This window comes from Candidatus Eremiobacteraceae bacterium (assembly GCA_036511855.1).
Classification (GTDB): Bacteria; Vulcanimicrobiota; Vulcanimicrobiia; order Eremiobacterales; family Eremiobacteraceae; genus JABCYQ01.
In genome coordinates, this window is the sequence record DATCBN010000004.1 from 115,343 (window position 1) to 160,117 (window position 44,775).

General features: G+C 64.2%; 43 protein-coding genes (1 of these 43 running past the window's edge). 19 read left to right on the plus strand and 24 right to left on the minus strand.

Features of this window, described 5'->3' with window-relative positions:
- The 10 genes in view from VII69_00815 to hisS are tightly spaced (at most 53 nt apart) and all read right to left on the minus strand, a layout consistent with a single transcriptional unit that may run on beyond the window.
- Positions 1 to 446, minus strand: the 5' portion of a protein-coding gene (locus VII69_00815; protein ID HEY5093637.1) for a hypothetical protein. Its footprint begins 277 nt before the window's first position; the window shows 446 of its 723 coding nt (coding positions 1-446); it begins with the start codon at positions 444 to 446; its stop codon lies beyond the left edge, outside the window.
- 53 nt (positions 447 to 499) lie between these two features.
- Positions 500 to 1,540, minus strand: a complete 1,041-nt coding sequence (locus VII69_00820; protein ID HEY5093638.1) for a glycosyltransferase family 9 protein — start codon at positions 1,538 to 1,540, stop codon at positions 500 to 502.
- On the minus strand, positions 1,530 to 2,504 hold the full coding sequence (locus tag VII69_00825; protein HEY5093639.1) for a hypothetical protein: 975 nt from the start codon (positions 2,502 to 2,504) through the stop codon (positions 1,530 to 1,532). The genes VII69_00820 and VII69_00825 overlap by 11 nt, the downstream gene beginning before the upstream one ends.
- A gap of 3 nt (positions 2,505 to 2,507) precedes the next feature.
- On the minus strand, positions 2,508 to 3,413 hold the full coding sequence (locus VII69_00830) for a glycosyltransferase (protein ID HEY5093640.1): 906 nt from the start codon (positions 3,411 to 3,413) through the stop codon (positions 2,508 to 2,510).
- 4 nt (positions 3,414 to 3,417) lie between these two features.
- Complete coding sequence (locus tag VII69_00835) at positions 3,418 to 4,659, minus strand: hypothetical protein (protein ID HEY5093641.1); 1,242 nt, start codon at positions 4,657 to 4,659, stop codon at positions 3,418 to 3,420.
- Complete coding sequence (locus VII69_00840; protein HEY5093642.1) at positions 4,656 to 5,147, minus strand: adenylyltransferase/cytidyltransferase family protein; 492 nt, start codon at positions 5,145 to 5,147, stop codon at positions 4,656 to 4,658. The genes VII69_00835 and VII69_00840 overlap by 4 nt, the downstream gene beginning before the upstream one ends.
- On the minus strand, positions 5,134 to 6,183 hold the full coding sequence (gene rfaE1 / locus VII69_00845; protein HEY5093643.1) for a D-glycero-beta-D-manno-heptose-7-phosphate kinase: 1,050 nt from the start codon (positions 6,181 to 6,183) through the stop codon (positions 5,134 to 5,136). The genes VII69_00840 and rfaE1 overlap by 14 nt, the downstream gene beginning before the upstream one ends.
- Positions 6,180 to 6,767, minus strand: a complete 588-nt coding sequence (locus VII69_00850) for an HAD family hydrolase (GenBank protein ID HEY5093644.1) — start codon at positions 6,765 to 6,767, stop codon at positions 6,180 to 6,182. Before VII69_00850 ends, rfaE1 begins: the two co-directional genes overlap by 4 nt.
- Positions 6,752 to 7,201, minus strand: coding sequence for a biotin/lipoyl-containing protein (locus tag VII69_00855; protein ID HEY5093645.1), 450 nt, complete (start codon positions 7,199 to 7,201; stop codon positions 6,752 to 6,754). Before VII69_00855 ends, VII69_00850 begins: the two co-directional genes overlap by 16 nt.
- Positions 7,191 to 8,477, minus strand: a complete 1,287-nt coding sequence (gene hisS, locus VII69_00860) for a histidine--tRNA ligase (GenBank protein HEY5093646.1) — start codon at positions 8,475 to 8,477, stop codon at positions 7,191 to 7,193. Before hisS ends, VII69_00855 begins: the two co-directional genes overlap by 11 nt.
- 104 nt (positions 8,478 to 8,581) lie before the next feature.
- Here hisS and VII69_00865 point away from each other — a divergent pair, with 104 nt between their 5' ends.
- Both VII69_00865 and VII69_00870 read left to right on the plus strand, forming a co-directional pair.
- Positions 8,582 to 9,787, plus strand: coding sequence for a permease (locus VII69_00865; protein ID HEY5093647.1), 1,206 nt, complete (start codon positions 8,582 to 8,584; stop codon positions 9,785 to 9,787).
- Positions 9,784 to 10,359 carry a hypothetical protein gene (locus VII69_00870; GenBank protein HEY5093648.1) on the plus strand — a complete coding sequence of 192 codons (576 nt, stop codon included), beginning with the start codon at positions 9,784 to 9,786 and terminating at the stop codon, positions 10,357 to 10,359. The genes VII69_00865 and VII69_00870 overlap by 4 nt, the downstream gene beginning before the upstream one ends.
- 7 nt (positions 10,360 to 10,366) lie before the next feature.
- Here the strand turns inward: VII69_00870 and VII69_00875 are convergent, their stop codons facing one another.
- On the minus strand, positions 10,367 to 11,776 hold the full coding sequence (locus VII69_00875; protein HEY5093649.1) for an amidohydrolase family protein: 1,410 nt from the start codon (positions 11,774 to 11,776) through the stop codon (positions 10,367 to 10,369).
- A 135-nt stretch (positions 11,777 to 11,911) separates the two neighbouring features.
- Between VII69_00875 and VII69_00880 the strand changes: the two genes are divergently transcribed.
- Both VII69_00880 and VII69_00885 read left to right on the plus strand, forming a co-directional pair.
- Positions 11,912 to 12,673 carry a double-CXXCG motif protein gene (locus tag VII69_00880; protein ID HEY5093650.1) on the plus strand — a complete coding sequence of 254 codons (762 nt, stop codon included), beginning with the start codon at positions 11,912 to 11,914 and terminating at the stop codon, positions 12,671 to 12,673.
- A 135-nt stretch (positions 12,674 to 12,808) separates the two neighbouring features.
- Positions 12,809 to 13,213 carry a cupin domain-containing protein gene (locus VII69_00885; GenBank protein HEY5093651.1) on the plus strand — a complete coding sequence of 135 codons (405 nt, stop codon included), beginning with the start codon at positions 12,809 to 12,811 and terminating at the stop codon, positions 13,211 to 13,213.
- Between the two features lie 90 nt (positions 13,214 to 13,303).
- Here the strand turns inward: VII69_00885 and purH are convergent, their stop codons facing one another.
- From purH to VII69_00920, 7 genes are all read right to left on the minus strand, one after another.
- A complete protein-coding gene (purH, locus tag VII69_00890) occupies positions 13,304 to 14,869 on the minus strand; it encodes a bifunctional phosphoribosylaminoimidazolecarboxamide formyltransferase/IMP cyclohydrolase (protein ID HEY5093652.1) in 1,566 nt (521 codons plus the stop codon).
- 5 nt (positions 14,870 to 14,874) lie between these two features.
- Positions 14,875 to 18,426 carry a chromosome segregation protein SMC gene (gene smc, locus VII69_00895; GenBank protein ID HEY5093653.1) on the minus strand — a complete coding sequence of 1,184 codons (3,552 nt, stop codon included), beginning with the start codon at positions 18,424 to 18,426 and terminating at the stop codon, positions 14,875 to 14,877.
- A gap of 15 nt (positions 18,427 to 18,441) precedes the next feature.
- A complete protein-coding gene (gene rnc, locus VII69_00900; GenBank protein HEY5093654.1) occupies positions 18,442 to 19,167 on the minus strand; it encodes a ribonuclease III in 726 nt (241 codons plus the stop codon).
- Positions 19,168 to 19,171: 4 nt separating this feature from the next.
- On the minus strand, positions 19,172 to 20,419 hold the full coding sequence (fabF, locus tag VII69_00905) for a beta-ketoacyl-ACP synthase II (protein ID HEY5093655.1): 1,248 nt from the start codon (positions 20,417 to 20,419) through the stop codon (positions 19,172 to 19,174).
- A 452-nt stretch (positions 20,420 to 20,871) separates the two neighbouring features.
- Positions 20,872 to 21,699, minus strand: coding sequence for a fatty acid desaturase (locus VII69_00910; GenBank protein ID HEY5093656.1), 828 nt, complete (start codon positions 21,697 to 21,699; stop codon positions 20,872 to 20,874).
- Between the two features lie 230 nt (positions 21,700 to 21,929).
- On the minus strand, positions 21,930 to 22,958 hold the full coding sequence (locus tag VII69_00915; protein HEY5093657.1) for a hypothetical protein: 1,029 nt from the start codon (positions 22,956 to 22,958) through the stop codon (positions 21,930 to 21,932).
- A gap of 156 nt (positions 22,959 to 23,114) precedes the next feature.
- The gene (locus tag VII69_00920) at positions 23,115 to 23,651 is read right to left on the minus strand and encodes a hypothetical protein (protein HEY5093658.1); all 537 of its coding nucleotides are present in this window, start codon (positions 23,649 to 23,651) and stop codon (positions 23,115 to 23,117) included.
- A gap of 271 nt (positions 23,652 to 23,922) precedes the next feature.
- On the opposite strand from VII69_00920, the gene VII69_00925 reads away from it, so the two are divergent.
- The 15 genes from VII69_00925 to VII69_00995 all read left to right on the plus strand — a co-directional run bounded on the left by VII69_00925 (position 23,923) and on the right by VII69_00995 (position 37,994).
- Positions 23,923 to 24,063: a hypothetical protein gene (locus tag VII69_00925; GenBank protein HEY5093659.1), complete on the plus strand. Its 141-nt coding sequence runs from the start codon at positions 23,923 to 23,925 to the stop codon at positions 24,061 to 24,063.
- Positions 24,064 to 24,733: 670 nt separating this feature from the next.
- Complete coding sequence (locus VII69_00930; protein HEY5093660.1) at positions 24,734 to 25,762, plus strand: hypothetical protein; 1,029 nt, start codon at positions 24,734 to 24,736, stop codon at positions 25,760 to 25,762.
- Positions 25,763 to 25,956: 194 nt separating this feature from the next.
- Positions 25,957 to 26,451 (plus strand): hypothetical protein, encoded by a 495-nt coding sequence (locus VII69_00935; protein HEY5093661.1) that lies wholly within the window; start codon positions 25,957 to 25,959, stop codon positions 26,449 to 26,451.
- Positions 26,452 to 26,741: 290 nt separating this feature from the next.
- The gene (rpmA, locus tag VII69_00940; GenBank protein ID HEY5093662.1) at positions 26,742 to 27,017 is read left to right on the plus strand and encodes a 50S ribosomal protein L27; all 276 of its coding nucleotides are present in this window, start codon (positions 26,742 to 26,744) and stop codon (positions 27,015 to 27,017) included.
- A 41-nt stretch (positions 27,018 to 27,058) separates the two neighbouring features.
- On the plus strand, positions 27,059 to 28,321 hold the full coding sequence (gene obgE, locus VII69_00945; GenBank protein HEY5093663.1) for a GTPase ObgE: 1,263 nt from the start codon (positions 27,059 to 27,061) through the stop codon (positions 28,319 to 28,321).
- A gap of 4 nt (positions 28,322 to 28,325) precedes the next feature.
- Complete coding sequence (nadD, locus tag VII69_00950) at positions 28,326 to 28,934, plus strand: nicotinate-nucleotide adenylyltransferase (protein HEY5093664.1); 609 nt, start codon at positions 28,326 to 28,328, stop codon at positions 28,932 to 28,934.
- A 220-nt stretch (positions 28,935 to 29,154) separates the two neighbouring features.
- A complete protein-coding gene (lysA, locus tag VII69_00955; protein ID HEY5093665.1) occupies positions 29,155 to 30,417 on the plus strand; it encodes a diaminopimelate decarboxylase in 1,263 nt (420 codons plus the stop codon).
- Entirely contained in the window at positions 30,417 to 30,845 is a 429-nt protein-coding gene (locus VII69_00960) for a DUF3465 domain-containing protein (protein ID HEY5093666.1), read from the plus strand. Before lysA ends, VII69_00960 begins: the two co-directional genes overlap by 1 nt.
- A complete protein-coding gene (locus tag VII69_00965; protein HEY5093667.1) occupies positions 30,838 to 31,428 on the plus strand; it encodes a Maf family protein in 591 nt (196 codons plus the stop codon). The genes VII69_00960 and VII69_00965 overlap by 8 nt, the downstream gene beginning before the upstream one ends.
- 6 nt (positions 31,429 to 31,434) lie before the next feature.
- Positions 31,435 to 32,541 carry a rod shape-determining protein gene (locus VII69_00970; protein HEY5093668.1) on the plus strand — a complete coding sequence of 369 codons (1,107 nt, stop codon included), beginning with the start codon at positions 31,435 to 31,437 and terminating at the stop codon, positions 32,539 to 32,541.
- A complete protein-coding gene (gene mreC, locus VII69_00975; protein HEY5093669.1) occupies positions 32,487 to 33,305 on the plus strand; it encodes a rod shape-determining protein MreC in 819 nt (272 codons plus the stop codon). The genes VII69_00970 and mreC overlap by 55 nt, the downstream gene beginning before the upstream one ends.
- Positions 33,302 to 33,886: a rod shape-determining protein MreD gene (mreD, locus tag VII69_00980; protein ID HEY5093670.1), complete on the plus strand. Its 585-nt coding sequence runs from the start codon at positions 33,302 to 33,304 to the stop codon at positions 33,884 to 33,886. The genes mreC and mreD overlap by 4 nt, the downstream gene beginning before the upstream one ends.
- Entirely contained in the window at positions 33,883 to 35,796 is a 1,914-nt protein-coding gene (gene mrdA, locus VII69_00985) for a penicillin-binding protein 2 (GenBank protein HEY5093671.1), read from the plus strand. The genes mreD and mrdA overlap by 4 nt, the downstream gene beginning before the upstream one ends.
- Positions 35,797 to 35,833: 37 nt before the next feature.
- Positions 35,834 to 36,700, plus strand: coding sequence for a DMT family transporter (locus VII69_00990; protein ID HEY5093672.1), 867 nt, complete (start codon positions 35,834 to 35,836; stop codon positions 36,698 to 36,700).
- A gap of 106 nt (positions 36,701 to 36,806) precedes the next feature.
- Positions 36,807 to 37,994 (plus strand): pyridoxal phosphate-dependent aminotransferase, encoded by a 1,188-nt coding sequence (locus VII69_00995; GenBank protein HEY5093673.1) that lies wholly within the window; start codon positions 36,807 to 36,809, stop codon positions 37,992 to 37,994.
- A gap of 107 nt (positions 37,995 to 38,101) precedes the next feature.
- Here VII69_00995 and trpS read toward each other — a convergent pair whose 3' ends face one another.
- From trpS to VII69_01025, 6 genes are all read right to left on the minus strand, one after another.
- Complete coding sequence (gene trpS / locus VII69_01000; protein ID HEY5093674.1) at positions 38,102 to 39,115, minus strand: tryptophan--tRNA ligase; 1,014 nt, start codon at positions 39,113 to 39,115, stop codon at positions 38,102 to 38,104.
- A 77-nt stretch (positions 39,116 to 39,192) separates the two neighbouring features.
- A complete protein-coding gene (locus VII69_01005) occupies positions 39,193 to 39,966 on the minus strand; it encodes a hydroxymethylpyrimidine/phosphomethylpyrimidine kinase (protein ID HEY5093675.1) in 774 nt (257 codons plus the stop codon).
- A gap of 51 nt (positions 39,967 to 40,017) precedes the next feature.
- Entirely contained in the window at positions 40,018 to 41,733 is a 1,716-nt protein-coding gene (locus VII69_01010) for a hypothetical protein (GenBank protein HEY5093676.1), read from the minus strand.
- 133 nt (positions 41,734 to 41,866) lie between these two features.
- Positions 41,867 to 42,763 carry a ParB/RepB/Spo0J family partition protein gene (locus VII69_01015; GenBank protein ID HEY5093677.1) on the minus strand — a complete coding sequence of 299 codons (897 nt, stop codon included), beginning with the start codon at positions 42,761 to 42,763 and terminating at the stop codon, positions 41,867 to 41,869.
- Complete coding sequence (locus tag VII69_01020) at positions 42,760 to 43,542, minus strand: AAA family ATPase (GenBank protein ID HEY5093678.1); 783 nt, start codon at positions 43,540 to 43,542, stop codon at positions 42,760 to 42,762. Before VII69_01020 ends, VII69_01015 begins: the two co-directional genes overlap by 4 nt.
- Positions 43,539 to 44,775, minus strand: a 1,237-nt coding sequence (locus VII69_01025) for an HD domain-containing protein (GenBank protein ID HEY5093679.1), incomplete at its 5' end; no start/stop codon positions are given. The genes VII69_01025 and VII69_01020, both read right to left, overlap by 4 nt.

The following is a 44,775-nucleotide window of genomic DNA, read 5'->3' on the forward strand; positions in this document are numbered from 1 at the left end:
ATCTTGCGCACCATGTGCAGCAGATGACCGGACGAGCGCTGCTCGACGGCGATGGTATAGCAATGCGGCCAGCGGTTCGCATCGAGGGTCGCCCCTTCGATCTTCGAGATGCCGTTCAAGTACCATGGCACGTGATCGAGATCGACGATCGTGAGGCCCGGGCGCGAATAGTATTGCATCCCGTTCAAGACCGGATGCAGATAGGGGAAATTCGTCTGCCTGATATCGAGCACCGCGTGAGCGGCATACGAAGTCATCGTCGGCTCGCGGCCGACGACCGTTGCGATGATTGCCTGTAACGATTGATCTTTTGCCGGTGTCGCGGTTGGGGCGGCCTTGTCTGCGATCGCCGGCGCGCCGATCGCCACGGCGAGGCAAGCCAGAAATGCGAGGAGCGAGGTCCGGAGGAGACGCGAAACCGCGAGACGATCAAAATTCATCTTCATTATCTAGTTAACGTCAAACGGGGCCATTTGTGTTGAATATTCGTCATTCCTCACTAATCATTAACCGGCCGGCTGGGAACCGACGGTGAGCCGCCAGGCTGCATGGCTCTTTCAGCAGCGGCAACGATGTCCCGCGAATCGAGCGCACGCACGCACGCGTAGTCCGGACACGTTTCGATCAAATCCCGTTTCGGACAACTATACCGTGCCCGTACGAGCGCAACGCGCGGACCTAGCGGCCGCCAACGGTCCGGAAAGTCGACTTGCAATGGGAAGACGCCGACCGTCGGCGCGCCGACGGCGGCCGCGATATGCATGGGGCCGCTATGCATCGAGACCACGTATTTCGCGCGTTTCGCGACCGCAGCAAAGCTGCCGAGCGATGTGAGCCCTGCGATCGTCGGCGAACCCAAATCCTTGGACAGCGCGCGCGCGATCGGCGCATCGGTGGGAGACCCGCACGTGATCACCGGCCAGCCGAAGCGCCGCTGCAGCGCATCGGCGCCGGCGAGCCAACCCTCAAGTGGCCACACCTGGCGTTTCGTCGACCACGAACATGTCGCGTGGAGCAGGGCGAACGACTCGCCGATGCCCGCGTCGGCCAACAGCGCGTCCGCGGCGGCGGATTCTTCCGGTCTGATCGGAAACAGCGGAAGCTCATCGCTCGTCTCGCACCCCAAGGCCAGCGCGTAATTCAATAAGATCGTGCTCCAGTGCGTCTTCGTATCGCCCTGTTCGGAGACGACCGGAACGCGGTGCGTGAACAGCGGCGAATAGTTGCGCCGGCTCTGGCCGACCCGCATTGGAATCCGGGCAAGCCACGGCAGCAATGCGGTGCGAGTGGTCGCCCATGTCACCACGGCGGCGTTGTAGTCCCGTTCGCGGATATCGCCTGTCATTTGAAGCAGCGATCCCTGATCGACCAGCACATCCGAGATGTGCGGGTTGCGGCTCAACACGTCGAGATGCCCCGCTTTCGTCAGCGCATCGACCGTTTCGTATTTGTTCTTCAGCGCCGCGGCGACCATCGAGGCGAGCAGCGTGTCGCCGATGCCGCCGCCCGCGCAGATGAGGAGAGCGCGATTATGCGGCAAGGCGCGAGACCTCGCGCGTCGCGTCGACGATGCGCGCCGCGATCGAGCCCGCGGCCGTGCCTGGCGCAAACGCTAGCGGCACGTACGTCGCGGCCCAAGGCGACCACCGCGTGCGACGCAGTGCGAAATCGCTGAACGGAAAGCAGTCGACACACGGCGTGCCCAGCATTCCGGCAAGATGCGCGGATCCGGTGTCCGGCGTGACGACGAGCGCGGCCCGTGCGATCGCCAGCTTCCACGGCTCGAGCGACGCGAATATTTTCAGCTCGACTGAGGCTTGCGAGGCGATCGCCGACGCGTAGTCCTTTTCGGCATCCGCGGCCACGGCGTGCAGATCTCGCGATGCGAGCGCGCGCATCGCCGCCACCAGTGCCGCGTCGGACACGCCCGACTCCCGCCACTTCGGCGTCACTTGCACGACGACGGACGATTCGCGATCGGGCCGGTCCGCGAGCAAGAGCGGCGCGAGGAGCGCGCAATCGCGCGGCGGAGGCGGCGCGACAAAACCGGCACCTAGTTTGAAGAGTGTCTCGACCTCATGCTCGAGCGCCTGCGACGCCCACGCCGGGCGGTAGATCGTCCGCGTGCACTGCGCCGAGACCCACAGCGATTTGAACGGCTTCTGCCAGCCGTTGTGAAAACCGATCCGCGCCGGAATGGCCGCCGCACGCGCGATCGCGTACGCCTCAGGCTCTTCCGAGGCGATAAGGGCGGCATCGTAGTGGACGCCCTGCAATTCCGCGAGCGTTCTGGCATAACTCGCGGCGGTGGACCCGTGCTTTGGCCACGCGATGCGATCGAGGACGTGCTGCCACGACAGCGCGCGTTCTTCGAATATGCCCGCGTTTGCGTTGGAGAGAACGATGCCGAGCTCGTGCCCCGCCGTTCGCAGCGCGGCGATCAGCGGGGTCATGACGAGTGCATCGCCGATCGCATCGACGCGGATCAAGACGATTTTCGCCACGCGTCAGCTCCTGCCGTCGTCGCGCCGGCGCATCGCGGATCGAAGCGAGTCGATGTACGCGGCGTCGACGAGCGCTTCGCGCGCGAATCTGCCGAGGCGCGACGCCGGCGGCCGTTCGCTCGCCCAGCGCGCGTACAGCGACCGGAAGGGCGCCGCGTTGACGACGGCTGCGCGCATGAAATTCGCGGTGTACGCGCCGGTCGCCAGCTTCACCGCGATCGTCGGCGACTTGCGGACGAAACGCGCCGCCATCGCGCCCTTCTCGCGCGCCAGCGCCATCGCGCGGTCCAATGCGAGCGATTCGGGCGGCTTCACGTGATAGATGTACGCCGCCCACACGAAGATCCGTCGAAGACCGGCGTCGCGCAGGCGGACGCCGACATCGGTGTCCTCCCAACCGTAGAGATCGTAGCGTTCGTCGAAGCCGCCGATGCCCTGCAGCGCGCTCTTCGGCGCGCTCACGTTGCACGTGCAAAAAAAAGCGCGCGAAAAATTCTTCGGTCCGGGCGGCGGCAGGGAACGCGCGTCGGCCACGTTGATGATAGGACCGGACACGACGCGCTCGCCCGAGACGGCGCCGCCTGAGTGCGCCGCAAGGTGGGCTTCGACGAAACCCTCGGGCGGCAACGTATCGTCGTCGCAGAAGATGATGATGCGGCCGGTCGCCGCCGCAAGGCCGGCATTGCGCGCCTTGCCGCGATTGGGGTCGGCGACGTCGACGCCGCGGACCGCGCCGTTCGACGCGAGCGCCGCGCTTGCGATGACGTCGCGGGTCGCGTCCGTCGATCCGTTGTCCACCACGACGACGTCGAATCGGTTCGCTGCGGATTGGCGCGCGAGACACGCGAGGCAATCGCGAAGAAAACCGGCGCGATCGCGAGTCGCGATGATAACGGTCGCGTCGATCATGCGGTCAGGCTATTCCCGCCGGCCTGGCGGCGCGAGTGACGACGCCGAGCGCGTCGGCCGCCATGCGGTCGGCGGCGCCCGCGTGTGCGGCGTAGATCTTTGACAACGTCTCGCCCATCGCGCGCAGATCGTCGGGCCGCGCGAGCAGATCGGAGGCGCGGTCGGCGACTTCGGCGGGCATCATCACGCCTCGCATTTCGGGCGCGACCTCGCGGCCTACATCGATATTCGGCTGCGCCACGAACTGGAAGCTGCGTTCGACCTTGCGCACGAGCCAGCGCTTCAGCGGACGGCCTACGAACGGCACGTGATGCAGATACGAGCCCAGACCGTTCAACGTGACCTCGTCGGGCCGGTTGAGGGGCACGAGCACGAGCATCGGGCGGCCGAGCACCGCCGCCTCAAGACACTTGGTCCCTGGAATCGTGATGACGAGTTGCGCGTGCGATAGCGCGCGATAATCGCCCGACCGGTCGAGCGTCACGCGCACGCCGTCGCCCTCGATGGCCGCGCCGCCGTCGGTGAGCCGGCCTTGTATGCCGCCGTACTTCGAGTCGGGCCGGCGCGCGAGCGCAGCGTCCAATTGCTCGTCGGAATTGAACGGCGAGACCACGAACGTCACCGGCAGATGCGGCATCCGGCGCGCCAAATCGCGCGCGACGGCCAAGAAGAATTGCATCAGGTACTTGATCTCCGCAGGCCTGCTGCCCGGGAGGATGCAGACGCCCTCGCCGACGCCAGGCGGGGACGGCGCTTCATCGAGCGTGCCGAGCACGCTATCGGCCACCAAATTGCCGACGACGCGCACGCGCTCTGCCGGCGCGCCGTCGCTGCGCAGCTTGCGCGCGTTCTCTTCGTCGAGCGCATAGAACCGCTGAAACGACGGGCTATATGCGCGGCGCGAGAACTTGTACGTGAGCGGCGTGAGGCCCAACCGTTTGGCCAACGTGGTGGCGTGGAACAGATCGCCGCCGAGGTATTGGAGCACGCCCGCTCCACGGTGCATGCCTTCGACGCGTTTGTTCACGAGGAAACGGGCGTACGCTTTCGGGTCGAGCACGTGCGCGTTTGGAAACATCGCTTTGGCTTGAGCCGCTTCGCGGCCGGTGGCGTACGGACACGGGACCAGCACGATGGTGATCTCCGCATCCGGCGCGCGCGCGAGCACGGCGCGGAGAAACGGCCGCGTCCAACCCATCAGTTCGCCGGGCCCATTCGTGGTGACGACGACGCGTTCGGCGCTCATACGCGATCCTGCGCGCGCAGCTTCGCGACGATGTCGGTTGTCGACCAGCCGTCGACATGCGGCGCGATGATAATGCGTCCGCCCACTTCGCGCACGGCTGCCGCTTCGGGTAAATCGTCCGGCCGGTACTGAGCGCTCTTCACGTGGATCTCGGGCTTGATCTGGAGGATGGTGGCATCGGGCCGTTCTTCGTCGAAAATGCAGACGAAATCTACACAGGCCAAGGCGGCCACCACCTCGGCGCGCTCGGCCTGCGGCACGATCGGCCGGTTCGGTCCCTTTCCGAGCAGCCGCACCGATGCATCCGAATTGACGCCCACGATGAGCAATCCGCCTAATGCGCGCGCGTACTCGAGATAACGGACGTGGCCGACGTGCAGCAGATCGAAGACCCCGTTGGTGAAGACCACTGGACCTCGTGCCACGCGCAGGTCGGCGGCGCGAGCCGCGGCGTCGTGTCGGGAAAGGACTTTATCAGCCGCGTGCATCGCGTACTCCACGCCGCTTGAGCGGCGCGAACGGCACGGCATCGGCCACGCCTTCGTGAGCGGCGAACGAGCTGATCTCTTTTGACGTCGCAGTGGCGGTGCCGAGCTTCTCCACCACCACGCCGGCGGCTAACGTCGCGAGAGCGACGGCGTGTTCAATGGATGCGCCCGCCGCCAACGCGAGCGTGAGGGTGGAGACGACCGTGTCGCCCGCGCCGCTGACATCGAAGACCTGGCGAGCCACCGCCGGAACCGTGAACGGCCGCGCGTTCTTCGAGAAAAGAGTCATGCCATGTTCGCCGCGGGTGATCAAGACGTGTTTGCACTTGGTCCGGCGCACGAGTTTGGCGCCCGCGCGCGCGAGATCTGCGTCATTCCCGATTTCAATCCCGGAAGCGGCTTCGGCTTCCATCGCGTTAGGCGCGATGCAATCGATCCCGGAGAATGCATCGATGTTGTCGGGCTTTGGATCCCCGGTCACGATCGCTTTGCGCTTGAACCGGCGAGCCGCGGCGACGAGCCGCGCGTCGACCGCGCCCTTGCCGTAGTCGGAGACGACCACCCCGTCGACTCGCCCGTCGAACGCCGCCAGAGAACGGCACATGATGTCGCGCACCCGTTCTTCGAGCGGCTCCGAGCTTTCGCGGTCCGCGCGAACGACCTGTTGATGGTGGGCGACGATTCGCGTCTTCTGCGTCGTGGGGCGCCGAGCCACGCGCGTGATCCCGCGCGTATCCACGTTCAACTTCTTGAACAACGACATGACGCGATCGCCGGCATCATCGCGGCCGACGATGCCGACGACCGCCACTTTGGCGCCGAGCGCGGCCAAGTTGCTCGCAACGTTTCCTGCGCCGCCCAGCGTGTAGGAGTGCGATTGGACTTCGACCACGGGCACCGGCGCTTCGGGCGATATGCGGCGTACGCGACCCCACAGCCACTCATCGAGCATGAGGTCTCCGGCGACGACTATGCGTTTCGCGCGCATGTCGGCGAGCAAGGTCGCGATCCAGGCAGACTTGTCGCGAGCGGTCATGAGTGCGCGATGACGTAGTGCGCGGCGTCGACAAGGTCGCGTGCCCGATATTCCGGCTCTGACGCGCCGAAATCTTCCGCTTCCTGCGACGGCGGAACCGGATCGACCGCGATCGTGCGGCACCCGGCAGCGGCGCCCGCCGCGATGTCGCGGGCGCGGTCGCCGATCGCCCACGACGCGTTTGGGTCGAGCGACAACTCGGCGGCGGCACGGAGGATCAGCCCCGGCGACGGTTTACGGCAATCGCAGTCGACCGCGTACTGCGGCAGTGGTGCGTCCGGCAGATGCGGGCAGCGGTACGATGCAGCGATGGTGACGCCCCGGCCGGCGAGGAGTTGGGCGAGACGTTCGTCGACCGCATCCGCCTGCTTCTCCGTGAAGTATCCGCGCGCGATGCCCGATTGATTTGATACGACGACCAAGACGTAGCCCGCCGCGGCGAGCATCTTCGCGCCCTCGGCCGCGTTTTGGACGAGTTCGACGTCTTCCGCTTTGCCCACGTATTCACGATCCACATTCAAGGTGCCGTCGCGATCTAAGAACACCGCGCGCCGTTTGCGGTCATCGCTCAGGTCTCGATCCACATGAGTTCCTGATTGAGCGTTACGAGATCGCCGTCGTTGACGCAGATCTTGGCGACCTTGCCGTCGAATTCACTGACGATTTCGTTCATCAATTTCATCGCTTCCAGGATGCAAAGAACCTGCCCTTCGGTGACCGTGCCGCCCGTTTCGCAAAACGACGGAGCGCCCGGCGCCGGCGCGCGGTAGAAAACGCCGACAAGCGGCGCGAGCACTTTCTTGATGTTCGCGGGCAGGGCGCGGCTCTGCTCGGCGGAAGCGGCCGAACCCGCCGGCAGCAATCGAGTTCGGTCGGCCGCAGCGGCGGCGATGGCCTGGTTGGGCGCAGACATCCGCAGGTCGATGTCGGTGTCGCCGACCTGTACGCGGATGCGATCGAGACCTTCGCGCTGCATCAACTCGACGAGCTTGTCCAGGACCCTTTTGTCAGGTTCCATGAGGCCTCCCATCATCGAGCCGCCGCGCGATCTCACGATCCGCGCCGGCGAGACGCACCCGCACGCGCTCGCGCGTGCGAAGATCCTGCAATGTCGCTTCGCCGGCGGCAAGTTCATCACTGCCCACGATCACGGCATATACCGCCCCGCGTGCCGCCGCCGCCTTGACCTGCTTGTCCATCTTTCGCAACGTATAATCGACATCGGCACGCAGGCCCGCCATTCGCGCCGCTTGCAAAACGGGCACGACCGCAGCGAGACTCGCATCGTCGAGAGCGACGAACGCGACGTCCAGCGTCCGCTCACTTGCGCCGAGCGTACTGCCGACCGCCTCTGCCACGATCAAGAGCCGGTCCATGCCCATGCCGAATCCGACCCCGGGTGTCGGCGGCCCGCCCATCGTCTGCACGAGATCGTCGTAACGGCCGCCGCCGCACACAGCGCTCTGCGCGCCGAGGGACGTCGACGTGATCTCAAATACCGTGCGCGTATAGTAGTCAAGGCCGCGGACGATGCGATGGTTGCGGACGAAGTCGATGCCCATCGCGCGCAACGCGATCTGCGTACCCTCGAAGTGGGCCACGCACTGCGCGCACAAAAAGTCGTTGATATCCGGCGCGGCCTCGATCAAAGCGCGATCGGCAGCATCTTTTGAATCGAGGATGCGCAAGGGATTGGTTTGCAAGCGCGCCTTGCTCAATTCCGAGAGCTCGTCCGCATGACGATTGAAGTGCTCGATAAGCGCCGCGCGATAAGCCGGGCGGCACGAAGAGCAACCCATCGAATTCAGCTCGGTCGTGACCTCACGTATTCCCGATCGCGAGAGCACGTCGAGCGCGAGCGCGATTACCTCGGCATCCACTTGCGGGGCTGCTGCGCCGAAACACTCCACGCCGAACTGATGCGCCTGCCGGTAACGCCCCTTTTGCGGACGCTCGTAGCGAAAGAAAGGTCCGCGGTAATACAGCTTGAGCGGCACGGCCTGCAAGAGATTGTGTTCGAGCACCGCGCGCACGACGGGCGCCGTGAGCTCCGGCCGCAAGGTGAGGCTTCGACCGGCACGATCGTCGAACGTATACATCTCCTTGTCGACGATGTCCGTGCCCTCGCCGATCGTGCGTACGAAGACGTCCGTGCTTTCGAAGACCGGCGTGCGGATCTCGCCGTAGCCGAAGCGCGCGCAAGACGCGTCGATGATCTCCTCGAGCGCTTGCCAGCGAACCGACTGAGCGGGGAGTATGTCATAGGTGCCCCTGGGCGCCGTCAGGTTGCTCACGTCGCGTTTGTCTACTTGCTTTATGAATGTGGATTGCAGCGAGAGAGGCGAGGCTGCTCGCCTAGCACGGTTGTCCCGCGAAACGAATCTTGCCAAAGATTTTGATGCACGTTCGGCCAGCTCCGGCGCCATCCCCTTTGCCGCTGCGCGCCCGGGTAGTTATCGCCGGCGCTATTTGTTTCGCGTGCGTCAAGACGCCGCCCGAATCATTGCTCGCGCTGTCCGCTGCGATTGCCGATTGGGCATCCATCGTACTGGCGGCGCTGCCGTATGTCGTTTTTGGTGCGCTCGCCGCAACGCTCACACGCCTGTCCGCTTCTCGATGGCCCTCGCGTAGCCATAATGCCATCGCGGTGTTCGCGATTTTTAATCCAGGATGCGATTGCGCGCTCAACGGATTTGCCGGCGCACTCGCACGCGCGCACACGGCTTTGGCCGGCTTCGCGCTGACGTTTGCCGCCGCAGCATCGCCGGCCGCGCTTGCAGTAACCTACGCAGCGTTCGGCATGCACATGACCGCAACTCGCGCGGCCGGCGGCGCCATCGCCGCCGCACTCACCGCCGTGTCGTGGTCCATATTAGCGCAACCCGTACTAGGGCAAGCATCGCTTGCCCAGCGTCGTGATCGTACTGTACTAGGGCAAGCATCGCTTGCCCAGCGTCGTGGTCGTATTGTAGGAGGGCAAGCATCGCTTGCCCATTCTGCCCCTCGCGACATACTACGGCAAGCATCGCTTGCCCATTCTGCCCCTCGCGGCGTACTAGGGCAAGCATCGCTTGCCCAGCGTCGTGATCGTACTGTACTAGGGCAAGCATCGCTTGCCCATTCTGCCCCACGCGGCGTACTACGGCAAGCATCGCTTGCCCAGCGTCGTGATCGTGCTGTACGAGGGCAAGCATCGCTTGCCCAGCGTCGTGATCGTACTGTACTAGGGCAAGCATCGCTTGCCCATGCCGAACATCGCCCCGATCTACCCGGCGAACTGGCCGCTGCGCTGGCCGGCATCGCGTTCGCAGCCGCCGCGGCGGTCGCCGCAAAAATAATCGTTCCTGCCGCCGCTTTCGCCCACTTGTCGCCCGCGGGCGCCGCGCTTCTCGGCGCGCTTCTCTCGCCATGTTCGACCGCCGATCCGTTGCTCGCGGCCGCTCTCACGCAACATGCGCGAGCACAGATCTCATTCATGCTCGCGGCCCAGTGTCTGGACGTCCGCCAAATGCTACTCCTGCAGCGGCACTTCGGCACTGCGCGCATGACTGCCGCCGCAGGTAGCGCAGCGATCGCGTGCGTGCTGGCCACGATGTTCGCGTGAATGTTCGCGCGGCGCTCGCCTTTGCGGGCAGCGCGACGGCCGCGGCAGCGCTCGATGGCGCGGCCCGCGCGCTCACCGCGGCTCCGCCGGCACTCACGTTGTGCGCAGGCGTTGCGCTTATCGTCATCGCCTCCCAAGGCCTCGCAAGGCGAACGTTTGCGCTTGCGCTTCTTGGCGGCGCGTGCGCCGGACTGTGGTTGTCGAGCGCCGCGCCTTCCGGTCCGCGCGACGTCATCGCGCGCGCGCCGCGCGGTCACGTCGCGGCGGACCTCTTCGACGCGTTAGACGCGCTCGACGCCAACCCGGCGGCGTTCGACGCACGCACGATCACGGTCAGCGGCACGTGGACGCCGGCGAGCGCTCGCGGTGCCGCGTCTGTGTCGCGGCGAGTCATGTCGTGCTGCGCGGCGGACGCGGTTGATGTGGGATTCGACGTGGCGCCGAACGCCGCGGCGCACGTTCGGGCGGGCGCTTGGGTGGGCGTCTCCGGCCGCGTGCGAGTCCGGCTGCGCAACGGCGAGATGCGTTACGAACTCGGCGGCGCCGTGGTTGTGCCGGCGCCGCCGCGATGACGCAACGCTAACCTTGCTGCGGTGCGGCGAGCGATAGCGTCTCGCCGCCCTGCATGACGAATGTGGGCCGGGTCATCACGCTTATGTCGGCGATCGGATCGCCGCCTACCGCCATGATGTCTGCAAGCAGACCCGGTGCGATCCGGCCGCGATCGTTCACGCCGAGCAGCTCCGCGGCCGACGCCGTCGCCGACCGAAGTATGTCGACGGAGTCCATCCCCAGTCCGTGCAGAAGCTTGAAGTCTAAATTGTTCTGCCCGTGCGGAAACACGCCGGCGTCGGTTCCGTAGGCAAATTTCACGCCGATTGCCAGCGCGCGATGGACGCCGTCGTTGCGCAGCGCGGTCATCGTCTTCGCCTTGTCAAGGCTATCCTGTGGGATATGGTTGGGGTTGCCCGGCTGGTTTATGGAATCGAGCGCCCATATCGTGGGGACGAGGAATGTGCCGCGATCCTTCATATTCTTCGCGGTCTTCTCGCTCACGCCGGTGCAGTGGTCGATGGAATCGCAGCCTCCGTCCACCGCGAGCGCGATGCCGGGATCTCCGTGGCAATGGGCGCTGACTTTTCGTTGGAATTTGTGCGCTTCTTCGGTCGTGGCTTGGATCTCATCGAGATCCATCTGCGGCAGATTCCACGTGTCGCCGTACGAGAGCACGCCGCCGGTCGCCAAAATCTTGATGAGGTCGACGTGGCGTTTCACGTTCTCGCGGACGACTTCGCGGAAACCGTATGGCCCCACGGCGACGCCATTCGGACGGTCCACGTGCACATCGGCTGGAAGATCGTTCATGTCGCCGTGTCCGCCGGTGATGGTGAGCGGCACGCCGGCCACGAGCATGCGCGGCCCCGGAATCTCGCCGCGCGCGATGGAGTCGCGCATGGCGATGTCGATCCCGCTGCCGCCGCCCACATCGCGGATCGTCGTGAAACCATTGCGCAGCATGCCCGCGGCGTTTTTGATGCTGAAGATCGCCGCTTCCGCCACGCTGTCGCCGGTTTCGCCGGCCACGCCGAACCCGTCGAGATAGATCGACGTGGTTGCGCGCGCGGCGACGTGCGTGTGGCAGTCGATCAGCCCCGGCATGAGCGTCGCGTTGCCGAGCTCGACGACGTGCGCGCCCGATCCGGCATCGCCGGCCATCATCGACACGATGCGCGTGCCTTTGATCACGACAACGCCGGGTGTGTGCATCGTGGTCCCGTCGAACAGGCGCGCCGCGCGGATGAGCATCGTGCCGCCGGTCGCGGCGGCGGCGATGAGCGGCGTCAAGAACATGCTGCTCGAGAGCGCGCCGATGCCCGCAAGAAATGAACGCCTTCCGAAGAGTGACGCCGCTCGATCGTGCAGGTCGGATGAATAGGGCGCGTGCGGACAACGGCAATCGAAGTGCGGCGGCGATGTGCGGTTTGTCACTTTGCAATCTCCCGGCACTAATCCAAGCTGATATGTGCGCCCGATGCGCAGGTAATCGAACGGGGCTTCCCGCAGTCGGTGATGCAATCATCCGCGTCGGTTCACACTGCGGTGCAGAACCTATAAGGTAGAATCGTGCGTCTCTTTCGTGTCCACCGCGACTATTCCGAATCCGCCGACGGGTTCTCGTACGACATCGTCGCGGCGCACACGTGGACACTGCCCGGCGTGCAAGATTGCCCGAAATGTTTTGAGACATGGGCTTCAAGCGTCGCGTATCCCGAAATCGACCTAAGCTCCCTGCCGGGCGAGGAGAGTTACCGCGCGCGGCGGCCGCAAACCCTTTACATCGTGCACCGGATGCGCGAAGCTTTGCGTCCGTTCGTCGCTGCGGGCACTTCGCTGCCGCCGGGCACCGAATTCGGACCGCTGATCGGTCATGGCAAAGGCACGTTCGGCGATTTCGGCTGGCCCCAATGGCCAGGCGTCATGCTCGTGCGGCCCGAGGCCGCGGCGCGGCTCGAAGCGGCCGGCATACGCGGATTGCGCACGGTGCCGGCTCGCATCTCGTATCGCGGCGGCGAAGATCCGAGGTTCCGTGAAGTAGCGTGCACGTATGAGGGCAGCATCGCAGACGACGCGTTGTCGCCGGGCGGTTCGCCCGCGTGCGTCGCGTGCGGCCATCGAAATCTCCCCAGTGGAAAGCGCACGCAGCTCGATCCGGCCTCGGTGAGCGGCGATGTCGACATCTTCCGAGGCATCGATCTCCCTTCGTGCATCTACGCTACTGAATCGTTTGTCAATGTCACGCGCTCGCTAGAGCTGACCGACATCGCATTCGAGGAAATAGCGTGGCGGCAGACTCCCGTCGAGCCGCGGGTCAGCTACCGGAAGTGACAGGTCTGGTCACCACGCCAATTATTTTGAGAGGGCACGTTCATGCGAGTTACCCGGTTTGCGTTAATCGGTTCATTGATCGCGGTCGCAATCGGATTGTCCGGTCAAGCCGCAACGGCTGAGGGCTCGGGTGGTGTGATTTTCTCACCCGCTTCATCGACCAAATTCGTGAACGTGCCCTTCCTCCCGAAGTGCATGGCGATCTCGATAAAGCAAGGAAACCCCACGAAGGGACCATTTGTCACCTTTGCGAGAATCGCGACCGGTTGCGTCGTTCCGTGGCACTGGCACACCGCTAACGTGGAGCTTTATTTCGTTAGCGGTACTGGAACTCACGAGCTGCAGGCAGGACACATCGTCGCACAGGTGCACCCCGGCGATTTTTTCTACCTACCGGCAAAGTCGATCCATTCGTTTCGTTGCACGTCGACTTGTCTCGTCTACAATGTTTCGGATCGTCCTGACATCATCCATTGGGTGGACCGGAACGGGAATGTCGTCTCGCAGGCTGACGCGTTGGTGCTGAACGAGGGCCCGTAGGGCCGCCGACGATACTTGATGACGTTAAGGCGACGCTGTTTTCACGAATATCGCGGCCCGTTTCCGTAGACGATCAAAACGGCACAGCCGCTAGTGCAAGAAGTACCGCCGCGACGCGAAGATCAGCGAGATGCCGGCGGATTTTGCCGCGGCGATGACTTCGGGATCGCGCACCGAGCCCTTCGGGGCGACCACCGCGACGATGCCGGCACGGGCAGCCGCTTCCAAGCCATCGGCGAACGGAAAAAATCCATCGGTCGCGAGCGTCGCTCCGCGCACGGCATCCCCTGCGCGAGCACATGCGAGCTCGACTGCGGCCACTCGGTTCGTCTGCCCTCCGCAAACGCCCAACGTCACTTCGTCCTTGACGACGACGGCCGCGTTGGACCTGACTTGCCGCACTGCTGCAAAACCGAACAGTAGATCTCGCCACGCAAGCGGCGATGGATAGCGGTCGGACACAAGAGTCCATTCATCCGGCGGCGCGGCCGGATCGGGCAATTCCATCAGCACGCCGCCGAGCGCCGAGCGGATCTTCACCGCATCCATGAGCGCAGCGGGTAGTCCAGCGTCGAACTGCAGCACGCGCAGATTTTTCTTGCGCTGCAGACGTTCGAGCGCGGCAGGCGTGTATGCCGGCGCCGAAACGACCTCCAAGAATCGAGACGCCAACACTTCGGCGGTTTCTTCGTCGACTTGTGCGCTGCAGGCGACGATGCCGCCGAACGCCGAGATAGGATCGGCGCCGAGCGAGGCGGTGACGGCATCGAGCGCGCTGTCGCGCGCGGCGAGTCCGCAAGGAACGGTGTGCTTGACGATGGCTGCTGTCACGCCGCGCCGCGCGGGCCCCGCCGGAAATCCGACGGGCTCTTCAATCGGCGCGAGAAGCCGGAGACATGCATCCACATCGAGGAGATTGTTGTACGACAGCGTCTTGCCCCAAAGCTGCGTGGGCTGGGGAACGCCGGCCGGCGCGACGTAGAACGCTGCGCGCGACTGCGGATTTTCGCCGTAGCGCAAGCTGGCCGCGCGCGGCAGATCGATGCGCAGCATGGCCGGCAAATCGTCCGGCCCTTCGGCGGCCGCGAAGTACGCCGCAATCGCCGCATCGTATTGTTCGCAACGGGCGAAGGCGGCCGCAGCCCATACGCGACGCTCGCTCGCGGTGGGTCCGCCGCGTTCGAGCGCGGCGACGTAGCTTGCATATTGCACGGGATCGACGAGCACGGCAACGTGCGCATAATTCTTCGCGGCCGCGCGCAGCAGCGTCACGCCGCCGATGTCGATCTTCTCGACGGCGTCCGCTTCGGACGCGCCTTTTCCTGAGACGGTCTGCTCGAACGGATACAGGTTCACGACGACCAGATCGAACGTGGGAATCTCGTACTTTTCCAGATCCTCGAGATGCTGCGGCCGGTCCCGGTCGGCTAGAATGCCCGCGAAGACTTTCGGGTGCAGCGTCTTGACGCGTCCGTCGAGCAACGGGGGAAACCCCGTCAGTATGCCGACGTCTTCGCACGGCAGCCCCGCGTCGCGCAGCGCGGCCGTCGTCCCCGACGTGCCGAAAAGCGCGAACCCGCGGCTGCGCAGACTTGCGGCGAGCGTTACAAGTCCGGTGCGGTCCGAGACGGACAGCAAGGCGGCAGGTCCGGCCACGCTCTTTAGGCCCCGATCTTCTCCAGCGCAAGCGACAGCACGCTCGATGCGCCCGGCTCGCCCATCGTGATGCCGTACAGACGATCGGCCAACGTCATCGTGGCTTTGTTGTGGGTGATGATGATCGTCTGCGCAGATCGCGCGACGTCCATGAGGGCGCCGCCGAACCGGCCGACGTTGGCTTCGTCCAGCGCTGCATCGATTTCGTCGAAGATGTAGAACGGACTCGGCCGCACACGCAAGATGGCGAAGATGAGCGCGACGGCGGTCATGGCGCGTTCGCCGCCGGACAGCAGATTGAGGCTCTGCATCTTCTTTCCGGGCGGCTGCGCGGCGATCTCGATCCCGGCCTGCGTGGGGTCGCTCGCTTCGGCCAGCCAGATCTTGCCGACGCCGCCGCTGAAGAGGCGCGCAAATGTCTCGCCGAACTCGACGGCGATCTTCTCGAAGGTGGCGTTGAACTGCCGGACGGATTCCGCGTCGATATCGGCGATGACGGCGAGCACGCTCGCGCGGGCCGCCTGCAGATCTGCGAGCTGTTGGCGGAGGAATTCGCGCCGGTCGAGCAGCGCGGTTTGATCCTCGGACGCGCTGAGATTGACGTTTCCGAGACGGCCGAGCTCTTCGCGCAGCCGCCGGATATCGTCATCGGCGTCGCCCTCGAAGCCGGCATAACGTGCGGCGACCTCATCGCACTCCGCCTGCGTGGCCGGGTTTTGCGCGAACGACGATGCGAGCATCGACATCTCCGCATCGATCTCGGCCAGGCGGATGCGGTGGCGCTCCAATTCTAACGACCGCGCCTGCCGTTGCGCGGACTGCGAGTTCAGGCGCTCCTCAAGCGATCGCGCGCGCGCGCTGAGCTCATCGCGTTTGGCGCGAAGCTCGTCCGCCTCGGCTTGGACCGCATTCAAAGCGGTGTCCGATTCCGCCCGAGCGGCGCCGATGGATTCGAGGTCCTCTCGACCGCGCTCGCGTTCGTCGCGAGCACCGGCGAGCGCTGCGATTCGCTCTTCGCGCGTTTTCCGCGACGCGACGACCCGGCTTCGCGCCGCCTCGACGTCGTCTCCGGCCTGAGCAACGCGTTCCACGAGCGCTGCGGCATCGGCGGCGGCCATGCGGTGCGCGTCGCGCAGCGAGCTCAAGCTGCGCTGCAAATCGTCTGCATGCGAAGCGGCGGTGGCCCGCTCGTGTTCGAGCGTGCTCGCGGTGTCGCGGCTTTCAAGGGCAAGCGCCGCATGCCGGTCTGCAGCCCCAGCCGCCGTGTGGAGATCCGCAACCGCGGTTGCAAGTTCGCGGGTCAGCGCGTCGATGCGAAGCGCGAATTGTGTGGCGTCGTCCAGCGCGCGCTCGAGCTCGGCGTAGTCGTCTCTGCGTTGCAGTTGCGCGTCGACGCGGCGCTTGGACGATTCTTCGACGACGGTGGCTGCCGCTGCGACCGACACTCGCGCGGCGTCGAAAACGGCTTCCGCACTTTGCACGTCTGCGTCGGCCGCCGCGGCATCGCGACCAAGCGATGTCAGCGCAGCGCGGCGTGCGAGCGGTCCGGTGTCGGCGTCTCCCTTGCCGCCCGTGATCGACGCGTTTCGAACCACTTCGCCGCCCAACGTCACGATGGTGGCCGGCAGCAGCGACGGCGCGAGTTTCAGCGCGGTATCGAGCGCATCGACGACGACGACATCGCGCAACAGGTGATCGACGGCTCCGCGAACTTCATCGGCGCATGAGACCAGCTCGCTGGCGCGGCCGACGAATCCACTCGCGGCGGAGACGTCGCGCACGAGCGGGAGTGCGACCTGGCGCGCGAGGTCGAGCGGCAGAAACGTGGCGCGGCCGCTTTTCGTCGTGTCCAGCATCGCGATGGCGGCTTGTGCATCCGCGGCGGTGCGCGTGACGACGTCGTGCACGCGGCCGCCGAGCGCGATGTCGATCGCCGCGGCAAAACGGCCGTCGACTTGGATGAGGTCCGAGATGATGCCGACCACGCCGTCGAGGCGTTCGGCCGCATGCTCGGCGACCACGGCCTTCACGCCGGCCGGCACGCCGATGCCGTGCTCCTCGATTTCTCGCAAAGCCGAAAGACGGGCGTTGATCCCGATGACTTTGGATCGCGCCCCTTCCAGAGCGGCACGTGCCCGTTCCATAACAGCTTCAGCTTCTTCGCGTGCGCTCGAGGCTGCGGCGGCTTCGGCTGTGAGGCGCTCGATCGCGCCGTCAAGGTCGGCCACGGCGGAGGCGAGGCTGCGCGCGCGCGAAGTTTCGGTTTCGGCCTTTGCGCTTGCGGTTCGCAGGTCTGCTTCGACCTGAGCGCCGGTCTGCGCGACGCGCTCGCGATCCGTGCGCGCGGCGACCGACGCCGCTTCACTTTCGGCGGCCGCCGCTGCTGCTTGCGCACGACGGTCTTCAACCGCACGCAGTGCGGCGTACGCGGCCTCCCAGCGGCCGGACCCTTCCGCCTCGGCGAGCGCGGCCGCTTCTGCGGCTCGCAACGCCGCATCGCGCTGTTCGCGTGCGGCGGAGAGCTCGCCGCCCAAAGTTTCCACAAGAGTCTCGGCGTCGGCGACATCGCGCGTCGCCGTTTCGACCTCGGTGGCGAATGCGACGCAACGCCGGTCGTTTTCTTCCGAGCGTGCCTGCGCGCCGGCTTGCGCCGTGGCGAGTTCTTGGACGGCTTGAGCGGCGCTCGAGCGCGCTGCGTTGCGCTCGTCGAGGGCGATGGTGGCCTGATATTCGTCGTAACGCGCCTTGGAGGCATCCGCTTGCAGCGTGGCCGTCTGCGCATCCGCCGCGGCGCGTTCGGCTTCTTCAACGCCGAGCACGCCGACAAGTCCGGCGCGTTCGTCGCGCCTCTGCGCGGTCTTGCGGACGTACGAGACGATTTCGAGATCGCGCAGCCTGCCGGTGACCTTCCGGTAGCGCTTGGCGCGGCGAACGGCCTGTTCCATGGCGGGAACTTGCTGCTCCAACTCGACGATCACGTCGTTGATGCGCACCGCATTGGTATCGGTCTGTTCCAGACGGCGCTGCGCCTCACGCTTGCGCGCCTGATATTTGCTCGTGCCCGCCGCTTCTTCAAAAACCTCGCGCCGCGACTCCGGTTTGGCCGACAGGATCGCGTCGATCTGACCTTGCGAGATTATGGCGGACGCATCGGGGCCAAGACCGGTGCCGAGAAGCAGATCCATGACGTCGCGGAGCCGGACTTGCGTTCTATTGAGGAAATATTCGCCATCGCCGCTGCGGTAGACGCGCCGCGTGACGGCGACTTCGTTGTACGGCGTGGCGAGCGCACCGTCGGCGTTGTCGAAGGTCAGGGTGACTTCGGCCATTCCAAGCGCGCGGCGCCGGCTGTTGCCGGCGAAGATGACCTCGTCCATGCGCGCGCCGCGCAATTGTTTCGCGCTCTGCTCGCCCAACACCCAACGCACGGCATCGACGAAATTCGATTTGCCCGAACCGTTGGGGCCGACGATCGCTGAAATGCCGGGTTCGAAAACCAAGCGCGTGCGGTCCGCAAACGTCTTGAAACCGAAAATATCGATGCTCTTGAGGTAGATGAACGGGCTCCTTCCTCAGCGGCGCAATCGGTGAAGCGCGTCCGCGGCTGCCGCGGCTTGCGCCAACTTCTTCGTCGGACCTGCGCCGGTTCCCAGCAAGTCGCTGCCCAAGAAAACGGAAATGGAGAATGTCCGCGCGTGCGCCGGTCCTGCTTCCGAAGTGACGGCGTATGCCGGCGCCCGTTTGAAGCGGCCTTGCAAGAGCTCTTGCAGCGCGGTCTTCGGATCCGCCGCCGCATCCTCGTCAGCGTGCGCGAGATGCTCGCGCATCACGAACTTGCTCGCTGCGGTGAAGCCTTCCGCGAGGAAGACCGCGCCGATGACGGCTTCAGCAGTCGCCGCGAGAATCGACGGCCGGCGCTCGCCGTGCGCCGCAGCTTCGCCCTTGCCGAGCAAGAGAAGCGGTCCCACATCCCATCGTTGTGCCGTCGCGGCGAGAGCGGCCCGCGACACCAACGCGGCTCGCCGGCGCGACAGTTCGCCTTCGGATTCCTTTGGATGACGACGAAAGAGATAGTCCGCGACAGCCGCCCCGACCACCGCATCGCCGAGAAACTCAAGCCGCTCGTTTGAGGCCGGCCGAGGACTCGCCGCTGGCTTGGCGCGGCCGCCTTCATGTGCGAACGAATCGTGTGTCAGCGCTTCGTCGAGCAGTCGCCACTCGTCGGTCGCGGCCGCCTTGAGCCGCAGCCGCACGCCGAACGCTCGCAAGGCACGGCGGCGGCCGATCGACTCCGACACGATGCTAGGCGGCGTACGTCCGGAAAACGAGCACGGCGTTGTGGCCGCCAAAGCCAAACGAGCTCGATAGTGCGACCTCCGGCGACGCCTTTCGCGCCACGTTGGGCACGCAATCGACGGGGCACTCGGGGTCCGGATCGGTGTAGTTGATCGTCGGCGGCAAGATTCCGTCGCGCAGCGTCAAGACGGTGCAAATGCCTTCGAGCGCGCCGGCGGCTCCTAGCGCATGGCCGAACATAGACTTGTTCGAACTCATCGGCAACGTTGGCGCGCGCGCACCGAAAACCGCGGCACATGCCTGCACCTCGGCGAGATCGCCGAGGCCGGTCGAGGTGGCGTGCGCGTTGATGTAGTCGACGTCGTCGGGGGAAGCATCCGCGTCGGCGATCGCCCGCTGCATGGCCATCCGCACGCCCCGTGCGGACGGATCGGGCGTGACGATGTGATAGGCGTCGGACGACTGCCCGTATCCGATGAGCTCCGCGTAGATATGCGCGCCGCGCGCTTTGGCGAACTCGAGCTCCTCAAGGATGAGCGCGCCGCCGCCTTCCGCCAAGACGAAACCGTCGCGGCCGCGGTCGAACGGCCGGCTCGCGGCGGCCGGATCGTCGTTGCGCGTGGACATGGCTTTCATCGAGCAAAATCCGGCGACCGCCAGCGGGGTTATGGCCGCTTCCGATCCGCCGGACACGATGACGTCGACGTCGCCGTTCGCGATCATGCGATAGGCATCGCCGATGGCGTTGTTCGAGGATGCGCACGCTGAGACCGTGGTCTGCGTAGGCCCGTGGACGCCAAGCGCGATGGAGATCTGGCCGGGAGCGCTATTGCCCATCAGCATTGGAATGAAGAACGGGGAGACGCGATCGGGCCCGCGTTCGAGCAAGATCCTGTGCTGATCCTCGAGCGTGAGGATGCCGCCGATCCCCGACGCGAAGATGACGCCGATCCGGTCGCGATTGTCGTCGGTGATGACGAGTTTGGCATCGGCCACAGCCTGTTTCGCTGCGACGAACGCGAACTGCGCGAAGCGGTCCATGCGCCGCGCCTCTTTTTTGCCGATCAACTCGCCGGGTTCGAAGCCGCGCACTTCGGCGGCTATGCGCGTCGGCATGGCGCTCGCATCGAACAACGTGATCGCGCGGACGCCGCTCTTGCCGGCGAGGACGTTCGCCCAAAATTCCGGAACGTTGTTGCCGAGAGGGGTCACTGCGCCGAGGCCCGTGACGACGACGCGTCTTGATGAAGGCATACGTTGGGATTAATCGGCGTCGGTCGCGCGCGGTTCCTGCACCGGAGTGAGTGCGCGCGACGTCGATGACGACATCGCGTGGGCTTGCACGCGATGATCGCGCATCGGCATCTACGCTAATGTGTGTCGCACCACTTGCCGATGGTGAAAGGGAGGACGCTTTTTCGGACAGAAGCGTCCGCGAGTGGACCCAAACAAGTCTCCGCACTCTCCGTCCGCAGGCGATAAGCGCTGAAGCCTCAAGGCCGATAGCGCAAGATGCAAGAGGCGTACAGAAACGCCCCGCACGCGATGGAAGACCCAGGGGGGAGGTGACCACATCATGGCCACAAAGAAGAAGGCAAAGAAGCCCGCGAAGAAGGCAGCGAAGAAGAAGAAATAACCGCACATTTGCGGCTATTTCAATCGTTTAGCATACGAGGGGTGTCGCGGCGCGACGCCCTTTCTTTATTCTACGACGCCGCCAAATTCGACATATTGCGAACGAGCCGCCGTTGCTTCATCGCTTCGCTCGGCAACCGCACGGCAGATGCAAGCCGCAGAGCCGCCAAAATGCGGATCACGACCCACGTCTGATCAAATTCGAACCAGCGCATGCCATGACGAGCCGAGAACGGAAACGCGTGATGGTTGTTGTGCCAACCTTCGCCCCACGCGAGGAGGCCGACCCACCAGCAGTTCGTCGACTTGTCGGTCGTCAGATAGGTGCGATACCCGAACCGGTGAGACGCGCTGTTCACGAGCCACGTGATGTGGTAGACGGCGACGAGCCGGACGAAGATGCCCCACACGAGCCACGGCAATCCGCCGATCGCGAAGAGCGCGACGCCGAGCGCGACCTGCAGCCACACGGACCGCGCCTCGAGAAACCGCAAGAACGGGTCTTGCAGAAGATCGGCGGCATAGCGGGATTTTTCTTCTCGCGACGGCCGTGCTTCGTTCGGCTGATAGAGCCATTGCATGTGCGTCCAGAGCAACCCGCGCCGCGCGTCGTGAGGATCACCGTCTTTGTCGGAGTGCGCGTGATGGATGCGATGCGTCGCGACCCAACTGATCGGCCCGCCTTGGAGCGCCAACGAGCCGAACAGCGCCATGGCGTACTCGATCGGTTTTGCAAGCACGAGGCTTCGGTGCGTCAACGTCCGGTGAAAGCACAACGACACGCCGATGCCGCCGGTGATATACCATAAAGCGAACATCACCGCGACGGCGGACCAACTGAAACTACCCGGCACGAACACCAGCAGCGCGCCCAAGTTGACGGTCCAAAGGCCGATCATTATCGGCCAATTCGTGGTTTTCATAAATGCATGGTGATTTTCTAGCGGCCCGGACAGGCGGACTCGCGGTCAGGCTCATATGAGATTTAATCCTCCGCACGATCATTACCTAGCCGCCGCCGGTAGTACGTACGAATAGTGCCCCATTCTGGATAGCAAAAAAAACGGCGCCTCTGTTTAGAAGCAGCCGCCTATCTTGCCGGTCCCCGCTTATCGCGGATCATCCGCGATCAAGGGCCAGTTTCTATTCCAATCTGGTTGACGTTTTTTTCGGCAAACCAGATGTTGTTGTCGGGACCGGCCGCGATGCCGTTCACGCCGCTCGCTGCAGTCGGCACCGCGAATTCGGTTACGACGCCCGCGGTGGTTATCTGCGCTATCTTATTGACCGTGGGTTCGGTGAACCACAACGCAGGGGCGCCGCTAGTAGGACCGGCGTTGATCCTGGCCGGGCCCGCATTCGGAGTTGTTGTGTTGAAGGTGGTTATCACGCCTAGGGGCGTGATCTGCCCTATCATACTAGGCCCGGATTCCGTGAACCAAACGTTCCCATCGGGACCTGTGGCGATGCCTTCAGGCCTGCTGTTCATCGCGAGCGCGAACTCTTGAAAATGGCCACTGAGGCGGCCGATCTTGTTCGCCGTATTTTCCGTGAACCAGAGCGCGCCGTCCGAACCGACCGTGATATACCCCGGATGCGAATGAGGCGTGGGAATCGCGTAGCCGGTGATGTTTCCGGTTGTAGGCGAGATGCTCGCGATACGATTGGCGTCGAGCTCGGTGAACCAGAGAAGGCCCCCGGGCCCGCTGACGATGCCGATGGGATCGGACTTCGGAAGATTCAACGGAAATTCTGTGATGACGCCGGCCGGGGTGATTTTCCCAATTTTATTGCCGATGGATTCGGTGAACCACAGATTTCCATCCGGACCGGCCGTTATTTGCACGGGCCGCGCGAGTGCCGTGGCGATATGGAAATGTTTGATCTTGTGTGTCGTCACGTTGACGACGCCTATGCTGTTCCGGAAGTATTCCGTGAACCAGATATTCCCGTCGGGCCCTGTGGTGATGGCAGTTGGACCACTGCTCGGTTGGGGAACGGGCAGCTCGGTGATCGCCGTGGCGATCAACGGGTGTAGGCCTCGCGCCGTCGTGGCCGGTTGTGAGCCGCCAAAATTGTTCGTGGGTAGAACGGATTTTCCGCCGCATCCAGCCAGCACGAGCATGCTGGCGGCAAGTATGATGAGTCCGTATTTCATATGAAGCGACTTTCACCTCGAGTGATTCGGCCATGATGGACCTTGATGATAACATCGTCCTGGGCCAACTACTATGCCCAAAATACCCAACGTGCGATTGCGCAATCCGAGAAGCAAAGCAAGCGCACCGCTTGCAAAGCAGCCTTCATCTCGCGTTCAGCTCGACCAACCCATTGCGCCTAACAGTATCCCGTGATTTTTCCCCGGCGCGTTGAAATCGTAGATTCGCAACGCCGACCAATCGAATCTAACGTTTATCTCTTCGAGCGATTGCGGCTCGATCGACTCATAGACTTGGATGACAAAGAGGATCTTGTTTCTTTCGAATATGCTTTCGGTGAGATCGATTATGTCGCTGACCGGAGGTTGGGTGCGTCGGAGGTCCAGCCCCGAATCGTCGCGCAGCGCGTCTCCCGACGGCGGCGCGAGGAAGACGACGATCGACTCGTCGGGCGAAACGACGAGCCGTTTGAGCCCGCTTTCGTAATCCTCGTGCTCGACGTCGATGCCCGCGCCGATTGGGGCGACATTCTTGCTGGTTATCGCGAAGACGTCGTCGTCCAGCTCAAATCCGATCGCCCTCGTCGCGAACACGTTGCGCACGATCCAATATAACGTATTGGCCGATCCTGCGAAGAGATCGATGACCATGCACGCGGATGTCGAGGTCGCGGTCTTGGCCGCGGCGGCCACATCTTTTCTGATCCGGTCGGCCAGCCTATCACGCGTGCATTCGACCGCGGTTCTCGCCAACTGCCTGCCTCGAGCATTCCAGTCCGCCGGTCTTAGCCCGTAGATGCACAGATACTCGGCGTCCGCAAAACTTTCCACTCCATAGCCCCATTTGCGATTCCCCGGTCCATCCGACGTCACAAGTAGCGTGCCCCAGCGATGGAGTTATCGGGCAGTAGATGCGCAACGCAATCGTCTCCGACATCCACGGAAACCGCACGGCTTTGAAGCGGTGTTGGCGGACTTGAAGCAGACTTCTCCTGATCTGATCTTCCACGGCGGTGATCTCGCCAACTCGGGATCGAGCCCGGTCGAAATCGTCGACCGCATTCGCGATCTGGGTTGGCGCGGCGTGGTGGGCAACGCCGGCTAGATGCTATATGCACCCGAATTGCTGACCGCGATTGCGGATCAAGCGCCTGCGATGCAGCCGTTCCGTGCCGCAATCCAGGCAATCGCAGTTGCCACGCGCGAAGCGCTCGGAGAAGAGCACCTAGCTTGGTTGCGTGCCTTACCGCACAAGCAAACGCACGGCCCCATTGCGCTTCTTCACGCAAGCCCCGATAGTTTTTGGCTCGCACCCGCACACTATGTGGTCGATGCCGAACTAGAAGCGGCATTCGCACCGCTGAAGAAGCCCGGCGGTATACGCCCACATACATCGTGCGTTCATCCGGCGTTTGCCGAACATGACCGTCGCGAATTCCCGTAGCGTCAGTCTCTCATACGATGGCGATCGGCGCGCAGCATACTTATTATTGGATGATTCGACGCCGACGATCCGGCGCGTCGAGTACGATTTCGACCGCGACTGCAGGACTCTTTCAGCGTGCGGATATCCACACGCTAATTGGATCGCGAAAATCCTCGATAGCGCGCCTCAACAACGTCCCTAGGTCTTTCGAATAACGCGCTTCATATGGAATCGCCCTCGTGATGCGCATTACAGGATGGGTCTTTTAGGCATGGTAATGGGCCCAGGACGAATGTTACGATGACAACTCAAATGAGCGCTCGTCTAGACGGAGTCGCAATTGAATTCTATGAGAAATGTGTTCATCGCAATCGCCGCTGGAGCTCTGCTTATCGCAGGGTGCGGCGTCAAGTCCGTGATTCCCGCCGGCAATTTCGCGGGATCTCCGAACGGCATCAACGGACGCAGCGTCCACACTGCGGCCATGACCATCACAGAAACGCCGGTTCCGCAAGCGAGTAGCGGTCCGACTGGAATCGTCACCGGACCCGACGGCAATATTTGGTTCACGGAATATTTCAAGAACAGCATCGCCGTCTTCAACGTCACGACGAGCAAGATCAAGCACTTTCATATCACGACGGCCAACGCGCGGCCGGCCGGAATCACTGTTGGCCCGGACGGAAATCTGTGGTTTACAGAATCGATCGGCAACAAGATCGGTAAGATCACGCCGGCAGGTGTGATCACTGAGTTCCCGATCAATATACCGAAATCGGATCCCATCGGCATCACGACAGGAGCCGACGGCAATCTGTGGTTCACCGAGCTCGACGGTAACCGGATCGTCAGCATTTCACCGACAACCGGAAACCTCACCGGCTTCCTCGTGCCGACGCCGCGCTCTCACCCGGCATTTATCACGCTCGGCCCGGACGGCGCGCTCTGGTTCACCGAAAATACCGCCGGTAAGATCGGCCGTCTGAACGGTCACTTCACGGAGTTCGCGCTTCCGATAGGAAGCAATCCTGAAGGCATCGTCACTGGTCCCGACGGGAACCTGTGGTTCACCGATGATGCGCTGAGCCAAGTCGACAAGATGACGACAGCCGGCGCGGTGACCACGTATCCCACGCTTACCGCCGCCGCTGTGCCGAGCAGAATCACCGTCGGTCCGTCGGACCTCGGCCCCGCGGCGCTCTGGTTCACGGAATCAGGCGCCAACAACATCGCAGAGGTCACAACTGCAGGCGTCGTGTCGGAATTCCCAGCTCCGACCCCGGCGAGCGGACTCACCGGTATCACGCTTGGACCCAACAACACGGTCTGGTTCACCGAACACATCGCAAATAAGATCGGGACGGTTGCGGGCATCTAACGCTCGAAATACTCGTCCACGCATCGAAGCGGCCGCGAGCGATCACCCCTAGGGGTGGTCGCTCGCGGCGTTCACAGGGGTTCTTCATTTTGTGTCGGAACGGCGACGCGATGTCGCGCACCCGTCGTAGTTAGGCGAACACACCGATCATCGTCGGCTTCTGTCTGCTGCTCGGCGGTTGCACGGGAAAAAGCGTGCCGGCGGCCATCAACAGATTGGGACTCGCGTCGACCGCCCCAATCACCGCCGTCAGTCTCGGACGTGACGGCAGGGTCTGTTTTGCGATCGCGCATAATGGGCCCGGTCCCGGCGTCTCCTACGGTCAGGGAATCGGCGATCTCGGCGTCGATGCCTATCGAGGCGTGTGGGTGACGATGCCGTGCACCGCGTTTGGTTCGCGGTGCGGCGCCGGATACGCACGTTTCGGCGGCGACTACGGTCCGCTGCACAAGATCCATCCTTTGGGAAAAGCCGATGGCGTGCCGCTCGGCATCGCGATGATGGCAAACGGCGGCGTGTGGATCGCCGAACAAAACACAAACGCGGTCGTCTCCGTTACGCCGGGCGACAAAGCAACTGTCGTCACCGCCCCCCGACCGGGCGTTCAAACCGGTTGGAGCGGAAGCCGACGGCCACGGCGGTGCCTTACTCGCAGGAGAGGAACACGGCAAGATCCTCGACGGCGATAATCGCGGCCGGATCCGCACGTACGTATTGCCGGCCCGAGACTCGCAGATCTCATCGGTCAAAGTGGGTCGCGATGGGACCATTTGAGTTCACTTTGGCGTAATATGTGCGGCCCGGGAATCGCGGTTAATGCAGTTCGCGTTGCGGGACGAAGGCCGGTTTCGGAGCGCTTATCTCCTATCCCCTCGCATATTTGACCCATTCGGGCGCCTTTGATATACTACCGAAGCTGTTTGAATCATCTGAATCAACCGTCGTCCCGAATGACAGACCGGAGAACCTAGTGTCTTTTCTGATCGATCTTCAACGCTTCGCCCACAAAAAGGGCCTTGGATCTTCGCGCAACGGTCGCGACTCCAATTCGCAACGCCTCGGCGTGAAGAAATTCGGGGGCGAAAAAGTCGGTGCCGGCAACATCATCTTGCGCCAGCGCGGCACCAAATTCTACCCCGGCGCGAACGTCGGCATGGGTAAGGATAACACGCTGTTCGCGCTGGCCGCCGGCATCGTCAAATTCGCACGCCGCGGCCGCGACCAGCAGGTCGTGGCGGTCGCTGCCGACGTTTGATCATCGCCGCCCGGGCTGACGCAGCCGGGCTCGTCCGCTAGATGTTCGTCGACGAAGCTCACATCTCGGTTCGCTCCGGCAATGGCGGCAATGGCATCGTCGCCTTCCGGCGCGACAAATTCACGTCGCGCGGCGGACCGACAGGCGGCGACGGCGGCCGCGGCGGCTCCGTCTACTTACAAGCGGATTCGCAGCGCACGACGCTCATCGATTTCCGGCACAAGCGCATCTTCGCAGCCTCAAACGGCGAGGATGGCGCGGGCGACAATTGCCACGGCAAAGACGCCGAGGACATCATACTTCCGGTTCCCTGCGGCACGCTCGTGTATTCGAAAGGCGAATTGCTCGCCGATCTCAACGAACCGGGCGCGACGGCGTTGATCGCGCGCAGCGGCAAAGGCGGCCTGGGCAATCAACACTTCGCCACGCCGACGCGTCAGACGCCGCGTTTCGCGCAAAAAGGCGAGCCGGGCGAAGAGTTCGAGCTCGACCTTCAACTTAAACTGTTGGCCGATGCCGGCATCGTAGGCGCCCCTAACGCCGGCAAGTCCACCCTCCTCGCGTCGGTTTCCGCCGCCCGCCCGAAGATCGCCGACTATCCATTCACCACGTTGCAGCCGCAGCTCGGCGTTGTGCAGATCGACGTTGACGCGAGCTTCGTGTTGGTCGACGTTCCTGGTCTGATCGAAGGCGCCAGCCAAGGTGCCGGCCTCGGCGACAAATTTCTGCGCCACGTCGAACGAACACGCGTCTTGATCCACCTCGTTGACGGCGGGCTTCCGCCCGACGAGGCGCTCGCGCAAATGGCGATGATCGAGCACGAGTTGGCCGATTGGAGCCCGCTATTGCTGCGCAAACGGCGCATCGTCGCCGTTTCGAAACAAGATCTTCCCGATGCCGCCGAGACCCTGCGCGCGGTGCGCGAGAAGACCGGCGCTGAAGTGTTCGGCATTTCTGCGGCGAGCGGCTTAGGCATCAAGAGCCTGATGGGCGCCGCGTACGACGCCATCCTCACGGCGCGCACGGACGACCTCGAAACCGACGCCGGTGCCGTGCCGGTCCTTCATCCAAAAGCGAAAGCGCCGACGGCGGGTGTCAACGTGCTCAAAGAGGGCGCCGCGTACCGCATCGTCGGCACGAAGATCGAGCGCCTCGCGGCGATGACCGAGTTCGATTCGGAAGACGGCCGCGCTTACTTCGACCGCGTGCTGCAGCGCAGCGGCGCGCGCCGCAAGCTCGAAAAGCTCGGAGCGCAACCGGGCGATCGCGTTCGCGTCGGCACCGTCGAATACACGTTTTCGTAGCGACGTGCGCGAGATTCGCCGGACCGGCATACTCGGTGGCACCTTTGATCCCGTGCACGACGGGCATATTGCGATCGCGCGCGGGGTGCTTGAGGCCGCGCCGCTCGATCGTGTTCTGTTCATGCCCGTGGGCGCACCAGCGCATCGCGAAACGCATGCCTCCGCCGCCGACCGCGCAGAGATGGTGCGCCTGGCGCTTGAGGGCGTTGATTCGCGCTTGCAATTCGATGCGACCGCACTCGACCAACCCGCACCCGCTTATACCGTCGATACGCTTGCGCTCGCGCACAAGGCGTTTCCGGACGACTCGTTGTTTTTTATCGCCGGCGCGGATTCGCTCGCGCACAGCGCATGGCGCAGGCTTGACGAAGTGGCAACCGCGGTGGAGCGCTTCTACGTCGTGCCGAGGCGCGGAAGTTCTTGGGCAGACGTCGAGAGAGTGCTCGGTGACCTCAACCCAGCGTTGCGCGCGCGCTTCGTGCCGCTCGACCTCGCCGTAGACGACGTAAGCTCGAGCGAGATTCGGACTCGCGTCGCGGCAGGGCAATCGATCGATAATTTGGTGCCGCATCGCGTGGCACGCTACATAGATCGCCGGGGGCTTTATAAGTAGAGGCTAGTTGGTGCCGAAGGCGGGGAATGCGAACGTTCCCGTCGCAATCGGTCGAGTCGCTCGACGGGCGGCGGCAGCACCGAAACAACCTAGCAGCAAAATGCGGCACTGACCGACGATACGCAAGCGGTACTTGCGCGGCAATGGGTCGCGCGGCGATCTTTCGAACGGCACGGTTCCCATTATAATAGGACCAATGGTTCCCCACAATTCCGAACATGTGGTCGTAGCACCGGTCCGGGCAGGCGCAAGCGTCCTTCTCGGCCTTTCTGTGACGTACGGCACACCACTGCTCGTCATCGACGAGCTCACGCTGCGGGGCGCCATGCGGCGTTTCTCCACGGCGTTCGCTCGCGAAGGCTGGACGGCGTCGGTGACCTACGCCGGCAAAGCGCTGCTCGTCCGGGCGATCGCGCGCATCGCCAGCGAAGAAGGCTTGGCGCTCGACGTCTGCTCGCTCGGCGAATTCGAAACGGCCTTGCGGGCAGGTGTGCCGGCCGCCGATTGCATCGTGCATGGCTGTTGGAAGACCGCGGCCGAACTCGATGCCGCGATTTTGAACGGGGCCCGCCACGTCGTCGTCGATCACCGCGCGGAGATCGACGAATTGGGCGCGCGCGCGAAAGCGGCCGGCACGACCGCCGATGTCCTCGTGCGCGTCAATCCCGGCATCGCTGCGCACACGCACGAACTTATCCGGACCGGCGCGCCGGATTCGAAGTTCGGCTTCGTCTTGAGCGACGGGCAAGCGCTCGCAGCGGTGATGGCGGTCCTTGCTCATCCGAACTTGCGCTTCGCCGGTTTGCACTGTCACATCGGATCGCAGATCTCGGATCTCACGTCGTACGAAACCGAAGTCGACGAACTGCTCTCGTTCGCGCGCGATGTGCGACGGCACTGCGGCGCTCAATGCGAGGTCATCGACGTCGGCGGCGGCCTTGGCCTCGGCGCCGGCACGGCAGAGCTGACGCCCGAGAACTGGTCGGACGCGATCTTCAGCGCATTCGAACGTGGTCTCGCCGACGGCGAGCTTGCGCGCCCTCACATCTATGTCGAACCCGGCAGGGCGCTCGTGGCACAAGCCGGCACGACGCTGTACACGATCGGCGTCCGCAAGCGGTTGCCCGACGGCTGCGAGGCGCTCATCGTCGACGGCGGGATGTCCGACAATCCGCGACCTGCGCTCTACGCGGCTCGCTACGATGTGTCGATCGTCGGGCGCGAACACGAAGCGCCTGACGGTGAGTACACGATCTTCGGCCGGCACTGCGAAACCGACCGGCTTGTCGCGCGCGTACCATTGCCTGCGCCGCAAGCGGGCGATGTGCTTGCGGTAGCGGACACCGGCGCGTATACGTATTCGATGGCGAGCAACTACAACCGGTTTCCGCGGCCCGCGGTCGTGTTGGTCAACGAAGGACGCGCTCGGCTCATCGCACAACGCGAACCGCTCGAACACGTGCTGGATCTCGACGTCGATTGATGCGCTCGCTGCACGTGGCGGCCTGCGCCGCGGCGTCCGTTCTCTGCTGCGCGATCGCGAGCTGCTCGCTTGGCGGCGCGAATCCCGACAATGCCGGAGCGCTCGACGACATAGCGCACGGCAGGAGCGGCGCGGAGGTCACGGTGGACGGCGCGGTCGTCCGCGTGCTAACGACGCAGGACGGCGCGCAAGGCGCCCACGAGCGCTTCGTCGTCGCGGTGCGAGCGGGCAACGACGAGCAAGATGTCCTCGTAGCCGACAATATTTCGATCGGCCGCGCCGCGCCCATTCACCAAGGTGATACGGTGACGGTGCGGGGCGAACTTGCGATAGACCCGAGCGGACCTGTCATCCACTGGACGCACCACGACCCTCGCGGGCATCACGAATCCGGATTCGTGCGCGACAACGGTGTCCTCTATGACTGAGCGGCTCCGCGCGGTGAGCTTGGCATCGAGTTCGCCCCGAAGGCTAGCGTTGCTGCGCAGCGTCGGACTCGACGTCACCCTCTTGCGCAGCGAGTACGAAGAAGTCAACGAACTTGGTCCGGATGACGACCCTCGGGCGCTCGCGCTCCGTCACGCGGACGGCAAAGCGTCGGCGGCGCAAGCCGGCGGTCCGCCCGTTCTCGTAGCAGCCGACACGATCGTGGTCGTGGACGGTATATTGCTCGGCAAACCGCGCGACGAACCTGATGCGCGGCGCATGCTCGCGCTGCTCGCCGGCCGCGAACACGACGTCCACACCGCATTTGTCGTGCTCGACCGGTCGAACGGCTCGCGCGAACAAGGCGTCGAATCGGCGTGCGTACGCTTCGCCGCTCTCGACGATGAGCGGATCGCCCGCTACGTCGCCACCGGCGAGCCGATGGACAAAGCCGGCGCATACGGCATCCAAGGCAAAGGCGCGCTCAACGTCGTTTCCATCAAAGGCGATTTCTACGCCGTCATGGGCCTGCCGCTCGCCCGGCTCGACCAGGCTTTCGCAGCCCTTGGCTACGAATTGCTGTAGGACGAGATGAGCGGCTTTTTTGACCGCCTCTATGCGCGGTACGCGCCCGAGGTTGGCGTAGACTTGGGCACCGCAAATACACCTGTGTTCGTGCGCGGCGAAGGCGTGCGCTTTTCCGAACCCAGCATGGTCGCGATCGACACCGATACCGGCGAGATCATCACGGTCGGCGAAGGCGCGAAACAAATGCTCGGGCGTACGCCGCGCAACGTCACCGTGGTCCGGCCGATGCGCAACGGCGTCGTTTCCAACTTCACCTACACCGAGGCGCTGGTCCGGCGTCTGCTCGAGCGCGCGCTGCGCGGCCGGCCGCTCATCCCGCCTCGCGTCATGGTCGGCGTTCCCGGTTCGGCGACCGTCGTCGAAAAGAAAGCCGTCAAAGAAGCGGCGCTCGGCGCCGGCGCCGGCCGAGTTTATTTCGTCGAGCAAGCTATGGCTGCGGCGGTCGGGGCCGGCTTGCCGGTCCTCGAACCAAATGCGTCGGGCATCGCCGATATCGGCGGCGGCACCACCGAGGTCGCGGTCATCTCGCTCGGCGGCATCGTCGTCGGCAAGTCGCTCAAGCTCGGCGGCGACCGTCTCGATGACGCGATCATGGCGCACATCCGGGCGACGCGCGGGTTCATCATCGGCGAACGCAGCGCCGAACAATTGAAGATCGCGCTTGGCTATTACGGGCGGCCGCTCGGACGGGCAAGCGTCTCTGCGTTCGGTCAGAACGTGCGAACGCGCGGGCCGGGAACGCTCGAGGTTCGCGAGGAAGAGATTGGCGCGGCAATCGCAGAGCCGTTGGGCGAAATCGTCGATGCGATCCGCGCGGTCGTGGAGCAGACCCCGCCGGAACTCGTGCGCGATCTTTCCGAGCGCGGACTTGTGATCGCAGGCGGCGGATCGCAGATCGCCGGACTCGCGGAAACGCTCAGCCTCGTGCTCAGATTGCCGGTACGGCGAGCCGAGAACCCGTTGCTCTGCGTTGCGCTTGGCACGGGCGAGATTTTGCGCGATCGCCGCCTGTTCGACACGTTGTTCCCCGCGTCCGTCTCGCTGATCGGCAGGTGGTGGCGATTCCTTCGTTCTGGGATGAAAGAAAGCTCCTCGTTTTCCTCGCGTTGATCATCGTCGCGTCGGTTGCGATGCTGTTCGAGATCGATGCGGCCCGGCGCGGAGGTCAAAGCTTAGCGGACGAGATCGTCGGCACGGTGGTCACACCGATCGCGCGGGCGATAAACGGCATCGGTCAAGCCATCGGCTCCGAGGCGTACGTCGTCACGCACGCAGGCGTCATCACTGCCGAGAACGCGCGCCTCGCGCAAAAAGCGCGCGACCTTGCATCCGCCAACGAGCGGCTCAAAGCAAGAGGCGACGAAAACACCGAACTTCGGCGCATGCTCGGCGTCCGATTGGCCGCGCCGGCAAAAACGATCGAAGCCGACGTCGTGGGCTACGCGCCCGAAGCCGCGCGCAAAGAAATCGCGATCGACCGCGGCACGCGCGACGGCGTCGAACGCAACGACGTCGTCGTCAACGGCGAAGGATTGGTCGGGCATGTGGTGGACGCGGGCGCGCATCTTTCGCACGTGCTGCTCGTGATGGATCCGTCGAGCGCCGTTCCCGCGTTTCTCTTGCGCACGCATACGTGGGGCATCGTCTTCGGCAGCGGCCCGCACGCGCGGATGAAGTATATCGGCCAGGACGTCAAAGTGCTCGAAGGCGACAAGGTGGTCACCGGCCTCGGCGAGATCTATCCGGCAGGCATTCCTATCGGCGCGGTGCTGGAAGTCGACCGTAAGGACAACGCGCTCTATCAGGTCGCGGTGCTGCAGCCGGCGATCGACGTCACTTCGCTCGCGCACGTGCTGGTGCTGACCTCGAAGTGAGCACCTTCGATCCGGCGCGCGACGCCGATCGCCTCCGCATCGGTCCGAGCAGACAGCCGCGGACCGCGCGCGTCGACGCGGAGATCTCGGTCCCGCCGCGTTTTCCCGCCTTGCTCGCGATCGCGTTCGGTTGTGCTGTGCTACAATCCACCGTGCTCTCCGGCGTCGAATTTCGCGGCGCCCACGTGTCGCTTCTCACCGTGCTCGTCGTGTGGACCGGACTGCGATGCGGCGTCGTCACAGGCGGTTGGCTCGGCTTTTTCGCAGGCGTGTTCGCCGATGCGTTGGGTGGCGGCGGCGTAAACGTACTGGGATTGACGCTCGCGGGATTCGGCGCCGGATTGCTCGCCAATCGATTCTTTTGGGATTCGCTGCCGGTGTTCATCGGCGCCGTCGCGCTCGCGACGATCGTGCACACGCTGTTCGCATGGCTGATCTTGGCGCTCGCTTTCGGAGAACGCGGCGCGTTCACCAGCACGACGCACACGATGGCGTGGGCGGTCCTCATGAATTGTGCGGTCGCTGCGCTCTCGCTCGCGATCATCCGGACGTACGGCGTCGCGCGGACCGGCCGTTCATGAGATACGGCGGCGGACGGCCATTCGCGCCGGAGCCCACGACGTCGTCACGACGTGCGCGGATGTTCGCGTTCGGCGGCGGCATCGCGCTCGTGTTCGCGATCTTGATCTGGCAGCTCGCCGACGTCCAGTTGCGCGATGGCGGCCACTACTCCAGGCTTGCCGATCTCAATCAGCTCCGGACGATACCCGTTGCGGCGCCCCGAGGCGTGATCTACGATCGTCACGGTGTCGTCATCGCGCGCAACCGTCCGTCGTTCGTCGTCCAGATCGTGCCGATGCAGCTGTCGCAGCCTCAAGCCGAAATCCAAGAGCTCGCCGGCATCCTCGGCAAACCAGCGACGGAGATATGGAAGCGATTGCTTCACCAAAACGGCGTCGCGTACAAGTCTTTTGGCGATCTCGCAAGCGCCGTGCCGCTCGGGCCGATCAACGTCGCGGAGGACCTCAACCCTCAAGTGGTCGGGCGGTTCGCCGAACAGGCCGATCATCTGCCCGGGATGGCGGTCGAGCTCATACCGGTTCGTGACTATCCGTTCGGCACGATCGGTTCGCACATCGTCGGTTATGTCGGACAGATAACGGCAAGCGAATACGCCGAACGCAAAGGCAAAGGCTACGGCTCGAACGACGTCGTCGGCAAGGACGGCATCGAGTACCAATACGACCGGATGCTGCAAGGACAACGCGGCGGCCGGCGGATCAAAGTCAACTCCGCGGGCGAAGCTGTCGCCAACGTCGACGAGTTCGTCGCCGTGCCGGGCAACAGCCTCGACCTCACCATCGACTGGCGGCTGCAGCGCGCGGCCGAGACGGCCGTCGCGCAACAGCGCAGAGACATCACCAAACGCATCGGCCACGCGGTCGCGGGTGCGGCGATCGTGGAAGATCCGAACACGGGCGCCATTCTCGCGTTGGTCAGCCAGCCGAACGTCAACCCCAATGACTTCTCGACCGGCATCACCGAGGCGCGCTACGCGTCGTACTTGAGCGACCCGCTCAATCCGTTGTTCGACCGGGCCATCTCCGGGAAATATCCGACCGGGTCGACGTTCAAAATGATCAGCGGATCGGCGATACTCGCATCCGGTCTGATGACGCCGTCATCCACACGCTACTGCGGCGGCGCCTTCGATCTTAACGGGTATATCTTCAACGACGACGCGGCCGGCGGGCACGGCACGCTCGACGTGCGGACGGCGGTCGCCGAATCGTGCGACGTGTTCTTCTATCAAGTCGGCCATGCGCTCGGCATCGACCGGCTCGACAAGTATGCGTCGGCGTTCGGGATCGGCCAGAAGACCGGCGTCGACCTGCCAGGTGAGACCGAAGGCACGCTCCCGACGCCTGCGTGGAAGAAAAGAGTCGTCGGCGACGATTGGTACGGCGGCGACACCGTCAACATGGCGATCGGGCAAGGTTTTGTCGAAGCGTCGCCGATGCAGATGCTGCGGATCGCGTCGGCGATCGCCAACGATGGCCGGTTGTATTCACCGTACATCGTGGCCGACGTCCGCAACGCGCGCGGCAATATCGTGCATACGTTCACCCGGCCGGAACCGCGCACCGTGCCCGTGCCGTCGGAAGACCTGGCGGTGATTCGCGCGGGCATGTTGGGCGCGATCGAAGATGTCGGCGGCACCGCGCATAACGTTGAAATCCCAGGTTTCCACTATGCCGGAAAGACAGGCACGGCCGAGAATTCCGCGACGATCGACAATCCTCAAGGCTACAACCACACATGGTTCGTCTGTTTCGCGCCGTACGACAAACCGCAGATCGCCGTCGTCGTGTTCATGGATCGCACGAATGGATTCGGCGCGGTGAACGCAGCCCCGGTCGCGCAAGCGATCGTCGAAGCCTACTTCCATATCCGTCATGCCGGTCCGAGCGGCACGGGCCTCAGAGATTGACACATTCGCTTGCCCATTCGAAGAAGCGCCTCGCTAAATGAGCGTGATCCTGGCGCTGCTCTCCGCATTTGCATACGGCGCAGCGGATTATATGGGCGGCATCGCGAGCCGGCGTGCGCGCGTGCTCGCGGTGGTCGTCATCTCGCAACTCGTGGGATTGGCCATCCTGCTTGTGCTGCTGCGCGTATTGCCGCCGGCCTTTCCGACGCGCACGGATATCATGTTCGGCGCATTCGCGGGCGTGACCGGCGCGTTTGGCATCGCCTTTCTGTATCGCGGGCTCTCGCGCGGCCGCATGAGCGTCGTCTCGCCGATCACGGCGGTGGTTGCCGCGATCGCCCCGGTCGTCTTCGGACTTTCAACCGGAGAACGACCTTCTGCGCTCGCGCTCGCCGGCGTTGTCATCGCGCTTGTCGCCATCACCCTCGTCACGAGCTCGCCCGGCCACGATGAGCACGGCTCGCCGCTTTCGTTTGCCGGTCCGTGGTGGCGGGAGCCAGGCGTGCTCGACGCATTCATCTCTGGCCTCGCGATCGGCGGCTTCTACATCTTCATCGCGCGGACAAGCCCCGCGTCCGGGCTTTGGCCACTCGTCCCGTCGCGGATCGTGTCGTCGGCGATCTGCCTCGCCGCGGCGCTATCGCTGCGCCATTCGCTGCGACCTGTGCCCGGTTCGTTGCGGTTGATCTTGGCTTCGGGAGTGGTCGACGTCACCGCGAACGCGCTGTACCTGGAAGCAACTCGCTTCGGCTATCTCTCGCTTGTCGCGGTGCTCGCATCGCTTTATCCGGCCAGCACCGTCCTGCTCGCACGCGTACTCCTCAAAGAGCGTTTCACGCCGGCGCAGATGGCAGGCATGGCGTGCGCGGTGGCCGGCATCGCTTGCATCGCCACCGGCCGCTAGTGTCATTAGGAACGCTCGCTTCGTTTCAAGGAGCGCCGTCGGCGCAGGCGAAAGTCGGCTTTTATTCCACCCGCTCGTCTCTTGTTTTCGGGAGCGCCGCCTCGTCATGCAAACTGCACCCACGTTCGCGCTAGCGGACACCATGCGCCGGCTCGGCACCGAGAGCGCTTTCGTCATGCTCGCAAAGGCGCGTGCCCTTGAGGCCGAGGGCCGCAGCATCATCCACCTCGAGATCGGGGAGCCGGATTTCGACACGCCGTCGCATGTCAAAGAAGCCGGCATCGAATCCATCCGCGCTAACCGCACCCACTATACGCCGGCGGCCGGCATCGCAGAACTGCGCGACGCCATCGCCGCCCACGTCAGCCGGACGCGCGGCCTCAACATCACGCGGGATCAAGTCGTCGTCGGGCCGGGCGGCAAGCCGGTCATCGCGATGACGCTGCTCGCACTGCTCAACCCGGGTGACGAAGTCGTCATTCCGGATCCCGCATATCCGGCGTACCGCTCGATCACCACGTATGTCGGGGCCGTGCCCGTCTCGGTGCCGCTGCAGGAGCGGCTCGGCTTCCGATTGGATCCAGCGGACCTCGAGCGCGCGGTCACGGCTAAGACGAAGATCTTGGTCGTCAACTCGCCGCACAATCCAACCGGCGGCATCATGACACCGCAAGATATCGCGGCCATCGCGGAGATCGCGCGCAAACACAACATACTGGTGATCTCCGACGAGATCTATAACCGCCATTCCTACGATGCCGAATTTGCATCATACTACGGCATGAGCGGTTTGCCTGAGCAGTCGATCCTCATCGACGGATTTTCCAAGGCGTGGGCCATGACCGGGTGGCGCTTAGGTTTTGGCGTGTTCCCGAAATATATCGCGGACGCCGTGTGCGCGCTCATGCTCAACACCGTTTCGTGCACCGCCACGTTCGTCCAGGATGCCGGCCTTGCGGCGTTGTCGGGCGACGATCGTCCGGTGCAAGCGATGCGCGAAGAATTTCTGCGGCGCCGCACGCTCTTGGTGGAAGGCCTGCGTAAGATCCCCGGCGTGACGTGCGAGATGCCCGGCGGCGCGTTCTACGTCTTCCCGAACTTTTCGAAGATCGAGCCGGACGACGTGAAGCTCGCGAATCATATCTTGGAGGCGGGCAATGTCGCCGTGCTCGGCGGATCGACGTTCGGCCCGAACGGCCGCGGGTTTATCCGGATGTCGTACGCGAATTCTGAAGCCAACTTGCGCGAGGCGCTCGCCCGCATCACCCGCGCGGTGGCGAACTACAAATCGTAAATATTCTAAATATGTAGGAGGGCAAGCCGTACTAGGGCAAGCATCGCTTGCCCATTTTTTGGGTGAGCGCTGCTCACCCTAGTACAGCGTTGCTCACCCTCCTACAATTACGCGAGCCCCATTGCGCTTTTCACCTCAGCGAGCGTGGCCTGCGCGACAGTACGGGCGCGTTTTGTGCCTTCGAAAAGAATCTCGTCCACGTAGCCGGGGCGTGCGCTTAACTCGCGTAAGCGCTCGCGGATCGGGGCGAGCGCTTCGTTGAGCCGCCCTGCCATGTCGGCTTTGTCCTCGACGCAGCCAAGCTCGCCCGCGCGGCAACGCCGGGCGATTTCGCGCGCGCCGTCGGCGTTGAACGCCTCTTGGAGGAAAAATACCGGGCACGTCTCGGGATGACCAGGATCATTCTTGCGGATCTTGGTGGGATCGGTGTACATCGTCTTGACTTTGGCCAGCGTCTGTTCGGGCGAATCGGACAACATGATGCTATTGTCGTACGACTTGCTCATCTTGCGGCCGTCCGTGCCGGGTACATACGGCGTCTCGGACAAAATGGCTTCCGGTTCGATCAAGACGCTGCCGTAGAGATGATTGAACCGGCGGACGATCTCGCGGCTCAATTCCACGTGCGGCAATTGATCCTGGCCGACGGGTACGCCTTGGCCCTTCATGATGGCGATGTCGACGGTCTGCAGCACCGGGTAGCCGAGGAATCCGTGCGTCGCGATCGCGGTCCCAAGCGCGCTCACTTGGTCCTTGTACGTCGGCACGCGCTCTAACCACGAAACCGGCACGATCATCGACAGGAGCACGTAGAATTCGCTGATCTCGGGCACTTGGGACTGCACGTATATGGTGCACGCATCGGGATCCAGGCCTGCCGCAATCCAACCGGTCACCATTTTCGTGACGTCGGCGGCGATCTCGTCGCTACGCTCGAATTTTGTCGTCAACGCGTGGAGATCGGCGACTTCGAAGAAGCAATCGTGCCGGTGCGAGAGATCGACGAAATTGCGCAGCGCGCCGAGCAGATGACCCACGTGCAGGTCGCCGGTCGGGCGCATTCCCGCCATGATCCGTTTGCGCGCGACCGCCTCGGGTCTTAGAGATGCCTGATCGATCAAGTATGTTCGCTCCGTGCGCCCGACGTGAAAGAATGCGATGTCGCTTGTTTGCTAACTTCGCGCGAACTCCCCGCCATTTAAAACTGAGGGCTGCCGTTTCCGAGCGGCTTCGCCTCGCGCAACGCCGCGGCAACGATGTCGCGCGCACTGCCGATCGCTTCGTGCAGCGACGCACCGCGCGCGCGTTCGGCCGCGATCGCTGCCGCGAGCAAACACCCCGTGCCGCGCATGCTTCGCGCCGATCGCCGGGTGCCGATGTAAACGACGCCGCCCGCGTCTGCAAGGACGTCGTAGCAGATCCGGCCCGTCAGATGTCCACCCTTGACGAGCACCGCGCATCCGGCTTCGCGCGCGATCGCGCGACCTGCTTGCGCCGCCTCCGCAACCGTGCGCACGCGAACGCCGGCAAGTTTCGCCGCCTCGCGCGCATTCGGTGTCACGAGTTCGCAAAGTGTGAATAGTTTTTTCAATGCCGCGATCTCGGGCGGACCGGAGAATTTCCGCCCGCTCGTCGCGGCGAGCACCGGGTCGAGGACGATGGGTGGGCGCCGGCGCAGCGCGCGCAAGAACTTCGCGACCGCTGCGATGCCGTCGGCCGCCGGCAGCAGTCCGATGCGGATCGCGTCCGGTTTCGCTTGTTGCCAGATCGCGCGCAGCTGCGCCGCTATCGAAACAGCCGGTAGTGGGTCCACCCGTATGACCCTCTCGCTGTACTGAGCGCTGACCCCCGCGACCACGAACACGGCGCGCACACCCAATCGCGTGAAAAGCTTCAAATCCAGGCCGATTCCGGCGGCGCCTGTGGGATCGGTCGTGCCGATAGTGCAGACGATCGGCGACTCTTGTTTCACTAGTAAGTAGCACTTGCGGCGGGACACATCAAACGCTTGTTCTCCACATATTCACAGACCCTGTGGATAACCGCTTTTCTTCGCCCCGGGCTTGGTCGCTGACGGAACCGGCGACGGCACGACCGGAGCGGGCGTGCTCGGCCGCATCGGCGCGATCGTCGCGGGTGGCGGCTGGCCCGCGCCCGCGTAAACTGCGCGCAGCAAGCCCCTGAAGTTGTCGAGGTCTTCTTTGAATTGGTCGGGCGCCAACGGCAGCGTCGGAAGCAAGAACCATGAGCCCGATTCGGCTCGAAGCAACGGCGTTCGGATCGCCGGTTTAGTCAGCGCCGCATCGCCGCCCGCCGCATCGCGCGCTTGAGCAAGCGCCGCCCACATCACCGTTTGATTCGGCAACGCGTTGAACGCGTCGAGCGCTCCGAGAGTCGACCCCGGTGCGAATCCATACGCGCCGATCGCCGTGCGACGACCTTGGAGATAACCGGACGGTGTCGCTGCAGCGCCCCATCGCGCCAGTGCTCCGGCGAGACTTTCTATGAGCGACGCTGCGTCGGGCCGTTGCGCCCATGGCGCACCCAACTGGACGCGCAATGTGATCACCCGCGACGTTCCGTCGAACGAGGTCGCGCCTGCATCGCTCGCATCCGCAAGCACGCGCGCGGCGAACGATTCCGGCGGCTGCGATGTCGCAAGTCCATCGAGCGCGCGCGAAGGACCGTCGGCCCAGAAGTACAGCGGCAACGTCGACGTCTTGCCGATTTGCAATCCGTACGTCTGATACGACGACGCCCTCGCTGCGCGCAACGCGGCGACCGATCCGCCCGCTTGGGAGGTCTGAAGAACGCGATCCGAATAGACGGCGAAACGCGCGCCGCGCGCGGCGATGAGCTGTGCGGACGCATCGTCGTACGCGCCAAACGGCGCCAAAAGGCCGCCCCCGCGATGCCTGGCGAGCAGCGAAACGCCCGCAAGGGCATCGTCGATCAGCGCGCTTGCATCGGCCGCGGCGTTGAGCGGAATCACACTCGGGTCGGACAGCGTCTTTCCGCCCGAGTCGACGAGCAGCGGCAAGACCGGCGCCCCGTCGGGGGTCGCGACGAATTCGAGTGCGCCGCGCGCCGCCGCATCGCGGCTATCTTTGTCCGCAGCGCTCACCGCTGCCCGCAAGACATCGTTCGCGGCCTTGAACAGCGCGGCAGTCGCAGCCGGCGGATGTGCGAGGAGAGCGGATGCGCTGTCGGAGCCCGCGTTGGTCAGCCGCGCGGCTGCGTTGAGCGCCGCGGCGCGGCGGAGATCGTCCGTGTTGAAATGCGCCGCGCCGACGGCCGCCAGCCAACGTTGCGCCGAGTTTGTCAGCGCGGCGAGTTCGCGTGCGCCGGCTGTGGATGCTGCCTGCGCGCGAAGCGGCGGCATCGTGGCAAGCAGTGCGACGATGTCGCGCGTCCGCGCATCCGTTCGTTCGCCGGTCGCGAGCAACGCGGCACCGAGCGGATTCGTGTCGGCCAGACTCAGGGCGGCCGCGTACGATGGCGAGAGCGCGATGGCGAAGCGCGCTCCGGCATGCAGATGCAGCGCGCGCGTTGGTGCGCCGATTTCAAACGGAGCGCGCAGCGCGACGTCCATGGCCCGCACGTCCGCCGAAGCGGATTGCGGATCGGCGACCGTCCACAACATCACCACCGTCGCGCGCACCGGCGAGTTCGGCGCGGCCGCCGTCGCAGGCGCGGCCGATAGGCACAAGCACAAGAGGATCGAGAGGAGACGGCGCATCGGCGATGCCTTCATGTAGGCGTGAGCGTGAATGGAAAGAGCCGGACGGCGCCGGCCCTGACTTGAGAACCGTCTTGTCTCGGCTCGCACGTATCTCCTTGATGGTCCGCCGCGCGGCATCGGCGATTTTTGTCTACTGATCTTCGGGGCAAAGCCGGTCGACGATCCGCTGCAGTTCGCCGTCGTCTGCGAAGTGCACGGTGATGGTGCCTCCGCGCGCGCCCATCGCAAGCGCCACTTTCGTGGCCAACGCAAAGCGGAGCCGATTTTCGATCTCGGCCATGTCGGCGGACAGTCCGGCTGCGGCGGTGCCGCCTGTTTTTCGATCGGCGCCTTTGGACTTCGAACGCTGCGGCGCAGCTTGCGCGGCGAGCCGCTCGATCTCGCGCACGCTCAACCCTTCGCGCACCGCGCGTTTGGCGAAATCCTCGGCAAGCTTGTGCGGCATCGCGGCGAGCGACCGGCCGTGGCCGGCGCTGAGCCGCCCGTCGCGAACCATCGCCTGCACCGACTCGGGCAGCGAAAGCAAACGCAACGCGTTCGCGATGGTCGGGCGGCTCTTGCCTAAGCGTTCGGAGAGGATCTCTTGCGTGAAGCCGTGATCGTCGAGGAGCTGGCGATAGCCCGCGGCCTCTTCGATCGCGTTGAGATCTTCGCGTTGCAGATTTTCGAGCAACGCAAGTTCGATCGACGCGCCGTCGCGCACTTCGCGCACGATCGCCGGCATATCTCGCAGGCCCGCCGAGCGGGCTGCGCGCCAGCGCCGTTCGCCGGCCACGATCTCATACTTCGCCGCGCCGCCGCTGAGCGGACGGACCACGATGGGCGACAGCACCCCGTTTGCGCGGATGGATTGGGCGAGCGAATCGAGGGCGGCCGCGTCGAACGCGCGCCGCGGTTGATGCGCGTTTGGCGCGATCTCATCGACCGCGATCATCGTGAGCGACCCCGGCGGCGGAGCACCGTTCTCCCCGCGATTGCCGGGGAAGAACACGTCGAGCCCGCGGCCTAGGCCGCGCTTGATGGTCATCGTGCCAGCACCTCTTCGGCAAGCGCGGCGTAGGCGATCGCGCCGGCGCTTCGGGAATCGAACTCCGTGATGGGTGCGCCGTACGACGGCGCTTCGGACACACGGATGTTGCGCGGAATGCGCGTTGTGAAGACGAGATTCGGGAAGTGCCGCTCCACTTCGTCCACGACCTGCCGCGCAAGATTTGTGCGACCGTCGAACATCGTGACCACGACTCCGTGAATGCTCAGCGTGGGGTTCAAGTGCGCGCGCACCAGCTCGATGACCCGCGTGAGCTGGCCGAGGCCCTCGAGCGCGAAGTATTCGGCTTGCACTGGTATCAAGAGGGCGTCCGCTGCGGTCAATGCGTTGAGGGTGAGCAATCCAAGCGACGGCGGACAATCGATGATGATGAGGTCGAAGTCGTACGCAACGGATGCCAGCGCCGATTTGAGTCGCTGTTCCCGCGAAAGCGCGCTGACAAGCTCGAGTTCGGCGCCGGCGAGATTCAACGTTGCGGGAAGCAGGGTTAGGTTGGGGACCGACGTGGCGTGCAGCGCGTCGCGTACCGTCGCGTTCTTGAGCAGCACGTCGTACATGCACGTCTCGACCTGCGTTTTATCGATGCCGAGGCCGGTGGTGGAGTTGCCTTGCGGATCGATATCCACGAGCAGCACTCGCTTGCCCAGCCTCGCGACGGCGGCGCTGACGTTGACGGCGGTCGTGGTCTTGCCGACGCCGCCTTTTTGGTTGGCGACGGCGAAGATGCGGGCTTTGCTGTGCGTTTGCTGATCGATCACGGTGGCGCCGTCGCAGGCGCTTGCGGTGCGGCAAAAAACGCGCGCACGAGCGCGCGCAACGATTCGCGCTCGTTGAGTGCGGGGTCGTCGAGCACCTGCTCGAGGCAGTGATTCAACGCTTCGCCGACGCGGCGGTCTCCGCTGAACTCCGGCCCGACGAGTTTGAGCTCGCGCATGATCGCGATGATGCCCGCGCCGTCGATCGCAAGATCGGCGATGCCAAACGGCGCGCGCGCCGCGATCGCATCGAGGACGCGGGTCTCGAATCGTTTCGACTGCGCGGGATCGCGTGCCGGCAAGCCGCTCGCGCTGACATCGGCCGCGCGCAGCGCGAAGAGCGGTTCGACTGCGGCAACGCCGACGCGGCGCACGAAACGGCGCACCGCGGCATCGGTGAGCTGATCGTCGGCCGCATACATGTGATGTTTCACCAGATGCGCGACATCGCGCGTGAGGTCGGTGGAAAACCGGAATCGATCGAGGACGGCTTTGGTCATCGCTTCGCCGACGAACTCGTGGCGGTAGAAATGCGGGCCATCCTTTGTCCTCGGCTTTCCCACATCGTGGAATAGTGCCGCCAACCTTAGCTTTGGGTCCTGCTCGATTGCATCGCAACATTTCATATTGTGGAAATACACTGTGAAGCGATGATACTCGTTCTGCTCGATTCCCCAACCTTCCATCAGCTCCGGAATCAGAATGTCCAGTGCACCGCACTCGCGGAGGATCTCGAATCCAATGCTTGGCCGCGCGGCCTTAACGAGCAATTTTGTGAGTTCTTCCGCTACTCGTTCTGCGGCGACGGTCGATACCAAGTGGGCCGCCGCGCGCATTCCGTTCATCGCTCGTTCGGACACCGTAAGATCGAAGCGCGCTGCGAATTGAGCTCCTCGAAGAATCCGAAGTGGATCCTCGACGAAGACCTGGTCTGCCAAGATGTCCAGACGCTTGGCTTCTATATCCGACCGGCCGCCGAACGGATCGATGATCTCGCCGGTCCGTAGATTACGGGCCATCATGTTGATGCGAAAATCGCGGCGCGCCAGGTCGTCTTCCACGGGGATCGACGGATCGTAGTCGACCGCAAAATCCCGGTGATGTGTGCCCGTCGAGCGTTCTCGCCTCGGCAGCGCGATATCGGTGACCATACCGTTCGCTGCGAATTTCACGACGCCGAAGGACGCGCCGACGAGCTCGGCTGAACCGGCTTGGCGAAGTTTGTGGACCAATTCG

Excerpts from the sequence above, each read along its gene's own strand:
- VII69_00830 (HEY5093640.1), bottom strand. The coding sequence starts at position 3,413 with ATGATCGACGCGACCGTTATCATCGCGACTCGCGATCGCGCCGGTTTT.
- VII69_00835 (HEY5093641.1), bottom strand. The coding sequence starts at position 4,659 with ATGAGCGCCGAACGCGTCGTCGTCACCACGAATGGGCCCGGCGAACTG.
- VII69_00840 (HEY5093642.1), bottom strand. The coding sequence starts at position 5,147 with ATGCACGCGGCTGATAAAGTCCTTTCCCGACACGACGCCGCGGCTCGC.
- rfaE1 (HEY5093643.1), bottom strand. The coding sequence starts at position 6,183 with ATGACCGCTCGCGACAAGTCTGCCTGGATCGCGACCTTGCTCGCCGAC.
- VII69_00855 (HEY5093645.1), bottom strand. The coding sequence starts at position 7,201 with ATGGAACCTGACAAAAGGGTCCTGGACAAGCTCGTCGAGTTGATGCAG.
- VII69_00865 (HEY5093647.1), top strand. The coding sequence starts at position 8,582 with ATGCACGTTCGGCCAGCTCCGGCGCCATCCCCTTTGCCGCTGCGCGCC.
- fabF (HEY5093655.1), bottom strand. The coding sequence starts at position 20,419 with ATGCCTTCATCAAGACGCGTCGTCGTCACGGGCCTCGGCGCAGTGACC.
- VII69_00910 (HEY5093656.1), bottom strand. The coding sequence starts at position 21,699 with ATGATCGGCCTTTGGACCGTCAACTTGGGCGCGCTGCTGGTGTTCGTG.
- VII69_00915 (HEY5093657.1), bottom strand. The coding sequence starts at position 22,958 with ATGAAATACGGACTCATCATACTTGCCGCCAGCATGCTCGTGCTGGCT.
- VII69_00930 (HEY5093660.1), top strand. The coding sequence starts at position 24,734 with ATGAGAAATGTGTTCATCGCAATCGCCGCTGGAGCTCTGCTTATCGCA.
- obgE (HEY5093663.1), top strand. The coding sequence starts at position 27,059 with ATGTTCGTCGACGAAGCTCACATCTCGGTTCGCTCCGGCAATGGCGGC.
- VII69_00960 (HEY5093666.1), top strand. The coding sequence starts at position 30,417 with ATGCGCTCGCTGCACGTGGCGGCCTGCGCCGCGGCGTCCGTTCTCTGC.
- VII69_00965 (HEY5093667.1), top strand. The coding sequence starts at position 30,838 with ATGACTGAGCGGCTCCGCGCGGTGAGCTTGGCATCGAGTTCGCCCCGA.
- VII69_00970 (HEY5093668.1), top strand. The coding sequence starts at position 31,435 with ATGAGCGGCTTTTTTGACCGCCTCTATGCGCGGTACGCGCCCGAGGTT.
- mrdA (HEY5093671.1), top strand. The coding sequence starts at position 33,883 with ATGAGATACGGCGGCGGACGGCCATTCGCGCCGGAGCCCACGACGTCG.
- VII69_00990 (HEY5093672.1), top strand. The coding sequence starts at position 35,834 with ATGAGCGTGATCCTGGCGCTGCTCTCCGCATTTGCATACGGCGCAGCG.
- VII69_00995 (HEY5093673.1), top strand. The coding sequence starts at position 36,807 with ATGCAAACTGCACCCACGTTCGCGCTAGCGGACACCATGCGCCGGCTC.
- VII69_01010 (HEY5093676.1), bottom strand. The coding sequence starts at position 41,733 with ATGCGCCGTCTCCTCTCGATCCTCTTGTGCTTGTGCCTATCGGCCGCG.
- VII69_01015 (HEY5093677.1), bottom strand. The coding sequence starts at position 42,763 with ATGACCATCAAGCGCGGCCTAGGCCGCGGGCTCGACGTGTTCTTCCCC.